Source organism: bacterium (genome assembly GCA_036504735.1).
In the GTDB taxonomy this organism is placed as follows: domain Bacteria; phylum Electryoneota; class RPQS01; order RPQS01; family RPQS01; genus DASXUQ01.
The window spans coordinates 1-57671 of the sequence record DASXUQ010000018.1 but is presented as its reverse complement, the minus strand read 5'-3'; the positions used below and the strand labels follow the sequence as shown (position 1 = coordinate 57671).

Genomic DNA, 57671 nt, shown 5'->3' with positions numbered 1-57671 from the left:
GCCGCTCCGGGAGGAGGAACCGCTTCTGTAGCCACCAGCACAAAAGCATTGTTCGGATCGTCGGGGGTTGTCCCCTGATGTCCACCCAGATAGAGCCGCACCGTCCCCGTCCCGGCAACCGGTGCCGTCCACGAGAACGTGCCCAGCGCCTGCTGCCCGGCGGTGAAGTGAACTCCGTTGGTTTCGCCCGTCGCATTATAAGTGGATGTGGCTGTCCCGGCGGCGATAGTTCCGGCATTGGTCGAACCTGTGCCCACGCGACAGGAAGCATTGAAGTTGGCAATCGCCGTCGTGCCCGTGCGGGAGACGGTCACCGTGTACGCCTGCCCCGGAGTGTAACTGGTGGGGAAGCCGCTCACCGTGATTGTCCCCGTACCGGAGCCATGACAGGATGAAGCACAGGTACTTCTCCCCGGTGCCCCGGAATAACCGGTGTAGGTTGTGTGGCCAAAGGCCACCACTACACTCATTCCCAACATCATCAACAGACTCAACAACCGCATGGCTCTCTCCTCGCGCTTTAATTCCATAACATATCAAAAATCCGATATTCTATAGGCTTCCACAATTGCGTGACGAAAAAATAAGCTCGCATTAATATTATGATAATTGCATCCACTTGTCAAGTGTCGCGGGCTTAGATAACTATAAATACGACATCTATATGCCATTTATCCTATTGTGTCCTGAGCCGACTGTATGTGAATTATCCGTCAGACTTTGCTTTTGTGCATAATTCCGCATATTTGCCAACAAAAAAGAGGCATCCCCGAGGGTGCCTCTATAACATTCGAAATAGCCTCTTCAAGCAGGTGTGATCGGATCAGCGGTTCACGCGCTCCCGCATCCTTCGAAGCTGGTCCTTGCGCTGAACGGCAGAAAACGGCGAATGCGGCACGGCCAAACCGGCTTGAGCGTAAGAAAAGGCGTCATCCGAACGGCCCTGACTATCGGCGCAGACCGTCAGCCAATCATACAGCCAGAGCAACTCAAAGCCGTGATCTTCCGGGATCTGCTGGTACTGGTGCAATAGATCGAGACAAACCTTCTCCGCGTCCGCGTATTTATGCTGGTCCATCAGGGAGAAACTGAGCGGCCAAAGAAAGGTGCGCGATTCGGGAAAGCGTTCGAGGCCGACGGCACACAGACTGTCTGTCAGAGCAAACTGCTTGCGCGACGGTCCCAACCACGCCAAGAGATCTACCGCCAGCCAGTGCGTGAAGGTCGCGCTGCGCACGGCAATATCCACATCGTGCCGCGCCTCGGCTTCATTGGTCACCAGGCGGAAGGGGTCGTACTTGGATAGAAACACCACCTTCACATACCGGAAAGCGCCGCGCCCCAAATAGGCATCATAGAAATCCGATTTGAGATCGATCACATGCCCGAACTCCCGCCGTGCTCTCACCACCAGCGGAATGCCTTGCATCACTTTCCCCTGCCGCGAGAGAATCAGTCCCCGTCCAAACAGCGCACAGCCACGGATAAACGACAGCGACGCCTGATCCTCGCCGGGATGCTCCTTGTATTCTTCGGCCCTGTGCACCACCGAATCGAGCATGGCCAGCACATCAATGTCTTCACTTCCGCCGGTAATGTCCACCGCATAGAACGCCTTCACCCCCGCGTGTGCCAGCATCGCCGCCGGATGTCCCGGATTCTCCTGCTCGATCTGCGCCGCAATCGAATCCCCCGCCGCATAATGTGATCCGCACAGAGTATCCAGCAACGCCGCGTAATGATCAAACGGCGAAGCCGCGAAAAGGGAGGAACAAAAGCCCAAAAGCCCGAATGCCAAAAATCCAACTGGAATCCGCCTTTGGGCTTTTGGGCCTTTTGGTATTTTGTCTTTTAGCTTCACGCCAGTCCCGGTGAATGGATGACCAGCATCTTTTCGATCTGCATATCCCGGATCGTATACGGGATGCCGCCCACGCCGTGGCCGGACTGCTCAAGACCGGCAAACGGCATCCAATCCACGCGGAAGGCGGTGTGATCATTGACCATCACCGCTGAGGACTTCAGCCGCGCATAGCAGCGAAGCGCCGTGTCGAGATTTTTGGTGAACACCGCCGACTGAAACGCAAACGGCGAATCATTGGCGCGCGCAATCGCTTCGTCAAGATCTGCAAAGGGATACACGCACACCACGGGACCAAACACCTCTTCCCGGGTTACGCGCGCCTGCGCCGGAGGATTGTACAGCACCGTCGCTTCATAGCAGGAATCTGAGATTTTCTTCCCCCCGCACAGCAATTCCGCGCCACCCTGCACCGCTTCCTTGATCCACTCGTCCACGCGCCCCACTTCGCTCTTGCGGATCAGCGGGCCGATCTCCGTCTCCGGCAAGGTCGGATCGCCGATCTTCATTTTCTTTGCCCGCTCCGCCAGCTTTTCGGCAAAACTGTGAGCAATGGATTCGTGCACAAACACCCGCTGCACCGACACGCACACCTGCCCCGCATGATAGAACCCACCCTTGGCAATCATCGGCACGGCCTCTTCGAGGCTGGCATCTGAAGATACGATCACCGGAGCCACACCGCCGTGCTCCAAGGCCACGCGCGTTCCAGGAGCCAGCGTCGAGCGCAGCATCCAGCCCACACGCGCACTGCCGATGAACGACACAAACGCCACACGCGGATCGGCCACCATTTTCTGCACCACGTCGAGATTTTCGGCAATCACACACTGGCACCACTCCTCGGGCAAACCTGCTTCATAAAGCATGCGCACAAAGCGGATGCAGGAGAGCGGCGTGGCCTCGGCGGGTTTGACAATACACGGGCAGCCCGCGGCAATGGCCGGGCCGACCTGATGGGCAATCAGATTCAGCGGATGATTGAAGGCGCTGAGCGCCAGCACCGGGCCAATGGGCTCGAAGCGCGTCACTGCCAGACGGTTCTTGGAGGCCGCATTCAGATTCATGGGAATGCCGTGCCCGTAGTCCGTGCGCATGGTCTCGATGCACACGCGGATGCTGTCCACGGCGCGAGCCGCTTCAATCCGCGAATCCATCAGCGGCTTTCCGCCTTCGCGGGCCGCTTCCAAGGCCAATTCTTCCTGATGCTGTTGCAGCAGGCTCATCAGCCCGTTCAGAATGGCCAGCCGTTCCGGTAGTGGCAGCCACTGATCGCGATGGCGATAGAGTGCTTCAGCCGTAGAAAGAGCCTTGTCCGCGGCAGCCCAATCCGCCGTTTCGCAGGTGGCAATCAGATGGCCGTCATAAGGTGCATGCACCTCGAGCGGTTTGCCGCGTGTGGCCGCTCCCGGAACCACCAAAGGAAAGAGGTCAGCCATGAGCTATTCTCTTGAGATTGTATAAGATGTAGGAATTTACTTCAGTTGTAAAGTACCTAAAGCGAGCAAGAAAAGCAACCAGTTGCCGATGTTCCCCGAAAGTTGTATGTTACACCATTAGAGTAGGCGGCGGGCTCTGTCCCGCCGTATGGGCGCACGCGACATGTGGCAGGATGGGACCGGCCACTTAATCCGGCGATCAGAATGCTAAAACTCTTCGTTATTCTACCCCTTCTTTTTGTCATCGGCTGCGGTGCGCAGATGCACAACCTGCCGGTGGGAGCAGGGCGGATGCAGGCCAGCGCGTCGGTGGGCGGCCCGCTCGTCAACGCCTACGGCGCGGTGATTCCCATTCCCTATGCCATGGCGGGCGCCACCTACGGCATCACCGACCGCCTCGATGCCCATGCGGATCTGCATGTGCTGGCGGCAGCCTTCAAGTTCCTGGGAATCACTCCCGGCCTCACCTATTTCCCCCAACTACCGACCAACCGCTGGGTTCCGTCGGTTACGGCAGACGTGCTGTTCTTCTCCGATTTTACCGCCGCGCGAGCCTATCCGGAAATTTCGGCGGCCATTGCCCATCCCATCGGTGCGCGCTGGGTGCCGTATGCTGGACTGCACAACACCTTTCAGCTTTCCCATCATCCGCTGTACATCTCCTCGCTGTATGCGGGCACTTCGTACCGCATGGGCCGCTTCAACCTCTACGGTGAGTTGCAGTGGCTGGCGTTGAACCGCGACAATCATTTCACTCCGGTGGATTACCACGGCATCAACGAACACGGCGCCATCTCCCCGCAATTCGGCCTGACCATCGAGCTGGGAGGGATGAAATGAGCTGGAGAAGCGCACCCCCCTTGGTCCCCCCTTATTATAAGGGGGGAGACCCGATCTGCCCTTCCCCCTTTGAAAAAGGGGGAATCAGAAGGGGGTTCTGCTCTCGTCTCCTTCCCCTACTTCAGTGGGGGAAGGCTGGGATGGGGGTGGGGGAAGTTAGATGGGGGTGGGGGTGGCTTCTTGGCATCTTGGTTTCCTGGCTTCTGTGTTCCTGCTCTCTCGATTCCTTCCTCTTCAACCAGAAGAAGATTGACCGCTACGATCTGTCCACGGCGGTGATCCCCGAATCCAACCGCGCGATGTACACCTTCGATTCCGAAGGCAACACGCTCTACGGCTTCTACACCTTCCGCACGGACAGTCTGGACACGGGCTACACGGTGCTCTATTGCCACGGCAACAAGGAGAACATCGAAGAGTACTGGGATCGCGTGGAACTGTTCTACAAGATGGGCATCCGCTGCTTCATCTTTGATTACCGGGGCTATGGCCGCAGCGAGGGCACACCGTCCGCGTCAGGTTTGTATGCCGATGGCCGGGCGGCGCTGGATTATGTGGTCAACACCCTGCATGCAGACACTACCAGGCTGTTCTTTTACGGTTACTCTTTAGGCAATGTGGTCTCGATAGATCTGGCTGCCGCCTCCGCGCACAGCTATCCGCTTTGCCTGATCGCCGAAGCGCCCTTTGCCAGTGGTGAAGCCCTGTTCCACACCGCCACGCCGCTCGATCTGCCCGGCAGTTTTGTGATCGATGACAATATGGACAATGCCTCTCGCATCCGGGCCATCCACACACCCTATCTGCAACTCCACGGTGATGCCGATGACTATGTGCCGTGGCAAACCAATGGCCGCCTTGTCTATGAGAACGCGCCGCCGCCGAAAACGCTGGACCTGATCCATGACGCGACGCACACCAACGTTCCGCAGACGATGGGCTTCGAAAACTACGCGGCGGCCATCCGCAATTTTCTGTTATCATCAACCCCCCACTGACCGGCACGCTCCCGCGTGCCGGGAATATCTGACCGCCGCGTGGGGTGTTTTTACCCCGCGTGGCACAAGCTTTCTTTCGGAAACACACCTATGTCCCTTGAACATCCCACGGCGCGCGCCTTAAAGACACTTGTGCTGCCGCCGCCCAACTTCAAAAGTTCCTTTTCCGTGGAACAGGCGCTGCATGTGCGCCGTTCTATTCGAGAGTATACCTCCGACCCGCTGACCTTGCAGCAGTTCAGCCAACTGCTCTGGTCCTGCCAGGGAATTACCTCACAAGAAGGCTTTCGCACGGTGCCGTCCGCCGGCGCCATCTTCCCCCTCGAAATCTATGCCGTAGTCTCCCACGTGGACGGCCTTGCCCCCGGCATCTATCACTATCTGCCCGGCCTGGAAGCGCATGTGGTCGAACAGATCGTCCTCGGAGACTTCGGCGAGAAACTGTTCGATCTCTCCACCAAGCAGGACTTTATCAAAACCGTTGGCGTAAATCTGGTGCTTGGCACCGTGACCGCGCGCATGGAAAAACAGTACGGCGGCATGGCGCTGCGCTATGTGCTAATGGAAATGGGACACGCGGTGCAGAATGTCCACCTGCAGGCTGAAGCGCTGGGCCTGGGCTCGGTGGCGGTCGGTTATTTGAATGAAGATGCGGTAAAAGAGATGCTCCGCATGGAATCGGATCCCCTCTATATGGTCTCAATCGGAAAAAAGCGAGGATAATTATGGCTGAAGAATACAATGCTCCTACTGCGGAAGCTCTGAATCTGGCCGAACTGGTACAATATGGCGATGGCTCGGTGGTCAGCCGCACCCTTATCAAACGGCCCACGGGCACGCTCACGCTGTTTGCCTTCGACAAAGGGCAGGAATTGAGCGAGCACACCGCGCCGTTCGACGCCATTGTACAGGTGCTCGACGGTGAAGCGGAACTGATTATCGGTGGCAAATCCGTTCCCACCGCCGCCGGACAAACCGCTATCATGCCCGCCAATATTCCCCACGCCGTCAAAGCCGTGCAGAAGTTCAAGATGCTGCTGATCATGATTCGGTCGTAAGCCAAAAGCGTACTACTCCGCACCCTCCGGGTGCGGGCGAAATTCAGAACCCCCTTCTGATTCCCCCTTTTTCAAAAGGGGGAAGGGCAAGACAAGGGGCTAAAGCCCCTTGCCCCCCGTTTACGGGGGGATTCAGGGGGGTCGGGTCTCCCCCCTTAGAATAAGGGGGGATGAAGGGGGGTTGCAACAAGAAGTATACACAAAAAGAGGCGGCCCGCATTGGCCGCCTCTTTCCAATCATCGCGCTCGAGCTTAAAACAGGAAATGCGCCTGCAATTCGGCGTGGCGGATGTCCCGCTTCACGCCATTGATGGCGGGTTGCTTGTACAGGCGATACATCGGCGAGATGTCCACCCACGGCCACGGGAAAATCTGCAAGCCTACCGAATACCGCTGCGCTTCGTTGCCGTCCTTCTTGCCCGTGTTGTCCAGCCAGTCGTAAGCGCCCAGCACCCACACACCCGGCTGCACCATCACCGAAACCTGCGTCGTGCTGTAGGCGCTGGTGACCGCCTGGCCGATAGAGATGGGAGTCCATGCTTTGCGGTCATATTCGAACAGCGCGGCGGTGGTCAGAAATCCGAAGCCACGGGTGCAGCCGAACTTGTCGGGAAGTCCCTGCCAGCCAATGCCGCCGAAACCACCCCACCATTTCTGCCGGGTGGAATCTCCGCCAAACGCGGGCGCGTACCATCCACTGACACCGCCGGTGAACTCCAGCCCCAGCTTCTGAATTCCTTCCTGAGCCATGATCCGTCCGGTCCAGCGTTTCTGAGAGTCCTGCGGGCCCGGTTCAAGCGGCGGATCCGCCGTTTCGGTATAAGAGGCGGTCACGTTGATATGGCTGGGCGAAAAACCGATTTCGCCACCCACCCCATACCGGGGAGGAATGGGGGGAACCGGTGTTCCGCCGCCGCTGCTGACAACGCCATTGTAACCTTCCCACAGACCCGTGCGTACAAAGGCCGTGTGGTCGGCGAAGCCCCAGCCATAGTTTTCCTGAAACTGCCCGGCCTTAACATACCCGTGGAACGGCAGCAGATGAGCCATGCCGTACGCTTCGAAGCGGTGCACGCCGAAGTAAGTTCCAACAATATCCTGCGTGTAGCGCAGTGCAATCTTCTCCGTCGGCTGAAAGGCCAGATAGAGGGTAGCATTCATCATGTTGTCCGAGCCGGTATTGGAGCTGAACGGCTCGGAAAACCCTGCGCGCTGGCCAGCCGCCGGGGCATCTTCCGCCATCCAGATCTGCCGGAAATCCAGACCTACCAGCACGCTCGAACTGACTTGTGGGGAAACCTTGGCCAGAACGGAATCGGCGGGCACCCATTTGGGAAGATAGCGGGTGGCGAAAAACTGGCTGCCATAGGTCGAGCGCAAGCCGCGCCCAGTGGGATTTTGATGGCAGAGGAAGCAGGATTGTCCAAAAAGGACGCTGTAATACGGCTCGGCAGATGCCACGGATGTCAAGACTAAGGCCGTCACCACAATCAGGATCAACTTCCGCATGGTCACTCCTACTCTAAATGTACATTTTGATTGGACATAACGACCAAATATACGCATATTTGAAGCCGCATTCAATAACTTTCGGCTCTTCTGCTTCCAGATGTCAGTTTTCAGCTTTTCTCCGGAGCCTTGGGACTCCCAGTCTTTTGTCTTGCTGTTTGGCCAAGAATTTCCCATATTGGTCACACCCCAAGCGAACAAGCCTTTGATTCTGTGACACATGAACATCCCCTTTTCCAAGTACCACGGCCTCGGTAACGACTTTATCCTGATGGAGGACCGCGACCGCTCGATCACGCCGACGCTGACTCCTCCCATCATCCGTTTCCTCTGTGACCGCCATATCGGCCTTGGCGCGGACGGGATTCTGGTCCGCCAGCCCACCAGCGAAGCCGACCACCGCATGGTGCTGTTCAATGCGGACGGCTCCCCGGCGGAGATTTCCGGCAACGGCATGCGCTGCTTCGTCCTCTTCTTAAAAGAGTGTGGTTATGGGGTGGACAAGGACGTCACCATTCAAACCGGCGGCGGCATTCAGCGCGCGCGGATGGTTGCCGAAGATAGCGTAGAAGGCACCATGCCCCGGCCCCGCTTTGTCCGCGGAGCGGGATCTTCGACGGGCAACGGCAAACCCGAACTGCTTGATCTGCGCGCGCGCGACAAGCACTTCATGGTGGCCCCGGTAAACGTGGGCAATCCGCACGGCGTGATTTTCGGCGAGGAGCGGGATATTGCCTTTGCCGAAACCTATGGCCCCGTGCTGGAAAAGCATCCGGCCTTTCCCGAAGGCGCCAACATCGAATTCGTGAATGTGATCTCGCCCATCGCCTGCCGCCTTGTGGTTTGGGAACGCGGCGCGGGCATCACCCTCGCCTGCGGCAGTGGCAGCACCGCCACGGCCTGCGCCGGCGCGGCCCTCGGCCATTTCGAATTCAACCAGCCCATCGCGGTCATTCAACCCGGCGGCACGTTGCACATCACCGTCTCCGATACCTTCTCCGAAATCCGCCAACGCGGCCCCGCGAAGTTTGTGTTCAAAGGAGAGGTGGAAATCTGATCACGGACGCTCGCCGTGGTGCCTCTCCAGAGGCACCCGGTACGGACCGACAATCTGTGTCCGTCGTAGGGGCACGACATGTCGTGCCCGCTACCAATTGATCGTCTTCGAGAGAGACCTCGGGTTCGATTAATTTCTTGCAGACACCAAATAAGGAACGACCCATGCTGAAGCGATTTGCCGCCGTCTGCGTTCTCGTTCTAACCTACGTCCTTCTCCTCTCAAGCGCATGGGCGCAATCTGTACTGACGATGCCGGTGTCGCCACGGGCTATTGGCCGGGCAGGAGTGTACACATCGGCGGACAATGCCGATCCGCTGGCCGCGCTGTCCAATCCGGGATTGCTGGGCATTTTAGCCGGACACAATCGCCTGATGGCGGCCTTCTATCCGCAGCAGACGCACTACGGCTGGCGTGATCCGTACTATGGAGAGTACCACGTGTCCAGCCGTGTGGTGCAGCTTGGACTCAATGAATCCGCTCTGCATTGGAAACTGCCGGTCAGCATCGGAATCGGCTACCACGAGAGCGTGCTGGATATTTTGTTCCCATCGGATGTCGGCCATGAGGCAGAGTTCAATCCCCATGCGGACAGCAAAGGATTCAGTATCGGCGTGGGCGCGCACTATGCCGGGATTGAACTGGGACTTGGGTTCAATGAGAAAAAGTATACATCGATGTGGGGCCATGGGGAGCGGTTCACCTCCAGCGATTACGGCGTCTTTGTCCAGGCCCCATGGCATACACGGTTGCCCTATGCACCAGAGCCTGCGACGGCAGAGGGCCTCGCGTGGACAGCCTTTCTCACCCCGAGTGCCGCATATTCCCTGTTGAATGCCGGCAGCCGTTATGGACCGAATCAAGAAATGCCGGAGCGTACGGCGCGCCAGTCGTTTGCGCTGGCCACCGGCATCAACGCCCGCCATCCGGCAGGTGGCGAATGGCGAGTTTTGTCTTTAGAAGGCGGCATCGAAGGCGAAGACCTGTTGATCGATGACAGCGACGTCTCCCACATCCGTTACCAGAATGGATTTGGGGATATCGATCCGGTCAATGATCTGCTGCTGGGCCAAAGCAATGCGCTGATCACCAAGCGCACGGGCTATGAGATCAGCATCGGCGAGCTGTTCTACCTGCGCGGCGGTCATTATGCACCCGCGCGGATCTGGAGATCGGTTCATGCCTCCACAGATGTCAGCCGCTACGAGACGGACGGCTACGGATTCCGCCTTTCCGGCTGTTTGAAGGCGTTGACGCTGCTTCCCACCGTCCGCGAAAACCGCGCAGTATCCTACATTGCGCAGCATCTTGATGTGCAGTATGACGCCGGCAAAACCTTCATCCGTGACCGGAATGCTCCTTCTCCCTATGGCCGTCCGCTGCCGAAGGATGTCACCTTTCGCGAACTGGCCTTCGTCTTCACGTATTAAGCGTCCTCATCCCCGCCTTCATTTTGGCTTTTTCGCTTTTCAGCTTTTTGGATTTTGTATTCAATGCCTACCACCAAACAAGACCTCAAGACCCTTACCAAGCTTGGCAGCAAGGCCCGGCCCTCGCGGCGGTTGGAAGTGTTTCCCAATCATGCGCCGGGCGAAATCACGGTGAACCTGCACTGCACGGAATTCACCTGTGTCTGTCCCATGACCGGGCAGCCGGACTTTGCCGAGATCGAAATCAGCTATCTGCCGGACCAGTTCGTGGTGGAATCCAAATCCATGAAACTGTACCTCGAAACCTACCGCGAAACCGGCGTGTTCCATGAGCATCTGGCGGTGGACATCGGCAAGGATTTCGTCAAGTATGTCAAACCCGTGTCGCTGGATGTGACCGTGCATTTCAACGTGCGGGGCGGCATTGCCATTTCCGCCACCTGGCACTACGAGAGATAACCTGTGCTGCTTTCCGTTCTGTATGTGATTTTGATTGTGGCGGCGAATATCTTCGCCAGCCTTTGGATGGTGCCGCTGCCGTTTGGGGTGAAGGCTCCGGCGGGAGTGTTCTTCTTTGCGCCGCTCTTTACGCTGCGCGACCGCATTCAGATCGACCGCGGCACGCGCTGGGTCTACATGCTCATCGCCATCACGGCGGTCTTAAGCTGGCTGATGGGCGTGTTTGTCGGCCTGCCGCTTTTGGCGCGCATCAGTCTGGCCAGCGTGGCGGCGTTCATCGTCTCCGAGTCGCTGGACACGCTGCTCTTCACCGTGGTCAAGCGCTCCTTCGTGCAGCGCTCGCTGATCTCCAACCTGTTTTCCTCCGTAGCCGATTCGGCGATCTTCATCACCCTCGCCTTCGGTTGGAACCCGCGCATTATCCTCGGCCAGTGGATTATCAAGATGATCATCTCGTCCGTGATGATTCCCTTATTGAAACCGAAGGCCGTGCATGCCCCCGGAGCGTGAAGACCGGCGCGAGACTCTGTCACTGTCCCATGCGCCACTTCCCTGACCTTGTCATCTCGTTAGAGTCCGTGGACTCCACCGGAGTCTTCGACCTGCAGCCCGTCTGCGGGATGCAGGATCTATCGGGAAGCAGCAGGGAAGAGAGATCCTGCATTCTAAGAAGAATGCAGGATGACAAGGGTAGAGGTGCACGCAGGCAAAGAGTCCATTGAGGAAGATCCCGTCTTCCATTCCTATTTCACATTTCCTATTTTCTTCAAATGCTCGACTACGCCCATCGTCTGAACACACTGCCGCCCTACCTCTTCGCCGATCTCGAACGCAAGGTCTCCGAGAAGATTGCGCGCGGCAAGGATGTGATCAATCTCGGCATCGGGGATCCCGATCTGCCGCCGCCTTCAAGTTTCACCGAATCCTTGCAGCGCCACACCGCCGATCCGGACGCGCATTTCTATTCGTCCTCGCGCGGCGACGGAGAAGTGCGGCAGGCCATCGCGCACTATTTTGCCGGACGCTTCCACGTGGAACTGGATTCGGATACGCAGATCTGCGTGGTGCTGGGCGGCAAAGAAGGGTTGTCGTCACTCGGGCGTGCTTATGTCAATCCGGGAGATGAAGTCGCCGTGCCGTCGCCGGCTTATCCGGTCTACGCACAGGGCATCACCGCGCTCTGCGATGGCCGCGTGCGCACGCTGCCGCTGCGAGCGGAGCATCAGTTTCTGCCGGAGATTGCGCAGGCCGAGGGCGCGCGGATGTTCTTCGTCAACTATCCGAACAATCCCACCGGAGCCATTGCGCCGGACTCCTTCTGGCATAAACTCGCCGACTTTGCCGACACCCACAAGGAAACGGTGGTCTGCCACGATCACGCCTACAGCGAGATGACTTTCGGCAGCTACGTCGCGCCGTCTTTCCTGCAGTTCACTAACAACGCGGTGGAGATGCATTCGCTGTCCAAGGTGTTCAATGCCACCGGATTCCGCATCGGCTTTGCCGTGGGGCGGGAAGATATTATTGCGGGACTGGTCAAAGCCAAGACGCAAATCGACAGCGGCGCGCCGCTGATGATTCAGCGCGCTATGGCCGACGGCCTGCTGCGTTACAACGGCATGGAGCCGCCGCCGGAAGTGCGCGAAATCCGCCTCACGTATGGCGAGCGCCGCACCTTTGCCGAACGCGCCCTGTCCTCCCTCGGCTTGGATGTCACCTACAGCCCCGCGACGTTTTATGTCTGGGCGCGCGTGGGACAGGATGAAATGCCGTTTGTGGAACACGCTCTCGAACGCGACGTGGTGATCACGCCCGGACGCGGCTTCGGCCCCGAGGGCGTGGGCTATGTTCGCCTCGCTCTGACTCAACCGCTTCACCGCATACAGGAGGCACTGCACCGCCTTGTTTGATGAAGTCTTTCGCCAATTAACCGCCGCGCGTGGCCGGCCGCTGATCTTTGGTCATCGCGGCAGTCCGCGCCATGCGCCGGAGAATACCCTCGAATCCTTCCGCCTGGCGCTCGATGAAGGCGCGGACGGCATCGAAGTGGACGTGCAGCGCACCGCCGACGGCATTCTCGTGGCCCATCACGATGACATGCTGCCGACCAATGAACCTGTGGCCTCGCTGTCCTATGAGAAGCTTCTGCCTCTGGCGCGTCTGGCTGAGTGTGAACTGCCGACCATCGAAGAGGTCTTCAAACTGGTGGCGGGGCGCGGCTTGATGAACATCGAACTGAAGAGCGCAGGGTTTGAAGCCGAAGCGATCCGCCTCGCTCGGGCCATTCTGCCCAAGAGCAGTTATGCCTTCTCCAGTTTCGATCCGCGCGCGGTCTACGCCTGCCGCGATCTGGCTCCCGATGTGCCGGCGCTGCTGATTACCTTCGGCCCGCGCGACGGTCAAACCGACGCGGACATGCTGGCGGCCATGGACGCCTCGGGCATTGCCTGCGAGAGCCGCCATCTGACCGATGATCTGGCGCGCTTTTACCGCGCGGCGCATCTGCCGCTGTTTGCCTGGACCGTCAACGAGATCGCCGAAGCCCATCGTTTGGGGCGCGCCGGCGTCACCGGCCTCATCACCGATTGCCCGGGAGAATTGGTCAAGGCCTTCTCATAGGGACACGGCCCGCCGTGTCCGCTCCGTAGTTCGGAAAAACAAAACAGGCTGAACCGCGAGGCTCAGCCTGTTTCTATTGCTATTTTTTCTTTGGCGGTTCAATCAATCCGGCGCGCAGCAGCTTTTTGGTTAGCTCGTATATATCAGCCTTACTTTTCTCCTCGCGCCGGCCCAGCGCCACCACCAGAACCAGCACGATATCATCTTCAACGCGATAGATGATGCGGTAGCGTTGCCCTACCGCACGCACGCTTCGATACCCCGCAAGTTCGTTCCCGAGGGGTTTGCCCTGCAGCAAAGGATCGATAGCCAACTCCTTGGTGCGTTCAAGCAATTTCCTGCGCACGCGGACGTCGTTGATCTTTTCCGCCATTTGCGTCGCCAGTTCGGAAATCCTGACGGTATAAGTTTTCACAGCTTCAGTCTCCGTTCGAACTCCTCAAGAGAAACAGTTCGCCCGGCTTCGATGTCTTTCATCCCCTGTCGAATCGCGGCCATAAGTTCGGCGTCGCCCAAGATGTTCATTGTCTCCATGATAGACTCATAGAGTTCCCACGGCAGCACCGCCAGCACCTGCTTGCCGCGGCGAGTCACCGCGACTGTGCCGGGATTCTTTTCAAATAGTTCCGGCAGAGAGGTTAGGGCCTGCCGTGCTTCTGTGATCGTCATCTCTTTGTACATCTGACCTCCGGATTCTGTACATTCTAATGTACAACATGTGTTGCCGAATGTCAAGCCTCGGTTGCATGCTCTCACTTTCTTGGGTTCAACGGGATAGATTTTGTCGCATTTAATTCTTGACAAGTAGCCCTATTATGACTATATTAATCTCATGATGAACACGGCCACAGATTGCACTTGTCTTTGTTGTCTTATCCTCCGCGAGGTGAAGGGCCGTTTGCGCGCGTCTATGAGTTAGTGCTTGATAAACAGATGCTTCGCTAAAACCCTTTGCTGCCTGTGAAGGGTTTTGTGTTTTCGAGACACGGCGCCGCTGGAATAGGGGCCGAGGCTAAGAAGGGCGCAACCATTGAGAGGCATTGTGGAGTTCAAGGTAGGAAGTATAGACTACAAGACCGTCAAGAAACTGCGATTATTTTTTGTGCTGCGATAACATGATGAAGGGTCATCACGAATGGAACCATCGAAAGAAAAACGCCGTCTGGCCAACATCCTCGAAGCCATTGGCAACACGCCGCTGGTCCGGCTGAACCGGATCACGCAGGGGATGCCCTCGGAAGTCTGGGTGAAAGCCGAATACCTGAATCCGGGCGGCTCCATCAAGGACCGGATCGCCATGCGGATTCTCGATGCCGCGCTGCGCTCGGGCGAACTTAAGCCCGGCGGGACGATTGTCGAGAATACCTCGGGCAATACCGGCGCGGCCATTGCGATGGTCTCCGCGGTGAAAGGCTACAAATGTATCTTCACCATGCCCGATAAGATGAGCCAGGAGAAGGTGAATGGCCTCAAGGCCTTCGGCGCCAAGGTGGTGGTGACACCCACCAACGTGCCGCCGGACAGCCCGCAGAGCTACTATGAGACCGCCAAGCGGATCCACCGCGAGCTTCCCGGCAGCTTTTATGTCAACCAGTACCATAACCCCGCCAACAGTGAAGCCCACTACACCTTGACCGGCCCGGAAATCTGGGAGCAGACCGAAGGCAAGATCGACTATTATGTCGCAGGTCTGGGCACGGGCGGCACCTTCTCCGGTGTGGCAAGATACCTGAAGGAGAAGAACCCCTCCATCAAGTGCATTGGCGTGGATCCCTACGGTAGCGTGTTCTACAACTACTGGAAGACCGGGCAGATCGGAGAGAGTTTTGTCTATAAGGTCGAAGGAATCGGCGAGGATATGCTGGTGGGCAACATGGATTTCTCGCTGATCGATGACATCATCCGCATCAGTGACGCCGACGCCTTCAACACCGCGCGCCGTCTGGCGCGGGAAGAAGGCCTGCTCATCGGCGGCTCCTCGGGCGGGGCGGTGTTTGCAGCTCTGCAAGTAGCTCAGCGCGCACCCAAAGGCTCGGTGATTGTCGCCGTCATGCCCGATAGTGGCAGTCGTTATTTGTCTAAAATGTACAACGACGAATGGATGCGGGACAATCAGTTTCTCGAGAGCCGTCCGCGCATGGGCCGCGTGCGCGACCTGCTCGATCAGCGCGACCGCCACGGCTTGATCGCCGTGCACAAGACCGAGCATGTGGATGAAGTTATTGCCCGGATGAAGTCCAATGGCATCTCCCAGCTTCCCGTCATCGAAGAAAACAAGGTGTTGGGGCTGATCGAAGAACGCGATTTGTTGAATTTCATGCTCTCCGGCATCGGCTTTCCCAGCTCGGAAATTGCCCCGATTATCCACAACGACGTTCCCACGGTATCCGAGGACTCCCCGCTGGATGATGTGTCGGCAATCTTCACCCGTTCTCCCAATGAGGCGGTGATTGTGACAAGGAACAGCACTCCGGCAGACATTATCACCAAGATCGATCTCATTGACTTTCTCGTAAAAAATGGCTTAAATGGAGGCGGTGAGCAGAACTAAAGGCTAAGGGCTGAGCATGGTGCGCAAAACGGAAAACAGAAAACTGAAAGCAGAAATGCGACCCCCTTTAGTCCCCCCTTATTCTAAGGGGGGAGACCCGATGGCCCTTCCCCCTTTGAAAAAAGGGGAAGCAGAAGGGGGTTCTGCTTCCTTCCCCTACTGTAGGTTCCCGATTCATCGCGGGACGGGAAGGTTAGGATGGGGGTATGCTTTCAGCTTTTTGGCCTTTTGGCTTTTTGGCGTTTGCGCCCCGGCCCTTGCCTTCCACGAAGCCGGTGTGGCTAACTGCGCGTCCTGTCACACGATGCATGCCAGTGAAAACGGTGTGCCGCAGGTAGTGACCGGGCCGCAGCTTCTGAAGTTCGCCACGGCCACCGATGCCTGCCTGTCCTGCCATGCCTCGGATTTGGGATCGGCGTGGGGGTCAGATCCGCTGCATCCGCCTGCCGAGAAGGGCGCCGGCAATTTCGTCTATCTTTCCTCCGCAAATCTGAATGACGGTCCTGCCGGGGCGACCAACCCGATTATGGGCAGCCATGCGGGACACAGCATTATTTCCGATTCCCGTGGCACGTCGCCGGATCCCTCCTACCAGACCGCGCCCGGAGGAACGTATCCCTCCAGTGCCCTCGGCTGCACCAGTTGCCACAACCCGCACGGCAATACCAACTACCGGATGCTGTACGGGCAGGGACATGTTCAGGCGGGCGATTTCCAGTTTGTCAATCCCGCGCCGCAGGCGCAGGGCATCAGCATCGTTTCCGGTGCAGAATCGCCGACCAACCATGCCGCATATTTAAGCGGCATGACAGCCTGGTGCGCCAACTGCCACGGCACGTACCATCAGAATAGTCTCGGTGCCTTTCAGCATCCGGTGGACATCACGCTGGGCCGCGACATCGCCATGGCCTACAATGGGTATGGCGGTAGCAGCAATCCTACGGGTGGCAATCTGGCCACGGCCTATTTGCCCAGCGTGCCTTTTGAAGATCCTGCCGCCGCCATCAGTGCCACCACCGGACCCACGCTTGCCAGCCGCATCAGTTGCATCTCCTGCCATCGCTCCCACGGCTCCAGTGGACCCTATGCAGGACGCTGGGATTTCAATGTGACCTATCTGCAGCAGGACGGATTGATTTCCGGTTCCTTCCCCATTCCCAATCCCTTCGGTTTTGCCGACCAGCGTTCGCTCTGCTGCAAGTGCCACACCAACGGCGAGACCCATGGCGGCACGCAGTCCTGCATCTCCTGCCACCTGAGCAACACCGCAGCGGCCAAGCACAGCTTGCCGGTCAAAGGGAAACGCTGAACGCGGGACGATGAACAGATAGTGTCCCGTCATGTTTCAGCGCGCACCTCACACTGCTTTTGATAGAAGAGCCTTGCTGCACAAAACCGTGCGGTGGGGCTTTGTTGTGTTTGTTCTTCCGATCTCCGTCCGGGGTTTCGCTCAGCCACAAGCGGCAGTGGTGTAGGGTGCAGTTGGAAGCCTCGCCGTTAGCTCGCGGTGACATAGAAGGCGCAAGGAGCGCCTTTTGTTTTGGGTGGAGCTTGTGTGGATCGCTCTATATCAAAATCTGTCGCGAGTTGTCGAGAGTTATGCGCACTTATACAGATCGAGAATCAGGGAACCTCTACTCTTTAGCAGGAGTTTCCGGGGTACGATGGAAGAGAAGGAAAGTATGATTGCCGCATAACCACGGCGGCTGTGCGGTTTACTTGGCATAGCCGGGATATAGTGATTCAGGTTAGGTTACTCTTTTAAAGGAAGTGTTCTTATGAAACGGTCTTTGGCTGCCCTATGTGCATTGGGTTTCATTGCCGTTGGCTCTGTATTTGCCCAGTCCAGTACCTTGCCCTTGCCGACATTCGGCGTCCGAGGTGGTATTAATATCGCGCGCGAACGGCTCTCGCCCAGCGCTGACATATCCAAGAAAAGCCAGACCGGCGGCGCCGCTGGCGTCAACTATGAATTTTCCGTCTGGCAGCCGATGAATAATCCGGCGACGGGCCTGTCCCTGCGTACGGATCTTCTGTATGTGAGAGCCGGCGGCAGATTTGTTTCCAACGGCATCACCGAGAAAGACAAGGTGGATCAGCTTCGTCTGGCCCCGTTCCTTGTCTACCGCTTTGCGGCGCAGAAATTCGTGCCGTTTATTCAAGCTGGTCCTTATGCCGGTATTGATCTCAGCCATAAGTACACCCTGAGCGGCAACGTGGCCAACATCAATGTCTCGCAGTCGGGAACCATTCCCAACTGGAGAAATGGTGACTTCGGCCTCAATGCCGGATTAGGATTCAAGATTCCGACGCCTGCCGGCGCTTTCAGTCTCGATGGCCGCTACAGTTGGGGACTGATCAACAAGTTCAACAACGGCAGCAATAATGTCTCCGGTCTGATCGGCCAGGGAAGCGGCCTCAAGCGGCACTCCGACGGCGTGCTGATTATGGCCGGTTATGATTTCAATTTCATGCACAACAGGTACTGATCATTCTGTACCCTGTTCAGCATAAGGAAAGCCCGCGGCCATCTGTCGCGGGCTTTCTCATGGCAGAAAAAAGTTCGCCCCGCTCGTAAAAGCGGGGCTTACTTCTCAGATTTGCGTGATCTGAAGGGTCAATCTATCGTGCCTCCGGCGCGATCTCTGCGGATCGGGCCTCAGGTGAATCAGCGATAATCGTCTTCGTCGCTATCGTTACCCTGATTCCAGCCGCTGGTCTGCGACGAGCCGTAGCCACGGCCGCTGGAGCTTCCGCCCATGCTGCCACCATAGCTGCCGCCGGAGCGATTGGACGAGCCGCCGTAGCCGCCCATACCGCCTTGGCCGCCTTGGCCGCCTTCGTACTCATTACCGCCCTGCGAGGAGCTGCCGTACCGGCCCTGGCTCGAGCCACCGTAGCCGCCGCCGACATTACTGCCGTGTCGGCCCGACTGGCTGCCGCCGTAGCTGCTGCCACCGTGTCCGCTCTCATAATCGCTGTCGTAGTGCCCCGAGGAGCTTCCATAACGGCCTTGGCTGCTGCCTCGGCCACCCTGTCCGCTCTCGAAGTCCTCATTGTATTGCGAGCTGCCACCGCCGCGTCCGGACGTGCTGCCATAACGACTCGAAGAGGAGCCACCGTAGCTGCCGCTGCGGCCCGAAGAGCCGCTCCAGCCGCCCTGTCCGCCTTCGATGTCCTCATCATAGCTGCCGCTGCGACCACGGCTGGAACTGCCATACCCGCGCGAGCCGGAGGAGGAGCTACCATAACGGCTGGAGGATGATCCACCGTAGCCGCCCTGGCCGCTTTCATGATCCTGACCATAGCCGCCGCCCATGCTGCTGCGGCCACGGCCACTGCTGCCCCAGCCCTCGCTGCCACCTGAACCGTAGCGGCCAGAAGAGGTGCCACCGTAGCCCCCACCCTGGCCGCTTTCGTAATCCTGATCAAACTGTGAGCCGCCGCGTCCACGGCTGCTACTGCTTCCGCCCCAGCCGCTCTGACCGCCGCTGCCCTGGCCGGTGCTGCCGTAGCGACCGGAGGATGAACCGTAGCCACCCTGCCCGCTCTCGATGTCTTCGTCGTAGCGTCCTACGTTGCCACGTCCCCGGCTGCTGCCGCTGCTGCCACCCCAACCGCCCTGGCTGCTGCTACCGTGCCGGCTGGAACTGCTGCCGTAGCCGCCCTGCCCGCTTTCATAATCCTGATCGTACTGGCCGCTGCGCGAACGGGTGCTGCCGCCGCTGCTGCCGTAGCCGGAGCTGCCGCTGGAACCGCCCTGCCAACCGCTGCCGGACTGCGAGGAGCCCGAGCGATGACCACGGCTGCTGCCACTGGTATAGTCATCCGAAGAGCTGCCGCCATAGCTGCCGTGCGATCCCATATCCTCTTCATATTCGTAGCCGCGGCCGCGTCCCCGGCTGCTGCTGCTGCCGATATCGGAACTGCCATACAAATTGCGGCTGGAACTTAATCCACGGCCGCTGCTGCTCCCGACGTTTCGATTCTGTCGAGCCATGATTCCTACTCCTTTGATTAGCTGGTCAGATAACCTTTTCCAGTCCGATTGAATCCTGCATATCCTCATTCGCACCGAGCGATGGAATTCACCGCTGAACTTCGTGCCGGATAGCTCAGCAGAAGCACAGAAAATCCCCGGCATCTTTCACGCGTCACTCCAACGATGTTGCGTTAAGAACAAGGGCAAGGTGCGTACAAACTACTGTTGAAAATGTCGCGTGATGGAAATGAGAAACCGCCGGTGTGACCTGTGCCGCTTCCGGAAATGGGGGTGCCGGAAACGCTGTCTGTTCTGTCAGCGGCACGCTTTATCACACCGTGGGGCACGGATGCACGACGGCAGCGACACGACGGCCATGACATACTATAAACACGCCGCGCCGATAGAGCGGTTCCCACCTCACGGGCGCGTTGCGGTACAGTACGCCGAAGAGAGAATGAGCGCCTCTGTGTGCCGTGTGTGCATGGCGCGAGGCATCCGCTATTCTCGTGCGGTAACGATCACCCTGCCCGCAGAAAGAGAACACCGCCGCACCGGAACATTCGGGTGAGGCGGTGTTCCATTGACCGTGGTTGTCAACACCGCACTCAGCGGTTGCGCCCACGCGAACGGTTGCCCGAAGAACTGCGGCCATAACCCCGCTCACCGGGAGCAGGCTCGCCATGAGAGTGATAGCCACCGATACGTCCCGCTTCCGAGCGGCTCATCCCGTGACGCCCTTCTTCCTCATGACCGTAACCGCCGCGCGAACGGCTGCCGTGCTCTTCCTGCTCGCCGTATCCGCTCCGGCTGCGGCTGCTGTACCCGCGCCCTTCTTCCTCATATCTGCCCTGTGTACGGCCCCGGCCGTGCCATCCCTGTTCTTCCGGAATGAACTGGCCATACTGATCGCGCGGCATGCGCTCAGCGCGCTCGCTGCGTTCTTCGAGTTCCATCTCAATATCCCGTCTCCGGCCGCCGTATCCCCGCGTACCGTGCTCGGGCATGAAGCGTCCCAGTTCATCACGCTGCTCATACTCCGCATTCCAGCCCCGGCGATCATCTTCAACATTGCCGCGATAGCTACGGCTGCTGGTGTACTCGCCGCCGAAACCGCGGTTCATCGCGCGGCCGCGCCCGCGAATCTCTTCCTCGCCGTATCCGCCACGCCCGCCCCGGCCGTGGCCTTCAAACTCTTCTTCCTCATACCGGCCGCGACCCCCGCGTCCCCGGCCATAATCTTCTTCTTCGTTGTACCTGCTGTGGCTACGGTAATCTTCGCCTTCACTTCGTCGAGTCATGATACTTCTCCTTTGGTTACGAGATCGTCCTGACGTTGCGTGTGGTAATAATATCCACCGGCATAAATTGAGCGAGAGTACTCTTGAATAGGAGACCGGTCCACTGAGCATTCCATGAACCGCTTGAGCATCACAAAGCTCTACATCCGCCCGGTCAAGAGTAGAGTTAGAGCGCGACACAGCACGCGCGGACCAGAGAATAGAGGATCGTTTGGATTGGAGAACACGGCACGAAGCGCGGTGCCGCGGACCGTATGATGGCGGCGCAGATTCTGCTTCACAGGCCGCGCCGCAGAGTCTGCGGCAGTGAGTGAACACCGAATCGCAAGACTCCTTGGAAACTCCGCGCGATTCGGACGGTTCCTGCCTCCGGACCGTGCCGTGCCATAGTGCGCGGGAGTGTGAAGGAGTGCCGCACCGAAAAGAAGAATTGGAGAGGCAACGCGCACTTTCCCGAACGGCATACTCACCTTGCCGGATACAACACCGCCCCGCCGATAAGCGGGGCGATGAAAGCATCCAGAATAACGGCAGTGTTTCCGGTCGCCGTTTACCGGTTACGGTTGCGCGAACCGCCACGGGAAGGACCCTGTCCACGCGTCTCTTCCTCGTGACTCCGGGATGAACGGCCCGGTTCATGCGCGTGACCTTGCCGGCTGCCCGTGTGGCTGCTTCCGCTGCCGGTCATACCGCTGTGATGGCCACGGCTTTGCTCTTCTTCGCCGCCGTAACCACCACGGCTGCGGGAACTGCTGTGGCCGCTGTAACCACCTTCCTCTTCTTCACCGTAACTGCCGCGGCCTGAAGAGCGCCCGCGTCCATACTCCTCTTCTTCATTCCAGTTGCCGCGACCGCCACCACCGCTGCTTCCGCCGCGCTCATAGTCGCGGTCATGCGAATGCATGCCACCCATGCGTCCGGCTTCCGAGCGGCTCATCCCCGGGCGGCCCTCTTCGTCACCATAACCACCATAGCCACCGCGTGAACGGCTGCTGTTACCGCGCTCTTCTTCGTACCCGCCGCGCCCCGAAGCGCGTCCGCGTCCGTAGTTTTCTTCCTGCTCCCAACCACCGCGTCCGCCGCCACCACTGCTTCCGCCGCGCTCGTCGCGATCATGCGAATGCATGCCACCCATGCGTCCCGCTTCGGAGCGGCTCATGCCGTGACGGCCTTCCTCCTGCTCCCAATCGCCACGGCCCGAGGAACGTCCCCGTCCGTACTCCTCTTCCTGCTCCCAGCCGCCGCGTCCACGGTATTCTTCTTCCCGCCCTCCCGAGCGGCCCGAACCCTGCTGTCCCCAACTGCCTTGCGTTCCCTGGCCTTCGCTGCTTCGTCGGCTCATGGTCGAACCTCCCTGACCGCGGCCTCGGCTGCCGCCGCCGGTCATGCCCTGGCTGGAGCTGCCGCTGGTGCGGTTGCGGCTCGACGTGCTCGTGCTGCGGGTGGATGTGCCCGTGCGGCGGGCAGACGTTGTGCTGGATGTGCCGCGGCTACTCGCGGTGGCGCCTGACTTGTGGCCCGTCGTGCTCTTCGTTGAACTCTTGCGTGTGCTCTTCCCTGTCCCTGTCTTGCCGCGAGTCCCCGTTGTCCCGCCTCTGGACGAACTGGACTTGCTGGCGCTTTTGCTGCCGGAACGGGTCCGCGATGCCGTGGTCGAACGTTTGCTGCCCGCAGACTTTTTGCCACCCTTGGAACGGCCGCTCTTCTTGGATGCACCGCCACTGGCCTGACTTTGTGTGCTTTCCTCGCTCCCGCCTTCTTCAGTGCTGCGCTTTTCTGCTGCCATGATTGTTTTCCTCTTACGGTAAAGATTATGATACCCGAACATGTATGACAAATAAACCTGCACTCGCACGGCGTGACTTATGCCTCATGACACGAATCCCGCGCGGTGAATGACATCAGCGAACTGTCCAAGGGGGATTGCAGCGGCGCGTACTGTCGGCGAGACCGGCTCCGCCACGCCTGATAAACAAAATGGAATGCACTTGTAAAACCGACCCGAATTTTCCGTGGTTCCCGCCGTCCGCTGCAGGGTCATCGCACGACGTGCCCACGCCGTCGCGCAGCGCGTGGCAAGTGCCGATACGCATTGCCGCATCAAGGAAAGATCTTTCATAACCTCACTTGCGCTCGCTCGCGCGGCACACCACACCCCCGTCCACCGCATCGGGACTCTCTGCGCCGTGCCGCAATGCAACGCCGCAAAGAATTCTCCGCGAATTGCCGTGCATGCCTCTCATACGCTCTTGCCCCGCGCTTCGCTGCATCCCAAGCCTTCGCAGCGGCAGTGCGTCTTACTCTGCACTTTCCCCCTTGGAACAAGGGGGAATCAGAAGGGGGTTTCTTCTCCCCCTTTCCCAATGTCATGGGGAAAGGGGGCCGGGGGGATGGGGGTCTCCGCCGCAGTCAAAGGCAGGATAGAGGTTTGCCCCCACACACTTCTGCCCCACAAAAAATGTGCGCCGCTTGATGCGGCGCACACGCTTTTTCCTATTGGTTCTTTCCGTCTCGCACAGCGTAAGGTTTCGGACTCTTCGGTCCCCCTCGAGCCTGTTTGCCTGTCTCCTGATCGGTGCCAAAAACATTCAGGCAGCGGTCGGATCCGTCGGAATGGATAAACCATTTGCCTTCGTATCCGTAGACGGCGTGATGGGTAATGCGTGTCGGCATAATGTCGGTCTCCTCTTGAATAATCCTCGCGCGAACCGCGAATCTTCCGGGTGAGCAAAGTGTTCCGGTCGCTGACGATATGGTCAATGCTCTTTTACAACGACCCACTGCGCAAGGCGGTTCCCCTGCAAAGGGACTCACTTCTTATAGATAGCGCATTTCCCGTGCGGTCAGCGGGAGCAAACGCTTTTCATAGGGTAGCATAAACAAGAAAGGGCGCACAACGTGCGCCCTTTCGCAGTAGATCGGACTATGGCTTATGTGGGTCATCGGGCGGCTTCTTCTTCCGGAAGAAGCCGCTGAGCTTGTCGCCGCCTTCCTTGATGCGGTTCAGATAGCGCCGCGCCCAGACATATTCCGTTGCCAGAATGGCGAGTCCGCCGACAATAATCAAAATACCCGGACCGGGAATCCCCGGAATGGACAGCACCAGGCCGATGAGAATCACCGTGAACCCCATGACGATGCGTGCCCAGCGTCGCGCCGTCTTAAACCGCGCCGAGGTGTTCTGCGGTGTCGTGCGCTGAGGCTCCCGCTCGGTCAAGCTTTAGCCCCGGATGATGTTGCGGGCGATGACCATGCGCTGGATCTGGTTCGTGCCTTCGTAGATCTGCGTGATCTTGGCGTCACGCATGAACTTCTCGATCGGGTAATCGCGCATGTAGCCGTACCCGCCGAAAATCTGCACCGCGTCCGTGGTGACCTTCATCGCCACGTCCGAAGCCAGTAGCTTGCTCATTGCCGAAATGTCGCCGACGTTTTTCAGACCCGCATCGATATTCTTGGCGGCCATGTAGAGCAGCGCGCGCGACGATTCGATGGACGTTGCCATGTCGGCCAGCAGGAACTGAATCGCCTGCAGGCTGGAAATCGGATGGCCGAACTGTACGCGGGACTTCGCATAATCGAGGGCCAGGTCAAACGCGCCCTGCGCAATTCCCAGCGCCTGCGCGGCCACGCCCGGACGCGACTTGTCCAGCGTCTTCATCGCCACCATAAAGCCTTCGCCTTCTTTGCCGAGCAGGTTCTCGGCAGGCACGTGGCAATCTTCGAAGATAATCTCATTGGTGGACGATGCGCGAATGCCCATCTTATCTTCTTCTTTACCGACCTTGAAGCCCGGAAAATCCTTCTCCACGATAAAGGCCGACGTGCCGCGCGCACCCTTGGTCGGATCGGTAACGGCAATCACGGTGACGCAGTTGGCCACGCCGCCGTTGGTGATAAACACCTTGCTGCCATTCAGAATATACTCGTTGCCCTTCTTCTCGGCGCGGGTCTTCATCGAACCGGCGTCGCTGCCTGCGGCAGGTTCGGTCAAACCGAAGGCCGCCAGCCACTGGCCGGACGCCAGCTTGGGCAGATATTTCTTCTTCTGCGCTTCGGTACCGGAAATCAGAATCGGGAACGTGCCCAGTGCGGACGCCGCCACCGACAGACTGATGCCGCCGCACACCTTGGAGAGTTCCTCGGTCATAATCGCCAGTTCGAACACGCCCAAGCCCATCCCGCCGTACTCTTCGGGCACCACGACACTGAAAAAGCCGGCGTCGGCAAAGACTTTCACGACGTCCCAGGGAAATGTTCCGTCGCGGTCGTGCTTGGCGCGGACAGGCTTAACGGTCTCTTCGGCAATCTGGCGAACAAGGTCACGGAAGGCGGTCTGGTCCTCGGTAAGAAAGTAATCCATCATGGGCGGGTTCTCTCGCAGTGGTTAGAGTAGGGCAAAAAGGAAATGTAGGTATAGCGGAGCGAAAAGTCAAGAGGGAGCCGCTTTGGGATGCCTTGAAACTGAAAACGGAAGACTTGAAATAAGACAATGTCGGTCACATAACGCGGAAAACAGAGGTTTGAGGGAGCACGCGATCAATCATATCTTGGGACCGCGCGGTCTTCCGCGCTGTCCCCCCGCCGGTAGGCGGCCCCGGGTGCAGGCGTCACGCCTGCCGGTTGACAATGCCGTCTGTCCCGGCTATATTGCGCACTTCACATCACAACTTCATCGCATCTCATGAACCCCGATTCCCGTCACTTAATTGTTTTGGACCTCGGCAATGTCCTCCTCGATTACCGTCCCGAACGCTTTGCCGAGCGGCTGTCGCGGATTGCACCGCATCGCAGCGCCGAAGAAATTCTCGCCCGCTATGCGCGGGGAGAACTCAAGGCCGCCTTTGAACGCGGACAGATTACCGAAGCGGATTTCTTTGCGGAAATGGTGCAGTGGCTGGGGTGCCGGGAGGAGGCCACGCCGTTTGTGATGGACGCGTGGAATGACGTCTTTACCATAACGCAGGGCGCGGAGCAGGCCGTTGAGGTGCTGAGACAAAAGGCAACGCTGTGGATGCTCACCGACACCAACCCCACCCATCTCAAATACGCGCTGCGCCGCTTTCCCTTTCTGTACCAGTTTGAACGGACGTTCGCCTCGTACGTGTGCGGCCACATGAAATCCGAACCGGAAGCCTTTGCGCAGATCATTACGGCTGCCGCCTGCAAACCGGAAGAAATTCTCTTCTACGATGATCTGGAGCCCAATGTAGCCGTCGCCAGATCAGTAGGAATCGATGCGCGAATTTTCCACGGCTGGAAATGGCCCGACAGAATGCTGAAGATCTGATCAGAAATCCTGAACTATCGAAACAAAAGCGCCCCGCATTTGCGAGGCGCTTTGCTTATCCAGCAGTCTTCGTTCTTAACTTTTGGATTTTTTGTTTTTCAGAATTTTGGACTTTATTCACCAGCACAATTCCCGCAATCACCAATCCGCCACCCAAAAAGAGCTGCCAACTCGGGCGCTCGCCCAAAAACAGCACGCCGAGAATCACCGCCCACACCGGGAAAATGTACGTCACGGCGGCGGCGCGCGTCGATCCCCATGTGTTGATCAGATAAAAATAAGCCTGATAGGCCAGCGCCGAGCCCATCACACCCATCCATGCACAGGCCAGCCATGTCATCGGCAAATGCGGCAGCTTCATCGGCGCTTCCATGAGCGGCGCCAGAAGCCACATCACGACCAGCGACGACGTCAGCGATACCGCCGTGGTGTGGATCGGATGCTGGCCCTTCAGCTTCAGCCGGGTAAACACATTGGCCGCCGCATAGCAGATCGCGGCCACAATGACGGCAAGCTGTCCGATGAGGCTGCCTGTCAGCGCCTGTGGTCCGATGTCGCGGCTCACCAGCAGAACCAGTCCCACAAATCCTGCCGCCAGCCCCGTAGCCTTGGACAGGCTGAAACGGTCATCCGGCAAAAAGAAATGCGCCACCGAAATCGTAAACAACGGCATGGTGCCGTTCAGAATCCCCGCCAGGCCCGAATCGATCCGCGTTTCCGCCCACGTGATGAGGGTAAAGGGAATCGCCGTATTGACCACCCCCAGCGCCAGCGTATACACCAGATTCCGGCCTCGGACGGTGAACGGCTCTTTTTGGATCAGCGTCAGCAGCCACGCTGCCGCCGTGCCGAAGATCATGCGGTAAGCAACAGTGGTGAGCGGCCCGATCTCTTCGAGCGCCACCTTGATCCACAAAAAGGACGTTCCCCAACCGAGAAGCCCTAAAAACAAAAATGCGCCCCACGGCTTCCAGCGGCTCACAGGAAGCCCTCGCGTGTGTAGCGGGCTTCATGCTCCAGCAGCCAGCGTTTGCGGTCCAGACCGCCGCCATAACCTGTCAGCGTGCCATCTCCGCCGATGACCCGGTGGCAGGGAATGACAATCGCCATCCGGTTCATCCCGTTGGCGTGAGCTACTGCCCGCACGGCCTCGGGACGGCTGAGCTTGCGCGCCTGCTCGAGGTAAGAACAGGTGCTCCCGTAAGGGATGGTCACCAGCGCCTGCCACACGGCCTTTTGAAATGCTGTCCCCGCCAGATGCAGCGGCAAGGCAAACTCCTTGCGCTGCCCGGCAAAATACTCATCGAGCTGCTTCTGCAACTCATCGAACAGCGGACAGTGGGCGGTCATCACACTGCCGTTGCAGAGCTTCTGAAGCTGATCCAATTCCGATGGCAGCATCCGGCGGTCGCAAAACTCCAGCAGGCAAAGTTCATTCTGCACCGCCCCCGCCATCATCAGCCCCAAAGGTGTGGAAAGCCGCGTGATGTAAATCACCGCCTTGTCCACGCTGGCCGAAGGTGACAGCCCCATCGCGTTCTTAAAGGACTCCTGAAAGCCGCTTAAGGAATCGTAGCTTTCAAGCGCGACCGTGGTGACGCTCTGCCCCGCCTTCAGGCCTTCAAGGGCCTTGCCGATCTTCACATACCGCTGATAGGCTTGAAAGGTAATCCCGTGCTGCTTCTTGAACCAGCGGCGCAAAGCATCGGGTTGAATGCCGCGCTGTTCAAGGTCGCTGTTGCGCAGCCGCAGCCCCGGCGTGGCGTGGATCTCGTCCAAGAGCTGCCGGAACTCTTCGGGAGTCTCCCCGACGCTCTCCAGCGGCTTGCACACCTTGCAAGGCCGGAACCCCGCATCCAACGCCTCTTTGACCGTCTCATAAAAGGAGATATTCTCCGGCTTGGGCGCGCGCGCCGGACAGCCCACCCGGCAGAAGATCCCCGTGGTTTTGACGCCGACAAAAAACAGCCCCGCAAACGCCGGATCGCGTTCGTAAAAGGCCTTCAGCCGGACATCTTGGGATATCAGTGTGGTATTCATGCCCTAAAGATACACTCGCGCCCGTCAAACCGCAACCGAAAATACGACAACCAATTCTGATTCCGGAAACTCTACGCCGCCTGCCCCGCCGCCACTCCCGACAGCCGGAAACAGAACGTGCTGCCTTTGCCGGGGCCATCGGATTCGATCCACAGCGAGCCGCCATGCTGCTCGACAATGCGCTTCACCAGCGCCAGCCCGACCCCCGAGCCTTCGGCCTGTGGATCCAGCTTCTCGAACAGGGCAAGGATCCGGGTCTGATCCGGCGGCGCAATGCCAATGCCGTTGTCCTTGACATACAGCACCGGCTCTGTGCCTGCATGACGTATCCCGATTTCCACGCGCGGCCGCGGCTGGTTGCCCATGAACTTGATCGCGTTATCGAGCAAATTCAAAATCACTTCCAGCAGCCGCGAGCGGTCACCATAGACGACCGGCAGCCCCGGCGCAATCTGCACCGCCACGCCGCGCTGCGCAATACGGCCATTGACCAGCCCCGTTGCCTCCCGTGCCAGATCTTCCAGCGGCACCGGGTCATGCTTTAGCGGCTGATGCCCGTTGCGGGACCATTCGAGCAGCGAATTCATGAAGTGCTCCATCTTGTCCACCGCATCGCCGATGCGCTCGAGGTTCTGCTGCAATCGCTCGCGGTTGCCTGCCGCCGCGTCGCGATCGATCCACTTCAAAAAGCCCTTAATGGTAATCAATGGGCTCTTCAGGTCATGGGACACCGTATAGCTGAACCGCTCCAGCTCTTCATTCTTGCACTTCAGGTCGCGGATCAGGGCTTCACGCTCGGCCTCGGCATGCTTGCGGTCACTGATGTCGCGCACCGCCGTCACACGCGCAAGACGTCCGTGAAAGGGGACCGTCTTGCCGCAGATCTCCACCGGAAAACGCGTCCCATCCTTGCGCAGACAGAGAGCCTCATAGGGCTTTTCATAACCGGACTTCTGCGCGTTGCGCACCAACTCGCGGTCTTCCAGTGCCACCAGTTCCACCGTGGGTCTGCCCCGCAGTTCGGCGCGATCATAACCGCACATGCGCGCAAACTTGTCGCTGCAATCCAGCAGGATGCCGTCTTCCGAAAGCAGAATATCATCGAAAGCGGCTTCCGTCACGCCCCGGTAGCGCGCTTCGCTCTCCCGCAGAATCAACTCCGCGGCGCGCCGCCTGCGGAAATTGAGTTGTAACGCACCGACAATCGACAGCCACGCGACGCCCACCACTCCGGCGGTGAACAGTGCAATCAGCCGCAGTTTCTTACGCAGCGAGTCGCCGTTATTCTCTTCGCGGTCATTCAGCCGCTGCAGGGCGGTCCCAATGCTCTGCACATAAGCCTGCTTCAATTCCAGATATAAATTGCTGGACAGCAAGTCTTCGGCAGAAACCCGGTCACCGCTGAAAGCCAGCCCCATCGCCAGCGTCTCGGTGTTCACCCGCCGCGTATGCGCCGTACGGATGTTGTACAATTCCGCGCGGCTCTGCGAGGTGTCCAGCACGGCAGCGGCCTCGGCCAGCACACTGTCCAGTTGCAACTGAGCAGCGGCATAGCGCGTCTTCCAGGCCGGATTGTCCGTCGCGACGGACAGAAGCGCCGATGTGCTGAGCGTCTCATCCAGCCGCGTCAGCTCCGTGTCCAGCCGCTCCAGCGCGATCTGATCCTCGGAAATACTCTGATACGAACCGTATGCGGTGAGGGCCTCCCAGACCACCAGCCCAAACAGAAACAACGTAATGCCGACTCCGGCTAAAACGAGACCGTTGGGACTGGTACCGCTGATACTCCAGCGGTGGCTGCCATAAGAGACCATCATCACATCCTTGCCCACAACCGGGGCGCAAAAAACTACACGAACCGGGAAAGAAGAAACAGGGGAGATGCGTTCAGGTAGTCCGGAGCAGGCTCCGGCAAAGAAATGCTTCCGCCGCACAGGAAGGTTTTTTCCTGCGCGGCGGAATTGATGGAGGCAGGTATCGTTAGTTGTACTTTCTGCTTATGGCGCAGGCTCCCGGGTTCTCAGGCGGAGAGATCGAAATAGGACGAACGTTATGATAAATTGATACGCTATGAACGCGTCGAATTCTCGTCCATCTTGATCCAATTCTTATAGAAAAACTCGCTGTCCTCTTCGTTGTTCAACCGCAGGACGACCTGACGGTACCATTCATCGAGAGGAGACTCATGGTCATCCAGCCGCGGGAAGGGATTGTACGGCCCTCCCGCCAGCGCCTTGCCAATCTGATCAAGCACGCCCAGCGCCAGTTCCGGCACATCGCGACGGCGGACACCGGACAGATCCATGAGACGGGAGATCAGATACCACTGCGGCGTCGCGCCGGGAATAAAACTGATGGCCCGCGTGCGCATCACTGGCAGGAAGCAATCCAGTATCACGCGCCCCCGGCCATACGCCTTGATGGTGTCCGCCTGCAAATATTCCTTGGGAAGATACAGACTGGTCGAATACGGCCCTTGGCGGCCATAGGCATTGCTGGACGGATCACGGCTCAAAACATCGAGGCTGCCGCGCCAGTCGATGTAACAGGTGACGGTGACCTTGAACCCCGCCGCTTCGAGCGCGCGCGGAAACGCCACTGCCAGCTTGCCCATCACCGTGCGGGTAGACTCTATCGCCTGCTCTGAAAGCGCGGGCAGCCGCCACTGAAATAACCCTTCAGCATCTACGTCCTTCACATAAATCGGAGGATAGCCGGGCAGAATTCCCGACATGGCCGCCGCCACGGAATTGACATAGATTACTTCCTTGGCTCCGGCTTCCTTCAGTGCGGCCACGGTCTTCTCGAACACCGGCCCGTCCACGCTCATGCCCTCGTTCATCATGTGGTAGCGTTTGTCGAACCCGGCCTGCTCGGCGCGTTCGATCATCTGGCGGCCCATTTCATAGCCAACAGATTTCGACAGATCCCGCGCCAGCACGGTAATGCTGCCGCTGTCATGGGTGAAATGCCGCACAGCGCTTTCGATGGCTCCCCCCAGACCCGGTCCGGTGGCTCCCGCCAGCAGAAAGTGGTGGCCCTTGATCCAGTCGAGCTTGTATTCGGTTCCGGTATAAAAGAGTTCCTGTTGAATGGCAATGCGTTCCAGAAGGGCGCGCGCCGCTTCGGGAAAGCGAGCCACCTCCTCGGCATTGGGCCTCGGCACTTGGGTGTTGTAGTCTTTGACCCGAAGGTCTTTAAAAGGTTTAGCGAAGGGAGATGGGTAGTCGGGCATGATTATTCCTGACTTAAAAGTATTTCCAATTAGACCTCTAATATAACATTTTCCGGAAAGCGGGGCAACGTCCTACCTTAACAAGTTGATTTTGTGGAAAGATGCATGTATATTCTCCAAAACCGGGCATGTTTTCCACACCTGAAGGACTTGCCCCCGAAACTGTGCGCCTTTCGGCGAGTTCTCTGGATAGACGGCAGCACCCGGCGGAGGAAGAAGAACCTTGGGTTCCAAGTTACGGAGTGGCAGGGAGCAGACCATGCGCAAGGTCTACGCGTTAGTGATGGTAATTGTGGTCTTGGTCTTTGTGGCTTGGATGGCCAGTGATAACACCGTTGTGACCAAGCCCGCGCCCAAGGCACCCTTCAAGTCTGCCGGGGAATTTCCCCTCGGCGGCGTGGAAGGACGGATTGACCATCTGGCCGCCGATGTAAAGGGCGGACGGTTGTTTGTGGCCGCACTGGGCAATAACAGCGTCGAAGTCGTCAGTCTGAAAAACGGCGAGCGGCTGCACACCATCAAAGGTCTGCGCCAGCCACAGGGAATCTTGTATCTGCCGCAGCAGAATCTGCTGGTGGTATCCTGCGCGGCGGACGGCACCTGCCGGGTCTTTGATGGCAGCAGTTATACGCCGCTGCATACCCTCAAGTTCGATCTGGATGCGGACAATATGCGCTTTGACTCCGCCGCAGGCAAAGTGTATGTAGGCTACGGCGAAGGCGCGCTGGGAGTGTTTGATCCCGTAACTGGCGTTGCCGATTCGACAAAGCGAATTCTGCTCAACGGCCATCCCGAGTCTTTTCAACTGGAAACGGCGGGTCCGCGGATCTTTGTCAATGTGCCCGATGCCCAGCAGATTGTCGTAGCGGACCGTTCTACAGCGCAGGCGCCGCTGGCCAGTCCGCTGGGTGAAGTGGTCGAAAACTATCCGATGGCCATTGACGAGGCCAATCACCGCCTGTTTGCCGGCTGCCGGGCACCCGCCGCGCTGCTGGTGATGGACATAGGCCGGGGAATCTTTGTCGCCACGCTGCCCTGCGCCGGGGATGCCGACGATGTGTTCTATGATGCGGCGCGCAAGCGGGTCTATGTGTCCGGCGGCGCGGGATATGTCAGTGTCTTTGCCCAGCAGGATGCCAACACCTACGAAGAACTCCCACGGGTGATGACCGCTCCCGGCGGACGCACCTGCCTGTTTGTACCCGAACTCGGGAAATTATATGTGGCCGTCCCCAAAAAAGACGCCCACTCTGCCGCGATCAAAGTCTACGAGGTCCAGTGACTCTTTCTTTTCCTTCTGAAGCAAATGCGCGTGTGATTACCGTGGCGGGGAAACGTTGCCGGCTGGATCTGCAGGACGGCTCCCGGGTGGACGCCATCGCGCGCGGCAGACTGTTTGAAGGAGAAGAGGGCGGGGAAGTGGTGGTTGGCGATCTGGTGCGGACCGAACCGCATCATGGCCATTGGATGGTGGAAACGGTCTTGCCGCGCCGCAATGAATTCGTGCGCGAAGGCTTGCGCAAGGAACGGCAGGTGCTGTTTGCCAATGTGGACCGCGTGCTGATTGTGGCGTCCCTCTCGCAGCCCGAAACCAAGGCCGCGGCGATCGACCGTTTTCTGGTGGCCGCGCTGCGGGGTGGCGTGCCGCCGATCCTCGTGCTCACCAAAACCGATCTGGACTCCGACAGCCAGCGCGCGCAGGAACTCCGCCAGACCTACCAGGCCTTCGATCTGACCGTCTTTGCCCTCAGCAATCATACCGGAGAAGGTGCGGATGTCGTGGCGGCGCAACTCACCGGCGGAATCAGCGCGCTGGTGGGCAATTCGGGAGTGGGGAAGAGTTCTCTGTTGAACCGGCTGATTCCGGGACTGGAACTGCGCGTGCGCGAGGTCAGCTCCTGGTCAGGCAAAGGCACCCATACCACAACCGCCGCACTGCTGGTCCCTTACGGCGAGCAGGCGGCGGTAATCGATACGGCCGGAATGAAAAGTTTTGTGCCGTACGGCATCAACCGGGACAACCTCGAAGACCTGTTTCCCGACATTGCCCGCTTTGCGCCGGACTGCCGTTTCCGCAATTGCCGCCACCTGAGCGAGCCGGACTGTGCCGTGCGCGCCGCCACCGAGAGTGGCAATCTGGCCGCCGTGCGCCTAAAATCTTACTACCGGCTGCTGGAAGAACTCACCTAAAAACCAAAAAGCCAAAAGCAGAGCTTCCGGCATCCTGTTCATCTTGCTTTTTGGTTAACCAATCCTTAGCGTATTACGGAATCACCTCCGGCAGCGGATTCGCCAACTGCGGATAGAGCTGCGCGGGGTCGAGCAGCATTACAAATTTCTGTGAGCCTTTGATCGGCAACAGGCCCACCAGCCCGCCGAAGTCTTCGCTCCCGGGAATCGAGTCGGGCGGCTGAATCTCTTCCGCATGGCAGCGCACTACCGCCTGAATTTCGTCCACGGCAACACCGAGCGTCGCGCTCGACGTAGCCACCACCATCAGGCTTGGCCGGCTCTGCTCGGTGATGTGATTGATCGTTTCACCGAAGAGTCGCTTCAAATCGGCCAGAAAAAGCCCTGCCGTAGAACGGGCGGCCTCGTGTGCCTTGTCGTACTGTTGGGCGTGCTGAAAGGCCAAAACCGCTTCCCCCACCTGGTGGATCCGGCGGTGAGGCTCATCGAATCTCCGCAGCAGCCTGGCCAGCCACGGATCATCGGTCTCGAAGGTGTCATACCACATTCCGAACTTGCATTTGTGTGGATCGGTGGTCAGCGAAAACTCGCGCTGTTCCGCGATGCTGCGCCGCAACTCCGCCAGCCAATTCTCATGGTCCTGTAACCGCGCGCGCAACAGGGTGACCAGTTCGTCCGCCGTGTCCGTCAGGGACTGCAGTCCAAACTTCCGCCGCAGATCAAAAACCGGAATCACTTCGGAGCGCAAAAGGATCACTCCCAGATTATCCGGCGACGCCTGAGGTACGGCGTGTACTTCAGGCAAGCGCAGCATCTCCTTCACATGCTGCACGGCGAACGCGAACGTTTCCCTGGCGACCCGGAAGGTCACCCATTGAGTTTCTGTACTCATGACGTTGTCCTATGTGAAATTGAGATCTGCCGATCCAATTCTGTCGAGCACGACATAGGAGAGTCTTTTCCGGCGGCGAGGTGCGCGAGCAGCAGCCAATCAACAGGGCTACCGATTCATAACTACAGTTATCAAGAATGCAAAATATGCAGGACGTACGGCGCGCTGCAACTACATGACTTTCAGATAGATATGTACGCAAACGGTATGCCAGATTGCCACCCCAATCTGTGAAACAGCTTCTCCTCCTGACGAATTGTGCTTAATCCTATCCCAATAGCGATTATTTAAGGCACAAAAAAAGAGCGCACGATGATGCGCTCTCGAAACATTGTCCATGGGGCTTCGATGTTATGGGGTAACCATTTCCTTGTGGGGAGCGATCAGTTGCGGATAGAGTTGCGCGGGGTCAAGCAGCATCACGAATTTGTGCGAGCCTTTGATCGGCAGTAACCCGATCAGACCGCCGAAATTCTCGCTGCCCGGAATGGAATCGGGCGGCTGAATCTCGTCGTCGGCACAACGCATCACGGCATGGATCTCATCCACCGCCACACCCAGAGTGCAGGAATGCGTGCCCACCAGCACTAGACCTGCCCGGGCACTCTCCTCCAAATGCTTGATCGCTTCGTCAAACAGATGGCACAGGCCGGTCAGGACAAGCTCCCGGGCGCGCTGAATCAGCACCGCCGCATTTCCATAGTCCCCCTTCGCCTGATTCTCCTTCACCTGTGCGCCAAGCAAGTGGATCCGCTGGTGAGGCTCTTCAAACCGTTTGAGAATTCGCGCCAACGCAGCGTCCTCTGACTGATACTGGTCGTACCACATTCCGAACTTGCATTTGTGCGGATCGGTGGCCAGCGAGAACTCACGCTCCTCCTTCACGCTGGATTCCAATTCCCGCAGCCAGTTCTCGTGATCCTGCTGGCGCGCGCGCAACAATTCGATCAATCCTGCCGCCGCCTGCTCCCGTGAAGGATGGCCGAACTTGCGGCGCAGGTCAAAAACCGGTATGACCTCGGATCTCAGCAGAATGACTCCCAGATTGTCGTCCGCCGCATGGGGAACCGCGTGTACATCGGGCATCCGCAGCATTTCTTTGACGTACTGAATTTCGAAGCCGAAGACTTCGCCGCCGACGCGGAAGGTTACCCACTGAGACTCACTGGCCATGGAAGACTCCTCGGATGATGTAGGTCAGGATTACGATAAGGCCGGGATGGGGCCATCCGCCGGCCAAAGTCAACGCAGAAAAGGCGCAAGCGATAGCATTTGCCAATTGATTCTACCAGCTAACGCGAATATCATGCCGACCGTGCCACATACAGGTCTAACGTCAGCGCACTAAACATACCCTCTTATGAAGCATTTGATTATCGGCTTCGGCGCCGCAGGGGCCAACGCCGCCGAGTATCTCCGCCGCAATGACGGCGAAGCGGAAATTACTGTTTTAAATGGCGAAGCCACACCCTTCTACCTCCGGTTGGACCTTGAAGGGATCTTTGCCGGAAAGCCGCCCGAACAGCTCATGCCTCGCCCTCCCGAGTTCTGGGATGAGAAACGGGTGACCATTATTCCGCACCGTGCTGTAAAGGTCGACCCGTTGCGGCAGGAAGTGACTACGGGCTCAGGACAGATTCTGTCCTACGACCGCTTGCTGATTGCTGCCGGAACGTCCCCCCGCAAGCTGGCGGTCCCGGGCCGCGAACTGCCCGGTGTGTTCCACTACCACACCCTCGAAGATGCCAAGGCCATTCACGCCGAGCGCGAACGCGCCAAGCGGGTCGTGATTGTCGGCGGTGGAATTTTGGGGCTGGAAATGGCGCATGCCGCAGTGGAATTCGGCTGGGACATTACCATGCTGGTGCGCGGTGGCTTCGTCGGCTCACCGATGGTCGATGAAAAGGGCGGAGCACTGGTGCTGGAGGCCTTGCGCAAGGCGGGAGTCAAGGTGCATTTCCAAGATCAAGTGCAAAGCTTCGAGGGGCAAGCGGGAATCCTCCGCCGGGTGCAGACCAGGCAGGGGCATACTCTGGATGTCGATCTTGCGGCCCTGTGCGTCGGCACCCAGCCCGACACCGACTTTCTGCTGGACAGCGGCCTGCTCACCGCCGGACGGCTTATTGTCAATGAAAAGCTCGGAGCATCTGCCCCCCACGTCTGGGCGGCGGGTGATGCTGCCGTAGTGAGAACCACCGGCGGACGGCTGGTCTCCTGTCATACGTGGAACGTCGCACAATCACAGGCTCGCACGGCGGCCGCCAACATGCTGGGCGGCGAAGGAACATGGCGGGATGATGCCGTCTACAATCTGGATCTGCTTTTCGACCAGCCCTTTGCCATGATCGGCGCCTGGGATGATCGCCATGAGCCGGGTCGCATCATCCATGAGTTGTCCGCACCCGGCGCCTACCGGGCGTTGGTAACCCGGGAGGGCATCCTCGAAGGAGCCTTCCTGCTGGGCAACCGGGAAGGCGACCGTCGCGTGCGCAAGCTGATTGTGGGCAACGCCCGCATTGAAGGCAAGATCGACCGGGTCTTCGCCCCCGACGCCACACCCGAAGAGTTTGCGGAAAAATGAAAAACGAAAAATGGGAAACTAAAAAGAAGACCTGTCGCACACCCGGATCTTCTTTTTAGTTTATAGTTTCTAATTTTTGATTTTCTTTTGTCACACTCCGTAATCTGGCGCGTCTAAGAGAGAAGGAATAGGAGATCGCTTGGGAAATCCGTTTGCACAAAATAGCGCTGAAGATAAGTTAGATGAGGCTCTGGTGGACGCCGCGGTGCAGGGTGACCGCGCCTCTTTGGAGAGGCTGTTGGAACGTCACCGGCCGTGGATCTACAATATCGCGGTGCGCATGGTGTACAACCCGCAGGACGCGCAGGATGTCAGTCAGGAAGTGATGCTGAAAATCCTGCTGCGGCTGTCGACTTTCCGCAAGGAAAGCAGCTTCCGCACATGGCTGTACCGGATTGTGGCGAACCATGTGCTGCAGATCCAGCGCAAGGAACACAAAACTCTGACCTTCACCGACTACGCCCGGATTCTCGACGAGACTCCCGATCTGGATTTCCCCGATCAGAGTTCACTCCCGGTGGATGCGGCTATCGTCGAGCATGAGACACGCTACGAATGCATGATGGGCATGCTGCTGTGTCTCGATCCACTGCAACGGCTGATCTTTATTCTCGGCGCGTTGATGGGCGTAACCGATGCCTTGGGCAGCGAAATCCTCGGCATCAGCAAGGCCAACTTCCGGCAGAAACTCTCCCGCGCCCGGCAGGACCTGCACAGCTTTATGGAGCAGAAGTGCGGGTTGGTCAATCCGGCCAACCCCTGCCGCTGCACCAAGAAGACCAAGGCATTGATCGACCGCGGAGTGGTCAACCCGCACAGCCTGGTGTACAACGCCAACTATTACCAGCGCATTGAACAGGCGGTGGAAAGCAAGGTGCAGGCGGCGGGGAGCTGGTTTGACCTGCGCTGCGAAGAGTTGTTCGCCGGACAGCCGTTCTACACGGGTCCGGCTTTTGCCGGACAGCTTCGCACTCTGCTGGACAGCCCGCAGTTTAAGGAAATCTTCAATCTGAGAGAACGCCCCTTCTGAAGAATACCCTATCCTATTTATGAGGTCGTTATGCGGTGCAGATATGCCTTTTTTCTCTTGGCCGCGCTGTGGTGCGCAGGCCTTGCCGGTGCGGCGACGCATCATGTTCCCGCCGATTTTGCCACCATTCAGGCGGCCATCGACGCCAGTGCGCTGCACGATACCGTGCTGGTGGCAGCAGGCACCTACTATGAGAATATCAGTTTTCGCGGCCACAGCATTGTGCTGGCCAGCGAGTACCTGCTGACGCATAACCCTGCCGCCATTACCGCCACCATCATTAACGGCAGCCAGCCGGCCAATGCCGACACCGGAACCGTGGTGCGCATCGTGTCGGGAGAAGATTCCACCACGGCGCTGATCGGCTTCACCATTACCGGTGGCACCGGAACTCCGCTGGCCGATCAGCAGAGTCATCTGGTATACGTCGAGGCCGGCGGCGTGATGACCGACGGCACCTCGCCTATCATTGCGCACAACTACATCGTGGGCAATGATGCCTCGCGGGTCCCCGCCGGGGTGACCAGTGCGGGCGGCGGCGGCATCCGTTGCGGGTTCGGCCATCCGCAGCTTCTGAACAATGTGGTCGCCCGCAATACAGGCCGCTATTACGGCGGCGGAATTGTCATCAACCTCGCCAGCGCCATCCTGCGCAATAATGTGGTCTGCCAAAACAGCGGGGGCCAGGACTTCGGCGGAGGCGGTGTGTGGATGTACGGCAGCGCCTTTCCGGCCAGCACCGTCGAGAACAACTCCATTGTCGGCAACAGCACCACACTCAACGGCGGCGGAGTGCTGATCTCCTCGACGTCGGTGAATCTGATCAACAATATTATCTGGGCCAATACCGCGCGCACCACCGGGCCGCAGATTTCCCGCACCAACTCGTTTGGTGCCACCACCTACAATGATGTGCAGGGTGGCCTTGCGGGCAACGGCAATATTGCGGTCTATCCGGCATTCGCCGACACCAATCTGCTGCTTGCGGCAGGCTCGCCGTGCATCAATGCCGGGGATTCCAGCGCCATCTACAATGATCCCGACGGCTCGCGCAATGACATGGGAGCGTACGGCGGTCCCGGCGCAACCCCGCTGGTGCCGTTCTCCGTGCCCTTGCTGCGGCACTCGCCCAACAGCGTGGATTTTGGGTTTGCCAATCCGGGCACTCCCGCGCCACGCAACCTGATTCTCGCCGATCCGAGCACCGGCGGCGTGCGCATCGACAGCGCGCGAATTGTGGGTCCTTCCGGCGGCGCTGTGACGCTGGTCTCGATACCCACTCACCTTGCGCCCTACGCCCAGGACACCGCGCGACTGGTCTGGTCGCCGACACAAAATGTTTCCCTGAGCGACACCCTGCTGATCTTCACCAATGATTCCTCCTCCAACCCGGCCCGCATTGCCCTGATGGGTCAAGCATCCGAAGGAATCTCACCCGCCGGGAATTCGCCGCTGCCGTCCGTCTTTCGCCTTTTGCAAAACTATCCCAATCCCTTCAATCCGGCCACGCAAATCCGCTTTGATCTGCCCCGGGCTGCGCACGTCCGTTTGGAAATCTTCGATCTCCTCGGCCACCACGTCGCCACGCTCTTGAATGAAGATACGGTTGCCGGTGGCCATGCCGTCATCTGGGATGCCACCTCGCAGCCCAGCGGCCTCTATTTCTGCCGGTTCAGCACGAAAAGCTTTTCCGACACAAAGAAAATGCTGCTGCTGAAGTAAGAATCTCATCTAACGCACCGCCGCGCGGGGTGTCCTTACCCCGCGCGTTTTCCCGCTACACCAAAAAGGCACGGATGCGCTCCGTGCCTTTTTGCTTTTCGTTTTCTGCTCTCTGCTTTACTTCACGAGCATCATTTTCTGGGTGGCGGTGTAGTGGGCAGAAGAGAAGCGGCAGAAGTAGAGGCCGCTGGCCACGTGCCGTCCGCTCTGGTCATCGCTGGCCCAGGCATATTGGTAGCGTCCTGCACTCAGCGTCCCGCTGTAGAGCGTCTTCACCAGCCGTCCCTGCAAATCATACACCTCCAGCCGTCCGAACGCCGTGGCCGGAATGTCCAGCCGGATCCGGGTTTCCGGATTGAAAGGATTCGGATAGTTGGGGAACAGCTTGTATTCGGTCGGCAGCACGCTTTCGCCCTGCGCCACCGCCAGGTCAATCGTCACCACCAGCGGCGCGGACATCACCTGCGCGCCCGTATAGTGCACACCGACTTTGTACGTAACGGTTCGGCCATTGGGCAGCGGCTGGTCGGTGAAAACCGTATCGGCCAACTGCTTGGCAATCAGCGTGTCATTGCGGTAAACGGAATACAGGATGCCCGGATTGAATGCATAGTCCTGACACTCGGGCCGCCGCCAGCTTAGCGTGACCGCGCCCATGTTCTGTCCGGCGGACAGTTCGCGCGCCGGATCCAGCCGCCAGGCATCCATGAACACGGTGTTCATGATTCCCGCGTCGATCTCCACCTGATCCACCCGCGCCCGCTCATAGCCCGCCATCTGCAAGACTCCACTCGACGGCGCCGCGGGCACCGAATCGATCACCAGCGGTTGCGTGCCGGAGGCACTCATCAGGCGTCCCGCAAACCGCACGGTGCGCGTCGTGCCTTCCGCCGGCGGCGGATTCAGCGATAGAATCAGCGTCACCTGGCCGTACTCTGTAACGTGCCCCGTGGTGACTCGCAGGGCCGCCTGATCCTGCACCGGCCACGACCAGTCGCTCAGCACCGTGCGCTGCACCTGAACCCCGGTGTTCTCGGCGGGGTTTTCCAGTCCGACGGTGCATGATCCCGAACCGCTTAATGAGCCATACAGGAAGCGCATCTCGCAGTCGCCCGTGGCTGTGGGATAGAATGCCGGATCGAGCAACTGCACTTCCCACGTATTCACCAGATGGTTGGGCAGCAGGCGCTGGCTGACAAATTCAAAAATCCAGCGGCCACCCGCACTGTCGAAGTAGCTGTACTGGCTTTCCCCAAATCCCCGGTCGAAATCACCCCACAGCGGTGCAATGATTCCCGGAGGATCGCCGGCGGAATCGGACGGAATGCGCGTGTTGATCCGGCCCGTCTCCCGGTGAATTCCCGGCAGCATCCAGCCGTTGCAGTTGACCGTCAGACTGTCCGTCAGCCAGCCATAAAAGATCATCGGAAACGGCGCGGCAAAGAAGGCCGCCGAATCAGCATGCGGATACGTGAACGCGGTGCCGTGACCGCCACCCGAGGGCCTTATGTCCACCCAGTCATAGGGACAGGGCAGAGCGCGGTCAAAGCGGTCATACACCCGGTAGCCGTAGGCATCCGCCGGGCTGGGCTCGCACATCGCAATCGGAAGTGTCAAAATCACATGCGTCGTATCCGCGGCGGTCACCGTCACCGTGGTATCGGCGTCGTAAATCCGCGGTGGAACCGTGGCCACCGAATAGCGGATATGCACCGAATATGGATTGATCGGCAGCGACTGCACGAACTGGCCGCTCGCATTGTTCAGCAAGGTATCGAGCGGCGTTCCGGTAAAACTCACCCGCGCCCCCGCCACAGGAAAACCGCTCTGCGTAATCACCGTGCCCGCCAGAATCCCGGACGGTGTCGGCGGCATGGTCAGACTGATGTGTACCGTATCTTGGGCGACAATCTGCACGTTCTGCTGAATCTGCGTCTGGTAGCCGAACTTGGTGTAGTTGACGGTGTAGCTGCCCTCTTCCACCACGACAAGATTATAATATCCCGCCGCATTGCTCAATGTAAACCCGGGTTGCCCCACCGCCTGCACCCGCACGCCCGGCAGCGGATCGCCGTTCGCCAGCGTAATCGTGCCGTCCACGCGTCCCAGCGCCGACACCGACACCACCGCCGCATAGGCATCCACCATGCCCATGCCGAACGTGTTGTCATCGCCCTGCGGACCATAGTCGGCGTCGATTGCGGTGTTCATCAGGGCTTCTTTGATGGTCAGCACGTCGCAGTTGGGACAGGCTTCGCGCATCAGCGCCACAATTCCCGCCACGTGCGGCCCGGCCATCGACGTGCCGCTCATCGTCGTATAGCTGTTATTCGGATAACTGGAGTAGACGTCTACGCCCGGCGCTACGATTTCCGGTTTGATCGCCGCCGCATTCGGGGCGCAGCCCGAAGGACCGCGGCTCGAAAAATCGGCAATCGGATAGGGGGCCACGCTGTCGGATGACAGATCCACCGCGCCAATCGAGAACATCTCGGTGGCACTCAGCGCAAAGCGCGCCGGCGGACGCAGCGAATTGGCGGACGGGCCTTCATTGCCCGCGCTCCACGTCACCACCGGCCCCGCCGCTTCACAATTCAGAATCGCCGTGTTCCAGTTGGAAAAGCAACTGCCGTCGGGAAGTCCCCACGAATTGTGGATCACGTCGGGGACGTCGTCGATGGTATTCGCATTGCCGTCCGGATCGGCAAACCACTCAAACGCGTCGAGCACTTCCTGCGTCATATCGCCGCCGTTGTCGATGGCGTTGCAGGCAATCCACTTGGCGTCGGGAGCCGCGCCCACGGTAATCGTGTCGCCATTGGTGCGGATTTCCCGCCCGCACATCGTGCCCATCGTATGGGTGCCGTGCCCCCAGGTGTCGTACGGGGTATCCTGCTGCCCCTGAATGTCCCGGAAGCACTGGTCGTGCGGTGCGTCGTTGCCGCGCCAGCGGCTGGCCAAGGCAGGATGCAGACCGTCCACACCGGTGTCCAGTCCGGCCACCAGCCGTCCGTGTCCGGTGATCCCCAGTTCGCGGTTTACCCGTGTCGCCCCGGTGGCTCGCTGCCCGACCGGAATCGCCTCGTTATCCAGAGTGCCGAAGAAATGCTGGCGCAGCGGCCCCCGCACCACCGGTTCAATCAATTCGGTCCGGTAATCGAAGCCGATGGATTCCACCGCCGGGTCGGTCGCCAGCTCCAAAATTGCCTTCGCCCCACAGGAGAAGGTGATCAGGTTCTCGATCCAAAAGGCTCGATAGTTTCCGATCTCGCCTGCGGCTTTCATCCGGTCCAGACGCGCCCGCACGGGTGGCTGTGTTTCGGCGGCATTGGCCTTCAAGGCCTGGATGACCAGCCGATGCCGCTCGGCCAGCGGAGCCTTCCGCAGATGCAGGTCCCGGTCAAGAGCCCGCAGGTCGCGGGGCGAGTGAAGTTTGACGATTACGTTGAAGCTCTGATTCGCTCCCGCCGTCGTCAACGCGCTTTCCAATGCAGGTTCCAGCTCTGCGGCGAGCAGCGCCCCCACACAGAAAAGGGAGAACAGGATGCACGACACCATGGACAGTTTCACGGCAGCTCCCTTCCGGTCAAGTTATGAGTCTGCAAATGTAGAAGAGGCTGCCCGACCCTCGGGCAGCCTCTTGTCGAATGTTTTGCTTATTTCACCAGCATCATCTTCTGCGTGGCGGTGAAGTGCGGTGACGCGAAGCGGCAGAAATACAAGCCGCTGGCCACCTGTTGCCCCACGTCGTCGTGGCTGTTCCAACTGTACTCGTAGTGCCCTGCCGTCAGCAGTCCGCTGTACAGCGTCCGCACCAGCCGCCCTTGCAGATCGTACACCTCCAGCCGGCCTTCGGTCGTTGCAGGAACGTCGAGACGGATGCGGGTGTCCGGGTTGAAAGGATTCGGATAGTTGGGGTAGAGCTGATAGACCGTCGGCAGAGTGCCGAGCGGCAGCTTCGCCGAAAGACCAATCGTCACCTCCAGCGGCGCATGAGCCCGGCCATAACGATAGACCGCTTCCACCTTATAGGCAATCACGGTGCTGTCGGGGAACGGCTCGTCGACGAACATGCTGTCGGTCATGGCCGATGCCATCAGCGTATCGTTGCGGTAAACATTGTAGCGCAGCGACGGCAGCGCCCGGAACTGCACCGACTGCGGCGAGTTCCAGCGCAGCGTTACGGCGTGGCCGGCCTGCGTAGCGGAAACGTTGGACGGTGGGTCGAGGCGCCACGCGTCGACCGTCATCGTGTTCATCTGGTTGGGAAGAATCACGTGATGATCGAAACGCGCCTGCTCGTAGCCGTCGATAAACAGCAGACCGCTCACCGGGGCCGCCGGCACCGAATCGGCCACGAAGGCTGTGGGATAGGTCGTGTTCACCGTGCGTCCGCCGATCACCAGCCGCAGGGCCGTGCCGTCGGACGGCGGCGGATTCAACTGCGGAGTAACGGTTGCCTGGCCGCGCTGAGTGGCGCGTCCCGTGGTGAAGCGCAGCGCCGCGCCGGTTTCAATCGGCCAGGACCACGAACTGAGCGTCGTGTTGTGGATCACCTGAATGCCGGTGCTCCGCGAGGGATTCTCGATGCCGATGGTGCTGCTGAACGGATAGTTCAACTGCATCACGCCGTACAGGAACAGGATGTCGCAGTCGCCGGTGGCCGTCGGACGGTACACCGGATCGAGCAGTTGCACCTGCCAGTTGTGCAGCGGGTTGCTCGGAGTGGACAGCTTCTGATTGTTGAACTGCAGCACCCAGCGGCCGCTGGCCGTGTCATAGTAGCTGTACTGCAAATTGCCGTTGCCGTTGCGCAGGTCGTTCCAGAACGGCGCGATAATTCCCGCGGGCGCGTTGGGCGCGGAACTGGAATAGGGAATGGTAAAGTCCTGGTTGCCTGCTTCATGATGCACACCCGGCAGCATCCAGCCGTTGCAGTTCACCGTCAAGGTATCCGAACTCTGCCCATAGAAGGAGAGCGGGAACGGCGCGGGAAGGAACGTGCCGGAGTCGGCATTGGAATACGTGAATTCCACGCCCGGACCTTCCAGCCCCGGATCCAGTTCGAACCAGTCGTACGGACAGGGCAGATCGCGGTCATAGCGGTCATACACCCGGTAGCCGTAGGCGTCCGCTGGGCTGGGCTCCACGATGTCCACGCTGATGATCAGCGAAGCGTGGGTCGTGTCCCCCGCGGTCACCGTAACCACCGTATCCGCGTTGACGGTGCGCGGCGGAGTGAGGTTGATCGTAAACGTGATGTGCACATTGTACGGATTGGCCGGCAGGATCTGTACGAACTGTCCGGCGGCATCGGTCGTCAGCGTATCCAGCGGAGTGCCGGGGAAATTGACGCGCGCGAACTGCACGGGAACGCCGCTCTGCAGCACCACGGTCCCCAACAGCACTCCCGAAGGAGTGGGAGCCATCGTCTGGCTCAGGTGAACCGTGTCGCCCGCCACGATCTGCACGTTGTTCTGCGTGATCGTCTGATAGCCGAACTTGGTGTAGTTGACACTGTAGGTGCCTTCCTGCACCACCACGAGGTTGTAGTAACCCGCCGTGTTGGTCAGCGTCGTGCCGGGCTGCCCCGTCGCCTGCACCTGCACACCCGCCAGAGGATTGCCGTTGGCCAGCGTCACATAGCCGTCCACGCGGCCCAGCGACGAAATCGAAACCACCGCCGCGTAGGCGTCCACCATGCCGTGACCGAAGGTGTTGTTCTCACCCGCCGGCACATAGCCGCTGTCGTTGGCCGTATTGATCAGGGCTTCCTTGATGGTCTGCGGGTCGCAGTTGGGACAGGCTTCGCGCATCAGCGCCACAATTCCCGCCACGTGCGGACCGGCCATCGAGGTGCCGTCCATGTACTGATAGCCTGTGCCCGGAACGGACGAAATCACATGCACGCCGGGAGCGACGACTTCCGGCTTGATGGCATTGGTATTCGGCGCGCAGCCCGACGGGCCGCGGCTGGAAAAACCTGCGATGGGATACGGCGGCGTGCTGTCCGCGGACAGATCCACCGCGCCAATCGAGAACATGTCGGTGGGCGAGAGTTCGAAGGTCGCCGGCGACCGCAGCGTCTGCGCGCTTGGGCCTTCATTGCCCGCGCTCCACGTGACCACCGTCCCCGCGGCTTCGCAGTTCAAAATTGCCGTGTTCCAGTTGTTGAAACAGGCGCCGTACCCCGGCATCGAGGTCGTCACGCCCCAGGAGTTGTGCACCACGTCGGGCGAGTCGGCGACCGTCGTGGAGTCGCCATCCGGGTCCGCCAGCCACTGAAACGCATCCAGAACGTCCTGCGTGAACGGAGAACCGACGCCCTGATTGATCGCGTTGCAGGCGATCCACTCCGCGTCCGGAGCCGCGCCGATGGTCAGGGTATCCCCATTGGGCAGAAACGCGCGTCCGGTCATCGTGCCCATCGTGTGCGTGCCGTGCCCGCCGCCGTCGTTCGGCGTCTGCGTGCCCGTGCCCAGCACATCCAGCCAGCACTCGGCATGGGGATGGGTCAAGCCGCGCCAGCGGTCATGCAGCGCGGGATGAGTGCCGTCCACACCCGTATCCAGACCGGCAATCAGTCTGCCGCGTCCGGTAATGCCCAGTTCACGGTTCACCCGCTGCGCGCCGGTGGCGCGCTGGCCAACCGTCACGGCGTCGTTGTCAAGCTGCTCGCCCCGTTGCTGGCGGATCGGTCCGCGTGCTACCGGGTCGATCAGCGCGGCCTTAAAGTTGTAGCCGACCGATTCCACCGCCGGATCCGTCGCCAGCGCCTGCATCGCCTCTGCTTTGCCGGAGACCACGATCAAATTCTCGATCCAGTAAGCCGTGTAGCCTTCCACCAGCCCTTGAGCCTTCATGGCTTCCAGGCGGGCGACGACCGGCCCTTGGGTCGCGGCGGCGTTCTGGTGCAGCGCGTGGATGACAATCCGGTGGCGGTCGGCCAGAGTCGCATGCCGGGCATGCAGCTCCTGGTCCAGCGCCTGAATGTTGCGCGGATTGTAAAGTTTGACAATCACACTGAAGGTCTGCGTGGCGTCGGCCCTGAGCAGATTATTTTCGAGGGCGGGTTCCAGTTCCGCAGCGTGCAGAACTCCCACACCCAAAAGCGTAACAAGGATGCAAATCCCAAAGAGCAGTTTCACAGCAGCTCCAATTCTTCCTGATAGGGTATCTATTAAAGGATCACGGGCTGCCCGCTTCCGGGCAGCCCGTGAAGTCGGGTCTATTTGACGAGCATCATTTTCTGGGTGGCGGTGTAGTGGGCAGAAGAGAAGCGGCAGAAGTAGAGGCCGCTGGCCACGTGCCGTCCGCTCTGGTCATCGCTGGCCCAGGCATACTGGTAGCGTCCTGCACTCAGCGTCCCGCTGTAGAGCGTCTTCACCAGCCGTCCCTGCAAATCGTACACCTCCAGCCGTCCGAACGCCGTGGCCGGAATGTCTAGCCGGATCCGGGTTTCCGGGTTGAAGGGATTGGGATAGTTGGGGAACAGCTTGTATTCGGTCGGCAATACGCTTTCGCCCTGCGCTACCGCCAGGTCAATCGTCACCGCGTAGGGGGCCGCGGCGGCCTTGCCATAGCGATACACGGCTTCAACCACATAATGTACCGTGCTGTCGTTCGGCAGCACCTGATCGGTGAAGAAGGTGTCCGCCAGCGCGCCGTTGCGCAGCACACCGTCGCGGTACACGGCATAGCGCAGCGCCGGATTGGCATGGAATTCCACCGACTGCGGACGCGTCCAGTTCAACACCACCACGCCGTTGTTCTGCGAGCCGGAAACCGACCGCGGCGGATCGAGCCGCCAGGCTTCCATCGCCACGTTGACATTGCCGTTGGGCGGAACCACCGCATGGTCCGCGCGTCCGGCTTCGTAGCCGGCCATCCGCAGCACACCGCTGACCGGTGCCGCCGGAACCGAGTCGGCGCCCAGTGTTGCACCGTACGTCGAACTGATCAGACGTCCGCCGATGTGAACCGCCAGCGGCGTGCCGTTGGCCGGAGGCGGATACAAGGACAGCGTGATGCCCGCATGGCCCACCTGCGTGGCCCGACCGGTCGTGAAACGCATCGCCGCGCCACTGGCAATCGGCCAGCCCCAGGTCTGAACCGTGCTGTCCTGCATCACCTGAATACCCGTCGTCTCGAGCGGATTCTCGATGCCGATGGTGCAGGCCGAAAGCCAGCCCATCGGGCCGTACAGGAACAGGATATCACAGTCGCCGGTGGCGGTCGGGTAATAGGCCGGATCGAGATAATGCACTTCCCAGTTGTGCACGTAGCCGGTCGGCCAGGACAACTGCTGGGCAACAAACTGGAAGATCCAGCGGCCATTGGCCGAGTCATTGCGCACATACTGCCGCGCCGCGCTAACCGGCCGCACGTCATTCCAGAAGGGCGCGATGATTCCGGGAGGATCACCCGCCGAGTCCAACGGAATGCGCGTGGCGACACGCCCGGCTTCGTTATGCACACCCGGCAGCATCCAGCCGTTGCAGTTCACCGTCAGGGTGTCCGAGAGTTGGTTGTAGAAGGAAATGGGGAACGGAGCGCGGAAGAAGTTGGCGGCATCCTGGCCGGGATAGGAGAAGGCCGTGCCGCCGCCGTTCTGCGCCGGATCCAGATTCACCCAGTCGTACGGACAGGGCAGATCGCGGTCATAGCGGTCATACACCCGGTAGCCGTAGGCGTCCGCCGGGCTGGGCTCCACAAGATCCACATAAGCCGGGAAGGTCACATGGGTCGTATCGCCCGCGGTGATGGTAACCGTGGTGTCAATCGTAATGCCGCGCGGCGGATTGATATTCAGCACGAACTCGATATGCACGGCGTAGCCCGTCGCCGGCAGCACCTGCACAAAGCGTCCGGTCGTGTCCGTGATCACCGGAACCAGCGGCGTTCCGGGGAACTGCACGCGGGCGTTGGCCACCGGAGCGCCGCCCTGCAAGGTAACGCGTCCGGCCAGAACTCCCGTCGGCACCGAATTCATGGTCACGTTCAGGTGGGTCGTGTCGCCTTCCACGGTCAGCACGCTGTCGTGCAGAATGGTCTCATAGCCGAACTTGTAGAAACGCAGCGTGTAATAGCCCGGCTGCGTCGTGCGCAAATTGTAAAAGCCCGCGGTATCCGTGGTGGTATGGTTGGTGGTCGTCATCGCTTCCACCAGTACGCCCGGAACCGGAGTCCCGGCGCTGGTCGTCACATGGCCGTCCACCCGGCCCAGGGAGTAAACCGCCGTCACGGCGGCAAAGGCGTCCACAAAGCCGTGGCCCCACGTATTATCGTCTCCGGCGGTTCCGTGATCGATCGCCGTATTGATCAAGGCTTCCTTCAGCGTCTGCGGATCGCAATCCGGGCAGGCTTCGCGCATCAGCGCAATAATACCCGAGATGTGCGGTCCGGCCATCGACGTGCCGTCCATGAAGTCGTACGAGTTATTTGGCAGCGAAGAATAGACATGCTGGCCCGGAGCGACAATTTCCGGCTTCATGGCATTGGTATTCGGCGCGCAGCCCGACGGGCCGCGGCTGGAGAAGTCTGCGATCTGGTACGGGGCAATGCTGTCCGCAGACAGGTTCGCCGCGCCGACCGAAAAGACCTGTGTGGGGCTGAACTCGAACTTGGCCGGTGAGCGCATGCTGCCGGCACCCGGGCCTTCATTGCCCGCGCTGAACACCACCACCACGCCCACCGCTTCGCAGTTGACGATTACCGTGTTCCAGTTGGCAAAGCAGTTGGTATAGGTCGGGTCGTTGCCAATATTGGCAAACACGCCCCAGGAATTCTGAATCACGTCCGGCATGTCTTCCACAGTGGTGGAATCGCCGTCCGGATCGGCGAACCATTCGAAGGCATCGAGGATATCCTGATCCAGCGCACGGCCTACACCCTGGTTGATCGCGTTGCAGGCGATCCACTCTGCGCCCGGAGCCGCGCCAATCGTCAGCGTGTCGTTGCCCGTAACCGCCTGGCCGGTCATGGTGCCCATCGTATGCGTGCCATGGCCGCCGTCGTCCTGCGGCGAGTTGGGCGAGGTGCCCAGCAGGTCCAGCCAGCACTCGGCATGGGGATGAGTCAAGCCGCGCCAGCGATTATGCAGTGCGGGATGGCTGCCGTCCACACCCGTATCCAGACCGGCGATAATCGTTCCCCGGCCCGTAATCCCCAGTTCGTGATTGACACGGGTGGCGCCCGTAGCGCGATGTCCCGTGGTCACGGTTTCATTATCCAGCATAAAAGGCACGTGGTGGCGAATCGGGCCGCGCGCCACGGGGTCAATCAACGCCGCCTTGAAGTTGTAGCCGATGGATTCCACCGCCGGATCCGTCGCCAGAGTCTGAACGGCTTCGGCATTTCCTGCGACCACAATCAGATTCTCGATCCAGTGAGCCGTGTAGCCTTCTACCAGGCCCCGCATCTTCATCTTCTCCAGCCGCGTCAACACCGGGCCCTGGGTCTCTTCGGCATTGAGGTGGAGCATATGCAGCACGATCCGGTGCCGGTCAGCCTTGGATGCCTTCTGCGCGTGCAGTTGCTGATCCAGCGCGATAATGTCGTGCGGATTGTGAAGTTTGACGATCACACTGAAGCTCTTGCCGGGGTCAGCGTTCGCCAAAGCGTTTTCCAGTGCAGGGTCCAGTTCAGCGGCGAGGAGTCCTCCCACACCGATAAGGGAAACAAGGATGCAAATCCCAATAAGCAGTTTCACGGCAAATCCCTTCTAAAGGCTAAATTGACAAGCCCTTGCAAGCGGCTTGTTCTTCTGATGCTCCAATGCTTAATAATACCAATTTTATAGACCAAGCTCAACATCCAAGACACAGATTGCTGCAAATCCTAATTTTTGGCTCCAACCCGCATTTGAGTCTTGTAAAATATGATAGTTGTAATCCGAATACAGGGTTCTGGCCGGGCAGAACAGGGAGGAAGCTTCAATGGGCGGCTCTCGCCCGTCCAACTTCAACCTATGCCACGCGTCAGCCCAAACATGCCACTAACCGCACGCTCCGTCGTGCCGGATTCTTGGTGCGCCTCGCGGCCCCCTTACGAAAACTAGCCGGCACGCTCCGTCGTGCCGGATTCTTGGTTCTCGGTTCGCGCCACGGCGGAGCGCGGCACCTAGTCTTGGAGAGGGATGCCGCACGGGAAAAGCGGGACCGCGCGGTCTTCCGCGCTGTCCCCCCGCCGAAGGCGGCCTTGGGATCCAACGCCCCGCGTTGGGTGCAGGCGTCACGCCTGCCTATAGCATTATTTATGCCATGTCGTTTTGCAGCCTGCCGGAAAGGGATAAGTTTGGCCCGGTCAGATTTTGCCGACCATGCCTCCCGGCTACCGCTTGGGCCCGGAAGTTCGCCGCAAAGGCGATGCAATCTATCGGCTTAATACTGTAAAAACAACCAAATCATCGAAATCGCCTGTTTCAATATGGTTTGAGTAAAAGGGACTGAAGTCTTGTGTGTCTGAGCTATGCTTAGTATATTAAGTCTGTTCTGAAAGACTTACTCTTGCCTGAGAACAGTCTAACACCTCGCATTATCAACTGCCGGAGAATGCATGAAAAAGGTTTTGGTTTTGGTGACTCTACTGGCCGCGCTCTGTACATTCGCGCTGACCAGCCCCCAGCCCTCGGTGATGCCCCTGTCCAGCCCGGACAAGAACGCGCCGGAACAGGTGACAAAGAAAGAGGCGACCTCTAATCCGGTTGACGCAGCAGCCATGGAACGCGCGCGCGTCGAAGAAGCCCGGAAAGTCGAAAGTGAAATGAACGCCGCGCAGCAGCACGGCAAGTCCGGTTCTCTTGATAATTGTGCGATCCCCTTCCCCGAAGGGTTTGAAGGCAATGGCACCACGTTGCCGGCGTGCTGGCAGGTGTTCGACGTCAATAATGATCTGAAGACCTGGACCGTCTATACCAGCAGCGGCTGGCAGCATGGTGGCACCTACCATCTGCGTTACACCTATCATAGCACGAATGTGGGCAACGATTGGGCGATCAGCCCGGCCGTGAATCTGACCGGCGGAACCACGTATGCCCTGAAGTTCTGGGAGCGTGTTTATAGCTCCTCGAACCCCGAAATGTGCGAGATCCTGTACGGTACGTCGCAGACGGTGGCCGGTATGACCAACGTCATCACGGCAGTACAGACCTACACCAACGCGACCTACGCTCAGGTGACCTACACGTTCGTCCCGGCAGCGTCCGGAACATACTATATTGGCTGGCATGACGTCAGTGCGGCCAACAAGTATTATCTGGCCCTGGACGACATCACGCTTGACGCCATCGTCCCGGACAACTTCGCTACCACCAGCATCACCAATCCGCTCTCCACGGTTCGCTATGATCCGTCCGCGTCCGTGCCGGTGACCGCAGTTGTCCAGAATATGGGCACGGCAACCGAAGCGGCCACGGTCAGCTATCAGCTCGCCGGCGGCGCGATCATTTCCGAGCCGACAGGTGTGCTTGCTCCCAATGCGACCGAAACCCATACCTTCGCAACCCCTGTAACTCTGCCCGCCGCCGATGGCACCTACCTGCTTAAGGTGTGGACCGATCTGGCTGGCGATGTCTATCACAACAACGACACGTCCAGTGTCAGTGTTCGTGTGCTGAACTGCACCACGCAGGTTCCGAACTGCCAGAATTTTGACGCGATCATTACCCCGAATCTGCCCGACTGCTGGGCCACCGGCGGCACGGCTCCCCTGTGGAGAACCACCGCCACCAACCACACCACGCCCAATGCGATCACATCCTACTATGTGAGCAGCACGCAGCGCGACGCCTGGCTGTGGTCCCCCGCTTACTCCCTGACCGGCGGCGTGGCCTACCAGTTGAAGTTCTGGTACAAACTGGAAAGTGCCACCTATCCGCAGACCATGGAAATCAAGTACGGCGCCGGACAGAATGCGCCTGCTATGACCGAAGTGCTTCTCGCCGGCACCGCCTACACCTCGGCGAGCTGGGTTCAGGTCATCTACTCGTTTACCCCGGTAGCCAGTGGCAACTATAATATCGGCTACCACATGATCACCGGCACGGCGAATTCTTACTACGGCTTCTTCATGGATGATGCGTGCATTCAAGTTGCCCCGGCTACCGGCCGCTGCTGCTACCTCGATGCCAATCACCACGGAGCCTGTGCGGACAACCTTGAAGCGGATTGCAACGCTCTCGGCGGTTCGTGGACGGCAGGTTTGACCTGCGCCACCGATCCCTGCCAGACCGGACGTTGCTGCTACGCCAACTACTCCGGTTGCGGCGATCTTCAGCAAATCGAATGCACTTACCTGGCCGGCAACTGGACCGCCGGTCTGACCTGTGCGGCCAATGCCTGCCCGCCCCCTCCCCCGGCTAACGACCTGTGCGCGAACGCCATCCCCGTCGCCATCCCGTCCCAGACGGCCGGCACCACGGTCGGCGGCAGCGAAGACACGGCCCCAAGCTGCATCGTATCCAGCAGTGCACCCAACGTCTGGTACACGATGGTCGGCAACGATCACCGCGTCACCGTCGGGACCTGCACCTCGTCCTATGACACGCAGATCCGGATCTTCACCGGCACGTGCGGCAGCCTTACCTGCGTCACGGGTGATGATGACGCCTGCGATTCTCCCAACGGCAATGGCTCGCGCGCAACGTTCTGCACCGATCTGGGCGTCACCTACTATATTATGGTCGGCGGCTGGAGCGGCGCGAACGGCACGTTTACCCTCGATGTCGCCGACGGCGATAATTGCCACATCAACTGCGCCACCTACGCGCCGTGCGGCACCCCCACCGAAACCGAGTCGAACAATACCTGCCAGACCGTTGACGCTCAGGTCCTGACCTGCGACGCCACGGTGTACGGTACGATCTGCCCCGTCTCGGATGTGGACTACTACTCCCTTGATGTTCCCCCGATGAAGGTCCTCACCGTCTCCCTGTATGACGGCGACGCCTGCGTCACGACACCTGCCGTCATTTCGGCGGTGGACATTCTGAATGACACCTGCGGCACCATCAGCGCCAATCAGCACACCGGCTGGGCCATCAACAACCCCACCGCCAACACGCTGTATTACAAGCTGAAGGTTCACGGCGATGGCCAGAACGCTTCCCGCTACCGCCTCGCCGTCACCTGCTGTGACGTCACCAACTACCTCCAGCATCCCATCGTGATCGGCCCCGGCTTCCACTTCCAGCAAGTCGTCAACACCTGCTGCGCGACGGTGGCTGTGGACTCGATCTACGGCGGCGGCTGCGGCCTCGGTACCCTCTGGGGAGCTGGCCCGGGCGTCATCTTCCGCTACACCATCGAATCGGCGGCCCAGATCACCATGTCGGCCAACGGCACCGCCGACCTGCAGATCTACGTGTTCACCGATCCGGCCAATCCCAAGGGCTCCTGCGTCGGTTCGCGTGACGCGGGCAATCCCGAGACCCTGACCTTTGCCGGAATGCCTGCCGGAACCTACTACGTTCAGGTGGACGTCTACTCATCGACCCATAACGCCTGCGGCAACATTACCTTCACCATCGACAGCGACGTTGCGCTGCCGGTAGAACTCGATGGAGCACCCGCCGCAACGGCAGGTGATGCCTCGGTCATGCTGAATTGGGCCACCGCCTCGGAGACCAGCAACAGCCGCTTCGATATCGTTCGCAACGATCATGTTGTCGGACGGGTAGAAGGCGCGGGCACCAGCCCGGTTCGTCATACCTATCGCTTCACCGATACCGGCCTGGCTAACGGCACCACCTACACCTATACGCTTCGTTCCATCGCGGTCGACGGTTCGAGCCATGATCTGGCTTCCGTCAGCGCCACGCCGACCTACGGCGCGGGCATGGTTACCGAATATGCTCTTCGCCAGAACTACCCGAATCCGTTCAACCCCACCACCAGCATCGCGCTGGATCTGGTGGAAGGCGGCTTCGTCAGCCTGAAGGTCTACAACCTGATGGGTCAGGAAGTAGCGTCTCTGGTGAACAATGCCATGGATCAGGGCCGCCACGTCGTCAGCTTCGACGCGTCGAACCTGTCCAGCGGCATCTACTTGTACCGTCTGTCGGTCAACGGTTTCGTGGCCGAAAAGAAAATGCTTCTGATGAAATAGTCTACCCCTGGGGATGGGCTCCTGCCCGTCCCTCTCTGCGGAAAGACTTCGTTGGATAAGGATGTGAGAGGGTACAAGCCACTGTACCCGCGCACCTCCCGAATTCCACCTCCCACAGAGACGGATTTCACGTAATTAAGGGCGACCCTCGGGTCGCCCTTATTTTTTGTCCTACTCTAATATTATCAAAGTATCCGCCGTAGGAAACCTTTCACAAAAACCCCTTTGCTGTGTGGACGTGCCATGTTCCAGAAAGAGTCCCTCTAACCGAGGCGAGTTTGCCGCTTCGTGCCTCTATTCTTATATTTACTGACCCGGGATCGTAGTCTTAATGGGTTAGAAACAGGATGATAACATCCTCATAGAGGCCTTGCCTTTTTTTATCAGACTACTTGAAGGTCTTGTGAACCCTACCTACGGTTAGTATATTAAGACTGCTTACTAAGCGCGGGCCTCGTGTGTCCTATGGATTCCCCACTGTTATTCCATAAACCGAGGAGAGACCCATGAAAAAATTGTTGTTAGTGTGTGCCGTTCTGGTGGCCTTCGCCTGTATGGCGTTTGCCGCAGAACAATCCGACTACGGCCTCGCCAAGCAGGCCATGGAGCGTCAGGCAAGCGGTGCTACCCTGTCCAAGGCCGAGCAAACCCTTGTGGACACGTACTTTGGTTCCCATGGTTCCAGCGGCTCGCTGGATGCTTCGGGCGGTCCGGATCCCGCGTATTACTATTATGTAGACAATACCGGCGCGGATACCGTGCAGTATTCCTGGATCGAACTCTGTAGTGATGCTACTGCCAGCGTCGTTATGACGGGCGGAGATGATGTTTCCAACTCTATCTCCCTTGGAATGACCTTCCCGTATTATGGCACCAACTACACCACCGCTTGGGCCAGCTCCAACGGTATGCTGTCCTTCAACGCGACAAACACCGCCTACTCCAACTCCTGCATCAGCAGCACCAACACCAACTCCGCCATCTACGTCTACTGGGATGATATGCTCCAGGTGGCGGGCGTGGCTCCCGGCACCTGCACCAACGGCGCCCTCTATTACAAGAACTTCGGCGACTACACGGTTGTCGAATGGCATCTTTTCGATCCGTACTCCGGCACAGGCCTGACCTCGGTCGAATGTATTCTCTGGACGTCGGGTATGATCAAGCTCCAGTGGAATTCGCCCGAGTATACGCACACCTCGATTTCGGCCACCGTCGGGATCGAAGCTCCGCTGACCAACGGTCTGCAATACCTCTGCAACACCGCTGGAATCGTCGGCGGACGCGCGGTTGTGTTCTATCGCAACGTGCCGCAGTATCCCGAACTCGGCGTTTCGCTGCTGGCCCCGTGCGGTGCCAACTTTATCGGCGACCAGATGCTTCCGGTCAGCTTCCGCGTGACCAACAACGGTCCGGTGACCTCCGTCCCCTGCACCGGGTATTACAGCATTGATGGCGGCGCCCAAACCGGATCTGCAGCCATTCCGGCGATCGCCCCCGCCGCCTACTATGATGTCGCGTTGGGCAATGCCAGCTTCGTGATCGGTTCGCACACGGTCAGCGGCTGGTTCCTTCCCCACGACAATCCCTCCGGCAACGACTCGACCTCGTGCGCCGTCACGGTCATCGCTCCGTGCCCCTATCCGAACGTCGACAATGAGCAGGTCAACAACATCCCGTGCAATGTGGATGTCCCGACCGTTGCCTGCGGCGCGTTCTATTGCGGCAACGTGGGTGCGGCCAACGATGTGGACTTTTACAAGATCGTGATCACCGAGCCCGACACGCTGAAGATCAACGTCTTTGCCAACGCGACCCCGGGTTACTGGCCGCAGGGCAAGGGCCTCGATTCCAAGGTCACGCTCTATGGTCCCAACTGCGATTCGCTGTATTACAACGACGACTTCAACGGCTCCAACGGCAACCCGGCCGGCTTCGACAGCGGGATTCGCACCATCTGTATGAACCCCGGCGTTTATTATGTCAAGGTGTGGGGCTACAACACGTCCTTCGGTCCCTATGTCCTCAATGTGAACTGCGTGCCGTGCTATGGTCCGTGCGTTCCGGATCAGTTTGTCACCCTGACTCCGAATGACGTCAACTTCCCGGCTCCGCAAAGCGTCTCGGCCTGCGCGCATGTCGCCTTCGGAACGGTGACCCAGATTGTCGTGCCGGTGTCCGTGTCGCAGAACATCCCGGTGGTGACCATCACGTCGGGCTGCTGCAACGACAATTCGTCGCAGCCGCTGTCCGCCTGGGTGCTTGGCGCATGGATCTACAACCCCGCCACGACGTCGTACTCTGCTACCCTCGCCCCGGCTGACGGTTCGACGGGCTGCGCCGTGTGCATTCACCTCGACTTCGTGTTGCCGGTGGAACTGCGGACCTTCGAAGGTGTGGCCGGCGACAACAGCATCAGCTTGAGCTGGGCCACGGCCTCGGAAACCAATGCCGATCGGTTTGAAGTGCTGCGTGACGGTCA

At 59.4% G+C, this 57671-nt stretch carries 42 protein-coding genes (1 of these 42 running past the window's edge); 21 read left to right on the top strand and 21 right to left on the bottom strand.

Translation table 11 applies throughout. The features are described from left to right. From VGL38_14325 to VGL38_14315, 3 genes are all read right to left on the bottom strand, one after another. Positions 1–503, bottom strand: the 5' portion of a protein-coding gene (locus tag VGL38_14325) for a hypothetical protein (protein ID HEY3296603.1). It extends 487 nt beyond the left edge of the window; 503 of the gene's 990 nt are visible here — the first part of the coding sequence; it begins with the start codon at positions 501–503; the stop codon falls past the left edge of the window. Between the two features lie 320 nt (positions 504–823). Beyond that, positions 824–1798, bottom strand: coding sequence for a hypothetical protein (locus VGL38_14320; protein ID HEY3296602.1), 975 nt, complete (start codon positions 1796–1798; stop codon positions 824–826). Between the two features lie 59 nt (positions 1799–1857). Next, positions 1858–3300: an aldehyde dehydrogenase family protein gene (locus tag VGL38_14315; GenBank protein HEY3296601.1), complete on the bottom strand. Its 1443-nt coding sequence runs from the start codon at positions 3298–3300 to the stop codon at positions 1858–1860. Between the two features lie 204 nt (positions 3301–3504). Between VGL38_14315 and VGL38_14310 the strand changes: the two genes are divergently transcribed. The 4 genes from VGL38_14310 (at position 3505) to VGL38_14295 (ending at position 6196) form a co-directional block, all read left to right on the top strand. Continuing rightward, positions 3505–4140, top strand: a complete 636-nt coding sequence (locus tag VGL38_14310) for a hypothetical protein (GenBank protein HEY3296600.1) — start codon at positions 3505–3507, stop codon at positions 4138–4140. A gap of 188 nt (positions 4141–4328) precedes the next feature. After that, complete coding sequence (locus VGL38_14305) at positions 4329–5138, top strand: alpha/beta hydrolase (GenBank protein HEY3296599.1); 810 nt, start codon at positions 4329–4331, stop codon at positions 5136–5138. Positions 5139–5228: 90 nt separating this feature from the next. Continuing rightward, positions 5229–5861 (top strand): SagB/ThcOx family dehydrogenase, encoded by a 633-nt coding sequence (locus VGL38_14300; GenBank protein HEY3296598.1) that lies wholly within the window; start codon positions 5229–5231, stop codon positions 5859–5861. A gap of 2 nt (positions 5862–5863) precedes the next feature. Then, complete coding sequence (locus VGL38_14295; GenBank protein HEY3296597.1) at positions 5864–6196, top strand: cupin domain-containing protein; 333 nt, start codon at positions 5864–5866, stop codon at positions 6194–6196. A 252-nt stretch (positions 6197–6448) separates the two neighbouring features. On the opposite strand, the gene VGL38_14290 is transcribed toward VGL38_14295, so the two are convergent. Beyond that, a complete protein-coding gene (locus VGL38_14290) occupies positions 6449–7705 on the bottom strand; it encodes a hypothetical protein (GenBank protein ID HEY3296596.1) in 1257 nt (418 codons plus the stop codon). A gap of 220 nt (positions 7706–7925) precedes the next feature. Between VGL38_14290 and dapF the strand changes: the two genes are divergently transcribed. The 6 genes from dapF (at position 7926) to VGL38_14260 (ending at position 13270) form a co-directional block, all read left to right on the top strand. After that, positions 7926–8762 (top strand): diaminopimelate epimerase, encoded by an 837-nt coding sequence (dapF, locus tag VGL38_14285; GenBank protein HEY3296595.1) that lies wholly within the window; start codon positions 7926–7928, stop codon positions 8760–8762. A gap of 164 nt (positions 8763–8926) precedes the next feature. Further along, the gene (locus VGL38_14280; protein HEY3296594.1) at positions 8927–10192 is read left to right on the top strand and encodes a hypothetical protein; all 1266 of its coding nucleotides are present in this window, start codon (positions 8927–8929) and stop codon (positions 10190–10192) included. A 63-nt stretch (positions 10193–10255) separates the two neighbouring features. After that, positions 10256–10651 (top strand): preQ(1) synthase, encoded by a 396-nt coding sequence (queF, locus tag VGL38_14275; GenBank protein HEY3296593.1) that lies wholly within the window; start codon positions 10256–10258, stop codon positions 10649–10651. Positions 10652–10654: 3 nt separating this feature from the next. Then, the gene (locus tag VGL38_14270; protein HEY3296592.1) at positions 10655–11161 is read left to right on the top strand and encodes a VUT family protein; all 507 of its coding nucleotides are present in this window, start codon (positions 10655–10657) and stop codon (positions 11159–11161) included. Positions 11162–11421: 260 nt separating this feature from the next. Then, positions 11422–12561 (top strand): aminotransferase class I/II-fold pyridoxal phosphate-dependent enzyme, encoded by a 1140-nt coding sequence (locus VGL38_14265; protein HEY3296591.1) that lies wholly within the window; start codon positions 11422–11424, stop codon positions 12559–12561. After that, positions 12554–13270: a glycerophosphodiester phosphodiesterase gene (locus VGL38_14260; protein ID HEY3296590.1), complete on the top strand. Its 717-nt coding sequence runs from the start codon at positions 12554–12556 to the stop codon at positions 13268–13270. Before VGL38_14265 ends, VGL38_14260 begins: the two co-directional genes overlap by 8 nt. Positions 13271–13349: 79 nt before the next feature. On the opposite strand, the gene VGL38_14255 is transcribed toward VGL38_14260, so the two are convergent. Further along, entirely contained in the window at positions 13350–13685 is a 336-nt protein-coding gene (locus VGL38_14255; GenBank protein ID HEY3296589.1) for a type II toxin-antitoxin system RelE/ParE family toxin, read from the bottom strand. Beyond that, positions 13682–13951: a type II toxin-antitoxin system Phd/YefM family antitoxin gene (locus VGL38_14250; protein ID HEY3296588.1), complete on the bottom strand. Its 270-nt coding sequence runs from the start codon at positions 13949–13951 to the stop codon at positions 13682–13684. The genes VGL38_14255 and VGL38_14250 overlap by 4 nt, the downstream gene beginning before the upstream one ends. Positions 13952–14405: 454 nt before the next feature. Here VGL38_14250 and VGL38_14245 point away from each other — a divergent pair, with 454 nt between their 5' ends. From VGL38_14245 to VGL38_14235, 3 genes are all read left to right on the top strand, one after another. Beyond that, positions 14406–15821 (top strand): pyridoxal-phosphate dependent enzyme, encoded by a 1416-nt coding sequence (locus VGL38_14245; GenBank protein HEY3296587.1) that lies wholly within the window; start codon positions 14406–14408, stop codon positions 15819–15821. A 277-nt stretch (positions 15822–16098) separates the two neighbouring features. Continuing rightward, positions 16099–17130: a cytochrome c3 family protein gene (locus VGL38_14240; protein ID HEY3296586.1), complete on the top strand. Its 1032-nt coding sequence runs from the start codon at positions 16099–16101 to the stop codon at positions 17128–17130. A 469-nt stretch (positions 17131–17599) separates the two neighbouring features. Beyond that, on the top strand, positions 17600–18310 hold the full coding sequence (locus VGL38_14235) for a porin family protein (GenBank protein HEY3296585.1): 711 nt from the start codon (positions 17600–17602) through the stop codon (positions 18308–18310). 179 nt (positions 18311–18489) lie between these two features. Here the strand turns inward: VGL38_14235 and VGL38_14230 are convergent, their stop codons facing one another. The 6 genes from VGL38_14230 to VGL38_14205 all read right to left on the bottom strand — a co-directional run bounded on the left by VGL38_14230 (position 18490) and on the right by VGL38_14205 (position 25467). Then, entirely contained in the window at positions 18490–19821 is a 1332-nt protein-coding gene (locus VGL38_14230; protein HEY3296584.1) for a hypothetical protein, read from the bottom strand. A 590-nt stretch (positions 19822–20411) separates the two neighbouring features. Continuing rightward, on the bottom strand, positions 20412–21104 hold the full coding sequence (locus VGL38_14225) for a hypothetical protein (protein ID HEY3296583.1): 693 nt from the start codon (positions 21102–21104) through the stop codon (positions 20412–20414). A 550-nt stretch (positions 21105–21654) separates the two neighbouring features. Continuing rightward, positions 21655–22890 carry a hypothetical protein gene (locus tag VGL38_14220; protein HEY3296582.1) on the bottom strand — a complete coding sequence of 412 codons (1236 nt, stop codon included), beginning with the start codon at positions 22888–22890 and terminating at the stop codon, positions 21655–21657. A gap of 707 nt (positions 22891–23597) precedes the next feature. After that, a complete protein-coding gene (locus tag VGL38_14215; GenBank protein HEY3296581.1) occupies positions 23598–23777 on the bottom strand; it encodes a hypothetical protein in 180 nt (59 codons plus the stop codon). A gap of 250 nt (positions 23778–24027) precedes the next feature. Then, a complete protein-coding gene (locus VGL38_14210; protein HEY3296580.1) occupies positions 24028–24321 on the bottom strand; it encodes a PGPGW domain-containing protein in 294 nt (97 codons plus the stop codon). A 3-nt stretch (positions 24322–24324) separates the two neighbouring features. Next, positions 24325–25467 (bottom strand): acyl-CoA dehydrogenase family protein, encoded by a 1143-nt coding sequence (locus VGL38_14205; protein ID HEY3296579.1) that lies wholly within the window; start codon positions 25465–25467, stop codon positions 24325–24327. Positions 25468–25788: 321 nt separating this feature from the next. Here VGL38_14205 and VGL38_14200 point away from each other — a divergent pair, with 321 nt between their 5' ends. Next, positions 25789–26394, top strand: coding sequence for an HAD family hydrolase (locus VGL38_14200; GenBank protein ID HEY3296578.1), 606 nt, complete (start codon positions 25789–25791; stop codon positions 26392–26394). A gap of 55 nt (positions 26395–26449) precedes the next feature. On the opposite strand, the gene VGL38_14195 is transcribed toward VGL38_14200, so the two are convergent. The 4 genes from VGL38_14195 to VGL38_14180 form a co-directional block, all read right to left on the bottom strand. Continuing rightward, a complete protein-coding gene (locus tag VGL38_14195; protein HEY3296577.1) occupies positions 26450–27376 on the bottom strand; it encodes a DMT family transporter in 927 nt (308 codons plus the stop codon). Beyond that, positions 27373–28434, bottom strand: coding sequence for a methylated-DNA--[protein]-cysteine S-methyltransferase (locus VGL38_14190; GenBank protein ID HEY3296576.1), 1062 nt, complete (start codon positions 28432–28434; stop codon positions 27373–27375). Before VGL38_14190 ends, VGL38_14195 begins: the two co-directional genes overlap by 4 nt. Positions 28435–28505: 71 nt before the next feature. Next, positions 28506–30251, bottom strand: a complete 1746-nt coding sequence (locus tag VGL38_14185; protein HEY3296575.1) for an ATP-binding protein — start codon at positions 30249–30251, stop codon at positions 28506–28508. A 251-nt stretch (positions 30252–30502) separates the two neighbouring features. Continuing rightward, positions 30503–31669, bottom strand: a complete 1167-nt coding sequence (locus VGL38_14180; protein HEY3296574.1) for a hypothetical protein — start codon at positions 31667–31669, stop codon at positions 30503–30505. A gap of 223 nt (positions 31670–31892) precedes the next feature. On the opposite strand from VGL38_14180, the gene VGL38_14175 reads away from it, so the two are divergent. Together VGL38_14175 and rsgA are read left to right on the top strand one after the other, a co-directional pair. After that, entirely contained in the window at positions 31893–32951 is a 1059-nt protein-coding gene (locus VGL38_14175; GenBank protein HEY3296573.1) for a hypothetical protein, read from the top strand. Continuing rightward, positions 32948–33859 (top strand): ribosome small subunit-dependent GTPase A, encoded by a 912-nt coding sequence (rsgA, locus tag VGL38_14170; GenBank protein ID HEY3296572.1) that lies wholly within the window; start codon positions 32948–32950, stop codon positions 33857–33859. Before VGL38_14175 ends, rsgA begins: the two co-directional genes overlap by 4 nt. A gap of 73 nt (positions 33860–33932) precedes the next feature. Here the strand turns inward: rsgA and VGL38_14165 are convergent, their stop codons facing one another. Together VGL38_14165 and VGL38_14160 are read right to left on the bottom strand one after the other, a co-directional pair. Further along, complete coding sequence (locus VGL38_14165) at positions 33933–34751, bottom strand: chemotaxis protein CheW (protein HEY3296571.1); 819 nt, start codon at positions 34749–34751, stop codon at positions 33933–33935. 351 nt (positions 34752–35102) lie between these two features. After that, on the bottom strand, positions 35103–35924 hold the full coding sequence (locus VGL38_14160; GenBank protein HEY3296570.1) for a chemotaxis protein CheW: 822 nt from the start codon (positions 35922–35924) through the stop codon (positions 35103–35105). Between the two features lie 187 nt (positions 35925–36111). Here VGL38_14160 and VGL38_14155 point away from each other — a divergent pair, with 187 nt between their 5' ends. The 3 genes from VGL38_14155 to VGL38_14145 all read left to right on the top strand — a co-directional run bounded on the left by VGL38_14155 (position 36112) and on the right by VGL38_14145 (position 40084). Then, the gene (locus VGL38_14155; GenBank protein ID HEY3296569.1) at positions 36112–37332 is read left to right on the top strand and encodes an FAD-dependent oxidoreductase; all 1221 of its coding nucleotides are present in this window, start codon (positions 36112–36114) and stop codon (positions 37330–37332) included. A 139-nt stretch (positions 37333–37471) separates the two neighbouring features. Then, entirely contained in the window at positions 37472–38362 is an 891-nt protein-coding gene (locus tag VGL38_14150; protein ID HEY3296568.1) for an RNA polymerase sigma factor, read from the top strand. A gap of 30 nt (positions 38363–38392) precedes the next feature. Further along, a complete protein-coding gene (locus VGL38_14145) occupies positions 38393–40084 on the top strand; it encodes a T9SS type A sorting domain-containing protein (protein ID HEY3296567.1) in 1692 nt (563 codons plus the stop codon). Between the two features lie 117 nt (positions 40085–40201). Here the strand turns inward: VGL38_14145 and VGL38_14140 are convergent, their stop codons facing one another. The 3 genes from VGL38_14140 to VGL38_14130 all read right to left on the bottom strand — a co-directional run bounded on the left by VGL38_14140 (position 40202) and on the right by VGL38_14130 (position 50795). After that, positions 40202–43654, bottom strand: coding sequence for a S8 family serine peptidase (locus VGL38_14140; protein ID HEY3296566.1), 3453 nt, complete (start codon positions 43652–43654; stop codon positions 40202–40204). A gap of 86 nt (positions 43655–43740) precedes the next feature. Further along, positions 43741–47232: a S8 family serine peptidase gene (locus VGL38_14135; GenBank protein HEY3296565.1), complete on the bottom strand. Its 3492-nt coding sequence runs from the start codon at positions 47230–47232 to the stop codon at positions 43741–43743. Between the two features lie 80 nt (positions 47233–47312). After that, positions 47313–50795, bottom strand: coding sequence for a S8 family serine peptidase (locus VGL38_14130; GenBank protein HEY3296564.1), 3483 nt, complete (start codon positions 50793–50795; stop codon positions 47313–47315). 845 nt (positions 50796–51640) lie between these two features. Here VGL38_14130 and VGL38_14125 point away from each other — a divergent pair. Further along, positions 51641–55189, top strand: coding sequence for a choice-of-anchor J domain-containing protein (locus VGL38_14125; protein ID HEY3296563.1), 3549 nt, complete (start codon positions 51641–51643; stop codon positions 55187–55189). A 506-nt stretch (positions 55190–55695) separates the two neighbouring features. After that, the coding region (locus tag VGL38_14120; GenBank protein HEY3296562.1) for a hypothetical protein at positions 55696–57671 on the top strand (1976 nt) is incomplete at its 3' end.

Coding starts and splice junctions, on each gene's coding strand:
- VGL38_14315 (HEY3296601.1), bottom strand. CDS start 3,300: ATGGCTGACCTCTTTCCTTTGGTGGTTCCGGGAGCGGCCACACGCGGC.
- VGL38_14310 (HEY3296600.1), top strand. CDS start 3,505: ATGCTAAAACTCTTCGTTATTCTACCCCTTCTTTTTGTCATCGGCTGC.
- VGL38_14300 (HEY3296598.1), top strand. CDS start 5,229: ATGTCCCTTGAACATCCCACGGCGCGCGCCTTAAAGACACTTGTGCTG.
- VGL38_14295 (HEY3296597.1), top strand. CDS start 5,864: ATGGCTGAAGAATACAATGCTCCTACTGCGGAAGCTCTGAATCTGGCC.
- VGL38_14290 (HEY3296596.1), bottom strand. CDS start 7,705: ATGCGGAAGTTGATCCTGATTGTGGTGACGGCCTTAGTCTTGACATCC.
- dapF (HEY3296595.1), top strand. CDS start 7,926: ATGAACATCCCCTTTTCCAAGTACCACGGCCTCGGTAACGACTTTATC.
- VGL38_14280 (HEY3296594.1), top strand. CDS start 8,927: ATGCTGAAGCGATTTGCCGCCGTCTGCGTTCTCGTTCTAACCTACGTC.
- queF (HEY3296593.1), top strand. CDS start 10,256: ATGCCTACCACCAAACAAGACCTCAAGACCCTTACCAAGCTTGGCAGC.
- VGL38_14265 (HEY3296591.1), top strand. CDS start 11,422: ATGCTCGACTACGCCCATCGTCTGAACACACTGCCGCCCTACCTCTTC.
- VGL38_14250 (HEY3296588.1), bottom strand. CDS start 13,951: ATGTACAAAGAGATGACGATCACAGAAGCACGGCAGGCCCTAACCTCT.
- VGL38_14245 (HEY3296587.1), top strand. CDS start 14,406: ATGGAACCATCGAAAGAAAAACGCCGTCTGGCCAACATCCTCGAAGCC.
- VGL38_14235 (HEY3296585.1), top strand. CDS start 17,600: ATGAAACGGTCTTTGGCTGCCCTATGTGCATTGGGTTTCATTGCCGTT.
- VGL38_14230 (HEY3296584.1), bottom strand. CDS start 19,821: ATGGCTCGACAGAATCGAAACGTCGGGAGCAGCAGCGGCCGTGGATTA.
- VGL38_14225 (HEY3296583.1), bottom strand. CDS start 21,104: ATGACTCGACGAAGTGAAGGCGAAGATTACCGTAGCCACAGCAGGTAC.
- VGL38_14220 (HEY3296582.1), bottom strand. CDS start 22,890: ATGGCAGCAGAAAAGCGCAGCACTGAAGAAGGCGGGAGCGAGGAAAGC.
- VGL38_14215 (HEY3296581.1), bottom strand. CDS start 23,777: ATGCCGACACGCATTACCCATCACGCCGTCTACGGATACGAAGGCAAA.
- VGL38_14205 (HEY3296579.1), bottom strand. CDS start 25,467: ATGGATTACTTTCTTACCGAGGACCAGACCGCCTTCCGTGACCTTGTT.
- VGL38_14200 (HEY3296578.1), top strand. CDS start 25,789: ATGAACCCCGATTCCCGTCACTTAATTGTTTTGGACCTCGGCAATGTC.
- VGL38_14190 (HEY3296576.1), bottom strand. CDS start 28,434: ATGAATACCACACTGATATCCCAAGATGTCCGGCTGAAGGCCTTTTAC.
- VGL38_14185 (HEY3296575.1), bottom strand. CDS start 30,251: ATGATGGTCTCTTATGGCAGCCACCGCTGGAGTATCAGCGGTACCAGT.
- VGL38_14180 (HEY3296574.1), bottom strand. CDS start 31,669: ATGCCCGACTACCCATCTCCCTTCGCTAAACCTTTTAAAGACCTTCGG.
- VGL38_14165 (HEY3296571.1), bottom strand. CDS start 34,751: ATGAGTACAGAAACTCAATGGGTGACCTTCCGGGTCGCCAGGGAAACG.
- VGL38_14160 (HEY3296570.1), bottom strand. CDS start 35,924: ATGGCCAGTGAGTCTCAGTGGGTAACCTTCCGCGTCGGCGGCGAAGTC.
- VGL38_14155 (HEY3296569.1), top strand. CDS start 36,112: ATGAAGCATTTGATTATCGGCTTCGGCGCCGCAGGGGCCAACGCCGCC.
- VGL38_14145 (HEY3296567.1), top strand. CDS start 38,393: ATGCGGTGCAGATATGCCTTTTTTCTCTTGGCCGCGCTGTGGTGCGCA.
- VGL38_14125 (HEY3296563.1), top strand. CDS start 51,641: ATGAAAAAGGTTTTGGTTTTGGTGACTCTACTGGCCGCGCTCTGTACA.